The organism is Streptomyces sp. NPDC050738 (assembly GCF_040654175.1).
In the GTDB taxonomy this organism is placed as follows: domain Bacteria; phylum Actinomycetota; class Actinomycetes; order Streptomycetales; family Streptomycetaceae; genus Streptomyces.
This window is the reverse complement of the sequence record NZ_JBFAHN010000015.1, coordinates 1-56,425: the sequence shown is the minus strand read 5'-3', so window position 1 is coordinate 56,425 and position 56,425 is coordinate 1. Positions and strand designations below refer to the sequence as shown.

At 70.2% G+C, this 56,425-nt stretch carries 50 protein-coding genes and 1 pseudogene (1 of these 51 cut by a window edge); 34 read left to right on the top strand and 17 right to left on the bottom strand.

The window, feature by feature from the left end; genetic code table 11:
• The 4 genes from AB0H78_RS30340 to AB0H78_RS30325 all read left to right on the top strand — a co-directional run.
• Positions 1 to 523, top strand: the 3' portion of a protein-coding gene (locus AB0H78_RS30340) for a helix-turn-helix domain-containing protein (RefSeq protein ID WP_363237858.1). The gene continues 473 nt to the left of window position 1, outside the view; 523 of the gene's 996 nt are visible here — the last part of the coding sequence; its start codon lies off the left edge, out of view; the stop codon is at positions 521 to 523.
• Positions 524 to 593: 70 nt separating this feature from the next.
• Complete coding sequence (locus AB0H78_RS30335) at positions 594 to 1,748, top strand: HEXXH motif-containing putative peptide modification protein (protein WP_363237857.1); 1,155 nt, start codon at positions 594 to 596, stop codon at positions 1,746 to 1,748.
• Positions 1,741 to 2,025, top strand: coding sequence for a hypothetical protein (locus AB0H78_RS30330; protein ID WP_363237856.1), 285 nt, complete (start codon positions 1,741 to 1,743; stop codon positions 2,023 to 2,025). Before AB0H78_RS30335 ends, AB0H78_RS30330 begins: the two co-directional genes overlap by 8 nt.
• 285 nt (positions 2,026 to 2,310) lie before the next feature.
• A complete protein-coding gene (locus tag AB0H78_RS30325) occupies positions 2,311 to 3,894 on the top strand; it encodes an FAD-dependent monooxygenase (RefSeq protein WP_363237855.1) in 1,584 nt (527 codons plus the stop codon).
• A 15-nt stretch (positions 3,895 to 3,909) separates the two neighbouring features.
• Here the strand turns inward: AB0H78_RS30325 and AB0H78_RS30320 are convergent, their stop codons facing one another.
• Positions 3,910 to 5,535: an acyl-CoA synthetase gene (locus tag AB0H78_RS30320; protein WP_363237973.1), complete on the bottom strand. Its 1,626-nt coding sequence runs from the start codon at positions 5,533 to 5,535 to the stop codon at positions 3,910 to 3,912.
• A 165-nt stretch (positions 5,536 to 5,700) separates the two neighbouring features.
• Here AB0H78_RS30320 and AB0H78_RS30315 point away from each other — a divergent pair, with 165 nt between their 5' ends.
• The 4 genes from AB0H78_RS30315 (at position 5,701) to AB0H78_RS30300 (ending at position 9,782) form a co-directional block, all read left to right on the top strand.
• A complete protein-coding gene (locus AB0H78_RS30315; RefSeq protein WP_363237854.1) occupies positions 5,701 to 6,501 on the top strand; it encodes a crotonase/enoyl-CoA hydratase family protein in 801 nt (266 codons plus the stop codon).
• 91 nt (positions 6,502 to 6,592) lie between these two features.
• Positions 6,593 to 7,564, top strand: a complete 972-nt coding sequence (locus AB0H78_RS30310) for an OB-fold domain-containing protein (protein ID WP_363237853.1) — start codon at positions 6,593 to 6,595, stop codon at positions 7,562 to 7,564.
• On the top strand, positions 7,564 to 8,619 hold the full coding sequence (locus AB0H78_RS30305) for a thiolase domain-containing protein (RefSeq protein ID WP_363237852.1): 1,056 nt from the start codon (positions 7,564 to 7,566) through the stop codon (positions 8,617 to 8,619). The genes AB0H78_RS30310 and AB0H78_RS30305 overlap by 1 nt, the downstream gene beginning before the upstream one ends.
• Complete coding sequence (locus AB0H78_RS30300; protein WP_363237851.1) at positions 8,616 to 9,782, top strand: thiolase domain-containing protein; 1,167 nt, start codon at positions 8,616 to 8,618, stop codon at positions 9,780 to 9,782. Before AB0H78_RS30305 ends, AB0H78_RS30300 begins: the two co-directional genes overlap by 4 nt.
• A gap of 79 nt (positions 9,783 to 9,861) precedes the next feature.
• On the opposite strand, the gene AB0H78_RS30295 is transcribed toward AB0H78_RS30300, so the two are convergent.
• Positions 9,862 to 10,050 carry a CsbD family protein gene (locus AB0H78_RS30295; protein WP_363237972.1) on the bottom strand — a complete coding sequence of 63 codons (189 nt, stop codon included), beginning with the start codon at positions 10,048 to 10,050 and terminating at the stop codon, positions 9,862 to 9,864.
• A 185-nt stretch (positions 10,051 to 10,235) separates the two neighbouring features.
• On the opposite strand from AB0H78_RS30295, the gene AB0H78_RS30290 reads away from it, so the two are divergent.
• The 6 genes from AB0H78_RS30290 (at position 10,236) to AB0H78_RS30265 (ending at position 16,735) form a co-directional block, all read left to right on the top strand.
• Positions 10,236 to 10,478, top strand: coding sequence for a DUF397 domain-containing protein (locus tag AB0H78_RS30290; RefSeq protein WP_363237850.1), 243 nt, complete (start codon positions 10,236 to 10,238; stop codon positions 10,476 to 10,478).
• Between the two features lie 107 nt (positions 10,479 to 10,585).
• Positions 10,586 to 11,188 carry a CGNR zinc finger domain-containing protein gene (locus tag AB0H78_RS30285; RefSeq protein WP_363237849.1) on the top strand — a complete coding sequence of 201 codons (603 nt, stop codon included), beginning with the start codon at positions 10,586 to 10,588 and terminating at the stop codon, positions 11,186 to 11,188.
• 10 nt (positions 11,189 to 11,198) lie between these two features.
• Positions 11,199 to 11,597, top strand: a complete 399-nt coding sequence (locus AB0H78_RS30280; RefSeq protein WP_363237848.1) for an ACT domain-containing protein — start codon at positions 11,199 to 11,201, stop codon at positions 11,595 to 11,597.
• A gap of 165 nt (positions 11,598 to 11,762) precedes the next feature.
• Entirely contained in the window at positions 11,763 to 14,621 is a 2,859-nt protein-coding gene (locus tag AB0H78_RS30275; protein ID WP_363237847.1) for an AAA family ATPase, read from the top strand.
• A 57-nt stretch (positions 14,622 to 14,678) separates the two neighbouring features.
• Positions 14,679 to 15,179, top strand: coding sequence for a hypothetical protein (locus AB0H78_RS30270; protein ID WP_363237846.1), 501 nt, complete (start codon positions 14,679 to 14,681; stop codon positions 15,177 to 15,179).
• Positions 15,180 to 15,397: 218 nt separating this feature from the next.
• Positions 15,398 to 16,735, top strand: a complete 1,338-nt coding sequence (locus AB0H78_RS30265) for a peptidoglycan recognition family protein (RefSeq protein WP_363237845.1) — start codon at positions 15,398 to 15,400, stop codon at positions 16,733 to 16,735.
• A 79-nt stretch (positions 16,736 to 16,814) separates the two neighbouring features.
• Here AB0H78_RS30265 and AB0H78_RS30260 read toward each other — a convergent pair whose 3' ends face one another.
• Positions 16,815 to 17,957 (bottom strand): aminoglycoside phosphotransferase family protein, encoded by a 1,143-nt coding sequence (locus tag AB0H78_RS30260; RefSeq protein WP_363237844.1) that lies wholly within the window; start codon positions 17,955 to 17,957, stop codon positions 16,815 to 16,817.
• Positions 17,958 to 18,190: 233 nt separating this feature from the next.
• On the opposite strand from AB0H78_RS30260, the gene AB0H78_RS30255 reads away from it, so the two are divergent.
• Positions 18,191 to 19,681, top strand: a complete 1,491-nt coding sequence (locus AB0H78_RS30255) for a hypothetical protein (RefSeq protein WP_363237843.1) — start codon at positions 18,191 to 18,193, stop codon at positions 19,679 to 19,681.
• A gap of 60 nt (positions 19,682 to 19,741) precedes the next feature.
• On the opposite strand, the gene AB0H78_RS30250 is transcribed toward AB0H78_RS30255, so the two are convergent.
• Entirely contained in the window at positions 19,742 to 21,196 is a 1,455-nt protein-coding gene (locus AB0H78_RS30250) for a SpoIIE family protein phosphatase (protein WP_363237842.1), read from the bottom strand.
• Positions 21,197 to 21,379: 183 nt separating this feature from the next.
• Between AB0H78_RS30250 and AB0H78_RS30245 the strand changes: the two genes are divergently transcribed.
• The 4 genes from AB0H78_RS30245 (at position 21,380) to AB0H78_RS30230 (ending at position 23,481) form a co-directional block, all read left to right on the top strand.
• Complete coding sequence (locus AB0H78_RS30245; RefSeq protein WP_363237841.1) at positions 21,380 to 21,649, top strand: hypothetical protein; 270 nt, start codon at positions 21,380 to 21,382, stop codon at positions 21,647 to 21,649.
• Between the two features lie 37 nt (positions 21,650 to 21,686).
• A complete protein-coding gene (locus AB0H78_RS30240) occupies positions 21,687 to 21,908 on the top strand; it encodes a hypothetical protein (protein WP_363237840.1) in 222 nt (73 codons plus the stop codon).
• Positions 21,909 to 21,972: 64 nt separating this feature from the next.
• Positions 21,973 to 22,734 carry an N-acetyltransferase gene (locus AB0H78_RS30235; protein WP_363237839.1) on the top strand — a complete coding sequence of 254 codons (762 nt, stop codon included), beginning with the start codon at positions 21,973 to 21,975 and terminating at the stop codon, positions 22,732 to 22,734.
• 129 nt (positions 22,735 to 22,863) lie between these two features.
• Positions 22,864 to 23,481: an NAD(P)H-dependent oxidoreductase gene (locus AB0H78_RS30230; RefSeq protein WP_363237838.1), complete on the top strand. Its 618-nt coding sequence runs from the start codon at positions 22,864 to 22,866 to the stop codon at positions 23,479 to 23,481.
• Here the strand turns inward: AB0H78_RS30230 and AB0H78_RS30225 are convergent.
• A pseudogene (locus AB0H78_RS30225) lies at positions 23,481 to 23,846 on the bottom strand (FAD-dependent monooxygenase); the annotation flags it as partial. The gene AB0H78_RS30230 and the pseudogene AB0H78_RS30225 overlap by 1 nt on opposite strands.
• On the opposite strand from AB0H78_RS30225, the gene AB0H78_RS30220 reads away from it, so the two are divergent.
• Both AB0H78_RS30220 and AB0H78_RS30215 read left to right on the top strand, forming a co-directional pair.
• The gene (locus tag AB0H78_RS30220; protein ID WP_363237837.1) at positions 23,845 to 24,072 is read left to right on the top strand and encodes a hypothetical protein; all 228 of its coding nucleotides are present in this window, start codon (positions 23,845 to 23,847) and stop codon (positions 24,070 to 24,072) included. The pseudogene AB0H78_RS30225 and the gene AB0H78_RS30220 sit on opposite strands and share 2 nt — an antisense overlap.
• Before the next feature lie 63 nt (positions 24,073 to 24,135).
• Positions 24,136 to 24,396: a hypothetical protein gene (locus AB0H78_RS30215; protein WP_363237836.1), complete on the top strand. Its 261-nt coding sequence runs from the start codon at positions 24,136 to 24,138 to the stop codon at positions 24,394 to 24,396.
• Here the strand turns inward: AB0H78_RS30215 and AB0H78_RS30210 are convergent.
• On the bottom strand, positions 24,393 to 25,580 hold the full coding sequence (locus AB0H78_RS30210) for an alanine--tRNA ligase-related protein (protein WP_363237835.1): 1,188 nt from the start codon (positions 25,578 to 25,580) through the stop codon (positions 24,393 to 24,395). The two genes, AB0H78_RS30215 and AB0H78_RS30210, sit on opposite strands and share 4 nt — an antisense overlap.
• Before the next feature lie 238 nt (positions 25,581 to 25,818).
• Entirely contained in the window at positions 25,819 to 26,739 is a 921-nt protein-coding gene (gene cynR / locus AB0H78_RS30205) for a transcriptional regulator CynR (RefSeq protein ID WP_363237834.1), read from the bottom strand.
• A gap of 100 nt (positions 26,740 to 26,839) precedes the next feature.
• Here cynR and AB0H78_RS30200 point away from each other — a divergent pair, with 100 nt between their 5' ends.
• From AB0H78_RS30200 to AB0H78_RS30190, 3 genes are read left to right on the top strand one after another with little or no spacing between them, the layout of a single operon-like run.
• A complete protein-coding gene (locus AB0H78_RS30200; protein ID WP_363237833.1) occupies positions 26,840 to 27,424 on the top strand; it encodes a carbonic anhydrase in 585 nt (194 codons plus the stop codon).
• 33 nt (positions 27,425 to 27,457) lie between these two features.
• A complete protein-coding gene (gene cynS, locus AB0H78_RS30195; RefSeq protein ID WP_363237832.1) occupies positions 27,458 to 27,928 on the top strand; it encodes a cyanase in 471 nt (156 codons plus the stop codon).
• A 33-nt stretch (positions 27,929 to 27,961) separates the two neighbouring features.
• Positions 27,962 to 28,459, top strand: a complete 498-nt coding sequence (locus AB0H78_RS30190; RefSeq protein WP_363237831.1) for a nucleoside deaminase — start codon at positions 27,962 to 27,964, stop codon at positions 28,457 to 28,459.
• Positions 28,460 to 28,477: 18 nt separating this feature from the next.
• Here AB0H78_RS30190 and AB0H78_RS30185 read toward each other — a convergent pair whose 3' ends face one another.
• A complete protein-coding gene (locus tag AB0H78_RS30185; RefSeq protein WP_363237830.1) occupies positions 28,478 to 28,834 on the bottom strand; it encodes a hypothetical protein in 357 nt (118 codons plus the stop codon).
• Between the two features lie 163 nt (positions 28,835 to 28,997).
• Here AB0H78_RS30185 and ligA point away from each other — a divergent pair, with 163 nt between their 5' ends.
• Entirely contained in the window at positions 28,998 to 31,073 is a 2,076-nt protein-coding gene (ligA, locus tag AB0H78_RS30180; RefSeq protein ID WP_363237829.1) for an NAD-dependent DNA ligase LigA, read from the top strand.
• Between the two features lie 3 nt (positions 31,074 to 31,076).
• On the opposite strand, the gene AB0H78_RS30175 is transcribed toward ligA, so the two are convergent.
• The 6 genes from AB0H78_RS30175 to rhaI are packed head-to-tail and all read right to left on the bottom strand — an operon-like array spanning position 31,077 to position 38,657.
• On the bottom strand, positions 31,077 to 31,709 hold the full coding sequence (locus AB0H78_RS30175; protein WP_363237828.1) for an LUD domain-containing protein: 633 nt from the start codon (positions 31,707 to 31,709) through the stop codon (positions 31,077 to 31,079).
• Complete coding sequence (locus AB0H78_RS30170; RefSeq protein WP_363237827.1) at positions 31,706 to 33,124, bottom strand: lactate utilization protein B; 1,419 nt, start codon at positions 33,122 to 33,124, stop codon at positions 31,706 to 31,708. Before AB0H78_RS30170 ends, AB0H78_RS30175 begins: the two co-directional genes overlap by 4 nt.
• On the bottom strand, positions 33,121 to 33,876 hold the full coding sequence (locus AB0H78_RS30165; protein WP_363237826.1) for a (Fe-S)-binding protein: 756 nt from the start codon (positions 33,874 to 33,876) through the stop codon (positions 33,121 to 33,123). Before AB0H78_RS30165 ends, AB0H78_RS30170 begins: the two co-directional genes overlap by 4 nt.
• A gap of 46 nt (positions 33,877 to 33,922) precedes the next feature.
• A complete protein-coding gene (locus tag AB0H78_RS30160; protein WP_363237825.1) occupies positions 33,923 to 35,389 on the bottom strand; it encodes a rhamnulokinase family protein in 1,467 nt (488 codons plus the stop codon).
• Complete coding sequence (locus AB0H78_RS30155; protein WP_363237824.1) at positions 35,386 to 37,431, bottom strand: bifunctional aldolase/short-chain dehydrogenase; 2,046 nt, start codon at positions 37,429 to 37,431, stop codon at positions 35,386 to 35,388. The genes AB0H78_RS30160 and AB0H78_RS30155 overlap by 4 nt, the downstream gene beginning before the upstream one ends.
• Positions 37,432 to 37,487: 56 nt before the next feature.
• Positions 37,488 to 38,657, bottom strand: coding sequence for an L-rhamnose isomerase (gene rhaI, locus AB0H78_RS30150; RefSeq protein ID WP_363237823.1), 1,170 nt, complete (start codon positions 38,655 to 38,657; stop codon positions 37,488 to 37,490).
• Between the two features lie 251 nt (positions 38,658 to 38,908).
• On the opposite strand from rhaI, the gene AB0H78_RS30145 reads away from it, so the two are divergent.
• From AB0H78_RS30145 to AB0H78_RS30120, 6 genes are all read left to right on the top strand, one after another.
• Positions 38,909 to 40,426 carry a sugar ABC transporter ATP-binding protein gene (locus tag AB0H78_RS30145; protein WP_363237822.1) on the top strand — a complete coding sequence of 506 codons (1,518 nt, stop codon included), beginning with the start codon at positions 38,909 to 38,911 and terminating at the stop codon, positions 40,424 to 40,426.
• A complete protein-coding gene (locus tag AB0H78_RS30140) occupies positions 40,423 to 41,463 on the top strand; it encodes an ABC transporter permease (protein ID WP_363237821.1) in 1,041 nt (346 codons plus the stop codon). Before AB0H78_RS30145 ends, AB0H78_RS30140 begins: the two co-directional genes overlap by 4 nt.
• Positions 41,456 to 42,448, top strand: coding sequence for an ABC transporter permease (locus AB0H78_RS30135; protein ID WP_363237820.1), 993 nt, complete (start codon positions 41,456 to 41,458; stop codon positions 42,446 to 42,448). Before AB0H78_RS30140 ends, AB0H78_RS30135 begins: the two co-directional genes overlap by 8 nt.
• A 27-nt stretch (positions 42,449 to 42,475) precedes the next feature.
• Entirely contained in the window at positions 42,476 to 43,558 is a 1,083-nt protein-coding gene (rhaS, locus tag AB0H78_RS30130) for a rhamnose ABC transporter substrate-binding protein (protein ID WP_363237819.1), read from the top strand.
• Between the two features lie 35 nt (positions 43,559 to 43,593).
• Positions 43,594 to 44,616, top strand: a complete 1,023-nt coding sequence (locus tag AB0H78_RS30125) for a LacI family DNA-binding transcriptional regulator (RefSeq protein ID WP_363237818.1) — start codon at positions 43,594 to 43,596, stop codon at positions 44,614 to 44,616.
• 133 nt (positions 44,617 to 44,749) lie between these two features.
• Positions 44,750 to 47,959: an alpha-L-rhamnosidase gene (locus tag AB0H78_RS30120; RefSeq protein WP_363237817.1), complete on the top strand. Its 3,210-nt coding sequence runs from the start codon at positions 44,750 to 44,752 to the stop codon at positions 47,957 to 47,959.
• A gap of 58 nt (positions 47,960 to 48,017) precedes the next feature.
• Here the strand turns inward: AB0H78_RS30120 and AB0H78_RS30115 are convergent, their stop codons facing one another.
• Both AB0H78_RS30115 and AB0H78_RS30110 read right to left on the bottom strand, forming a co-directional pair.
• On the bottom strand, positions 48,018 to 48,785 hold the full coding sequence (locus AB0H78_RS30115) for an SDR family oxidoreductase (RefSeq protein WP_363237816.1): 768 nt from the start codon (positions 48,783 to 48,785) through the stop codon (positions 48,018 to 48,020).
• Between the two features lie 88 nt (positions 48,786 to 48,873).
• Positions 48,874 to 50,193, bottom strand: coding sequence for an RNA polymerase subunit sigma-70 (locus tag AB0H78_RS30110; RefSeq protein ID WP_363237815.1), 1,320 nt, complete (start codon positions 50,191 to 50,193; stop codon positions 48,874 to 48,876).
• 144 nt (positions 50,194 to 50,337) lie between these two features.
• Here AB0H78_RS30110 and AB0H78_RS30105 point away from each other — a divergent pair, with 144 nt between their 5' ends.
• Positions 50,338 to 51,417: a 5'/3'-nucleotidase SurE gene (locus tag AB0H78_RS30105; protein ID WP_363237814.1), complete on the top strand. Its 1,080-nt coding sequence runs from the start codon at positions 50,338 to 50,340 to the stop codon at positions 51,415 to 51,417.
• An 81-nt stretch (positions 51,418 to 51,498) separates the two neighbouring features.
• Here the strand turns inward: AB0H78_RS30105 and AB0H78_RS30100 are convergent, their stop codons facing one another.
• Complete coding sequence (locus tag AB0H78_RS30100; RefSeq protein WP_363237813.1) at positions 51,499 to 54,135, bottom strand: alpha-L-rhamnosidase C-terminal domain-containing protein; 2,637 nt, start codon at positions 54,133 to 54,135, stop codon at positions 51,499 to 51,501.
• A 288-nt stretch (positions 54,136 to 54,423) separates the two neighbouring features.
• Between AB0H78_RS30100 and AB0H78_RS30095 the strand changes: the two genes are divergently transcribed.
• A complete protein-coding gene (locus AB0H78_RS30095) occupies positions 54,424 to 55,506 on the top strand; it encodes a Dyp-type peroxidase (RefSeq protein ID WP_363237812.1) in 1,083 nt (360 codons plus the stop codon).
• 5 nt (positions 55,507 to 55,511) lie between these two features.
• Positions 55,512 to 56,309, top strand: a complete 798-nt coding sequence (locus tag AB0H78_RS30090) for a family 1 encapsulin nanocompartment shell protein (RefSeq protein ID WP_363237811.1) — start codon at positions 55,512 to 55,514, stop codon at positions 56,307 to 56,309.
• The last annotated feature ends 116 nt before the right edge of the window (positions 56,310 to 56,425 follow it).

Sequence of the window (56,425 nt, the reverse complement as noted above, 5' to 3'; positions counted from 1 at the left end):
GTACACCGAGGACGGCAACGTCCTCACCTCGGCGGGAGTCGCCTCCGGCATCGACCTGTGCCTGCACATGATCCGCAGCGACCACGGCGCGGCGGTCGCCGCCGAGGTGGCCCGCTCCACGGTCGTACCGCCCCATCGCGACGGCGGCCAGGCCCAGTTCATCCGCCGCCCCGTCACCGCGGACCCTGCCGCGGCCACCGGGGCGGCCCGCGTCTGGGCGCTGGAGAACCTCGGCAGCCGGATCACCCTGCGCGATCTGGCCGACCGGGCCGCGATGAGCACCCGTACCCTCTCCCGCCGCTTCTGCGAGGAGACCGGTCTCACGCCGGTGCAGTGGCTCACCCGGCAACGCATCGACCGCGCACGGCAGTTGTTGGAGGAGACGGATCTGGCCGTCGAACGGATCGCCGCCGACGCCGGATTCGGGACGTCCGCTTCCTTCCGTATGCATCTGCACGAGGCACTCGGGGTCTCACCGAGCGCCTACCGCGCCACCTTCAGAGGGCGTGGAGTGGCCGGATAGCGTTCTTGACGGCCCGTGTTCGCACCGGGTTTCATCTGACGTCGGCCGGGCCTTTCCACAAGGAGGTTCAGTGTCCACTTCTGACGACGACCTCGTCTCCGTAGAACGTGCGCTTGCCACACATCTTGAGTTCAGCGACGCGGCACCGATCACCCTCAAAGCCGCCGAGTTCTACAGGTTCGCCGTCGACCTCCTCTGCGAGCGGTCGGCCACAGTGGAGAAACTCGCGGCAGCCCTCCGTGATCCCAGCGGTGAGATCCCTGTCGCCGTGGTCGAGGACCCGCTCGTCAGGGTCACCCTGGACGAGGCGGTCTCCCGGCTGGAACAGGGGTTCCTCGACGAAAGCGCCTGGACCGAAGTCGTCACCATGCTGCGGCTGGTCGCCGATGTGCTGGAGCGGCACGGCCCCGCGGCCCCGCCGACCGGAGCCGAAGTCTCCCAGGGTCACACCGTCACCACCGCGCCCGGCCGCTCTGCCTGGCTGTACGCGGCGAACGGTGAGGGCGCCACCCCGACACCGCTGGGACAGACCTTCCTGGGAACGTTCGAGCGCGACTTCCTCCGCGGCGTACCCGGAGACCTCCTCGAGCCCACCCATGCGACGCGACGCGGGCTGGACGAGGGATTCGCGGCGCTCAGCGCGCTGCTGCCCGAACTGGGACCCAGTGTGGCCGCGCACTACATCGGCGTCGGCGTGGTCGACGTACACACCGAAGGCGAAACGTTTCTTGCGGGCAATGTCGGACGCATCCCCGGTGTGGTGTTCTTCTCCGAGAACCGCATAGCGCGTCCCTGGCGCCTCGCCGAGACCGCGCTCCACGAAGGCCTGCACCTGAAGCTCTTCGACATTCAGCGCTCCTCCAGCATCTTCGCCGAACCGGACAGGCTTCCCGACGGGCCCAAGATCAAGGTGCCCTGGCTGAAGTGGGCCTCCATGGTCGCGCCCAACGAATGGGCGCTGGACCGTGCACTCGGCGCCTATCACGTGTACGCACATCTCGTCCTGTTCCACGAGGCGCTGAAGACCCGCCTCACCCCCGAACTGCTCCGGCGATTCGGCGAACCGGAGCCTTCCGACACCCCGTCCCTCCACCGCTTCGGCGCCGAGCGTGCCCAGTTCCTCGGCGAGGAGATCCTCAGTCGCGGTGCCGCGGCCCTCACCGACCAGGGGCGGGAATTCGTGACCTGGCTGCTGCACGCAGTGAAGGAGTCCGCCCGTGCCTGACACCCTCTACAGCCAGGCACCCGACCTGCGGATCCGCCCGGTGGAAGCGGCCGGATCGCTGATCGTCTTCACCCCGCAGCGCCCCAAGGTGCACTGGCTCAACCTCGCCGGCTGGTACCTCTTCGAGCTGAGCGAGGGCGTGAGCGGCGAGGCGATCGCCGCCGACTACGCGGAAGCCGTGGCCGAACAGATCCCGCACGAAGCGGCGCTGGAGCAGGCACGCGACTGCCTGGACGATCTCGTGGAGCGCGGGATCCTGCTCGCCACACCGGCCTGAGCCGCGCCATCCCCCCTTTCTCCTCCGGTCATCCGGCCGGAGGTCCCTCCTGCCCTGCAGAAGGAGGTGAACCCCATGTCTGAGCAACTCAAGAAGAGGCTGGCCCGGGCGGTGAACATCACGCCGCCGAAGGCCACGGCCCCGTCCCGGGATCAGCGCCTGTGGCCCCCGTGGTACATGCAGAAGCACTGAACGTGAGCGCGCAGGGTGCGCCGGCCGGCAGTCGCCGGCCGGCGCACCCGGTCGTCAGGAGCCAGTTCGGGTGTCGGCGAAACCGGGGGAGTCATGCGGCAGTTGCCCGTCCTGATCGTCGGCGGGTCCCTCACGGGTCTGTCGGCTGCGGTCTTCCTCGGCGTACACGGGGTGGCGAGCCTCGTGGTGGAGCGGCGCGACGCCATCCTGGCGCACCCCAAACTCCAGGGCCTCGTGCCCAGGGCGATGGAGCTGTACCGGCAGGCAGGTCTGGAACCGGAGATCCGGGCCGTCGCCCCGACAGCCGCGAGCGCAGGAGACCTCGTCTCCGTACGCGCCCGGACGCTGGCCGACGAGCACGAGCCGCTCACCGAGGCGGGCGACGAGGACGAGGGTGCCGCAGCGGCCGCGTCCGGCGCGTCCCCGTGCGCCTTCGCGCCGATCCGCCAGGACGAGCTGGAGGTCCTGCTGGGGGAGCGGGCGCGGGGGCTGGGCGGTCTCGTCCGGTACGGCACCGAGCTCACCGGACTGGAACAGGACGCGGATGGGGTGATCGCCCGGCTGCGCGGCCCGGACGGCACGACCGAGACGGTGCGCGCCCTGTACGTGATCGCCGCCGACGGAGCCGGCGGATCCGTACGCCGCGAACTGGGTGTCGGCTCGACGGGACCCGGCACCTTCTTCCATATGGCCACCCTGCACATCCGCGCCGACCTCTCCGAGGCCCTGCGCGGGCGCGGCATCGGCATGGCCTACCTCACCGAACCGGCCGCGGGCACCACGCTCGGCCCGCTCGATGCCACGGGCAGGCACTGGTTCTTCGCCACGTCCCGCCCGCCGGGCAGCTCCACCACCGACCCCGCTTCCTGGGTGCGGGCCGCAACAGGGCTCCCCCTGCTGGACGTTGAACTCCTGGAGCAGGTGCCGGGCAGCGGCCCACAGGTCTTCACCTTCCCCGTCGGTGCGCGCGTGGCCGACCGGTACGCCGTCGGCCGGGTGTTCCTCGCAGGCGACGCCGCACACCTGATGCCGCCCACCGGCGGTCTCGGCGGCCTCACCGCGGTGGAGGACGTGCACAACCTGGCCTGGAAGCTCGCCCTCGTCCTGGGCGGGAGCGCACATCCCGCGCTGCTCGACACGTACGAGACCGAGCGGCGCCCGGTCGCCGTGCGCAATATGGGCCAGGCCCTCGCGCGGGGCCGCACCCGCTGGCAGTTCCCCGGCCATGAGCGGGACGAGCCGCTGCTCGACTTCTACGCCCTGACCTACGGATACCAGTACCGCTCCACAGCGGTTCAGGGTGCGCCGGACGACGGGGGCCCACTGCTGCCCGTGACCGCCCTGAGCGCCGCCCCCGGCAGCCGTGCACCTCACATCTATGTCTCGCAGGACGCCGATCCGCTCTCCACGCTCGACCTGTACGGGAAGGAACTCGTCCTCCTCGTGGGCCCCGACGGGGACCCCTGGGCCGAGGCCGGCGCGCGGGCGGCCGGGCTGCTCGGCGCACCGTTGGAGACGTACCACCTCGACACGGACCTGGCGCGTCCCCACGGGCTCGGTGACAGCGGCGCACTCCTCGTGCGTCCCGACGGGTTCGTGGCATGGCGGAGCGCCGGGGCCCGAGCCGACCCCGACGCCGTGTTCGAACAGGTGCTGCGCACGCTCCTGCAGCGCTGAGCGCGCCCGCCGGGACTACGGCTGAGCGTCCGCCGCGACCGTACGCGCCCACCGGTAGTCCGCCTTGCCGCTCGGCGAGCGCTGGATCTCCGGGGCGATCACCAGCTGGCGCGGGATCTTGTAGCCCGCCAGCCGGGTGCGGCAGTGCGTCTGGATCTCGTCCAGAGACAGCTGCCGTGCGCCCGTGCGGATCTGCACCACGGCCGCCACATGGTTGCCCCACTTGGCGTCCGGGACGCCGGCGACGAGTGCGTCGTACACATCGGGATGCGACTTCAGCGCCTGCTCGACCTCTTCCGGATACACCTTCTCGCCGCCCGTGTTGATGCACTGCGAGCCACGGCCGAGCACGGTGACGATGCCGTCGTCGTCGACGGTGGCCATGTCGCCGAGCAGCACCCAGCGCTCGTCGCCCTTCTGGAAGAAGGTTTCGGCGGTCTTGGCGGGGTCGTTGTAGTAGCCGAGGGGTACATGTCCGCGCTGTGCGAGCCGACCCACGACGCCGACGGGTACGGGCTCGTGGGTCACCAGGTCCACCACCTGGGTGCGCTCGTTGACCTCGAGGCGGAAGCCCTTCTCGGGGCCCGAGTCGTCCGTCGCCCGGCCGTTGGAGCCGGACTCCGACGACCCGAAGTTGTTGAGGAGCAGCACATGGGGGGCGAGCGCCTGGAGCTGGGCCCGTACGGTCTCGGACATGATCGCGCCGGACGAGGAGATGCTGAAGAGCGAGGAGAGGTCGGTGCCCTTGAGCGGGCCGTGCAGTGCGTCGATCAGCGGCCTGAGCATCGCGTCGCCCACCAGCGACACACTCGACACCTTCTCCTTCTCGATCGTACGGAGCACGTCCTCGGGCGTGTATTTGCGGTGGATGACGATCCGCTGGCCGTAGTTGAAGGCGACGAACGAGGTCAGTGTGGAGGTGCCGTGCATCAGTGGGGGAGCGGGGAAGAAGGTGATCCCCGCGCCTCCCTTGGCGACCCGCTCGGCCAGTTCCTCGGGGCGCTTCACCGGTTCGCCGGACGGCTCGCCGCCGAAGAGGCCCGCGAAGAACAGGTCCTCCTGGCGCCACATGACGCCCTTGGGCATGCCGGTGGTGCCGCCGGTGTAGATGATGAACTGGTCGTCGGCGGAGCGCGGAGCGAATCCGCGTGCGTCCGACCCCGCCGCCTCGGCATCGGCGTACGGGACCGGCGCGATGGCGGGCTCGGGGGCGCCTTCGGGCGCCGTGCCCACCCGCAGCAGATGGCGCAGCTTCGCGGTCTGCGGCAGCGCGGCCGCGACCCGCTCGGTGAATTCGCCGTCGAAGACCAGCGCCACCAGGTCCGCGTCGTTGTAGAGGTAGACCAACTCCTCTTCAACGTAGCGGTAGTTGACGTTGACGGGGACCACGCGCGCCTTGAGGCAGGCGAGGACGGTCTGCAGGTATTCGATGCCGTTGTAGAGGTGCAGGCCGAGGTGCTCGCCGGGGCGGAGCCCGCTTTCGATCAGATGGTGGGCGATGCGGTTGGCCGCGGCGTCCAGCTCCGCGTAGGTGAGCCGGCGCTCCGCGCCCGTACCGGGATGGTCGATGTACACGAGTGCCTCGCGGTCGGGGACCACGTCGACCACCGACTCGAACAGGTCGGCAAGGTTGTACTCCACCATTCCTCCTGACCCAGACAATCACTGACCCGGCGGTCATTACAGCGCCGCCCGGCACAACTGGGAAGGGTCCCCGCCAAGAAATCTGACTGACTGTCAGAAAACTATTGAACTGGACCCCCACCTACTGCAACCTGTTCTAGGTCTTGAGACGGGAGAACGGCAATGGGTGGAACAGAACACCTCACCGTGCGGCGCGAGGGCGCGACGCTGGTGCTCACCTTGAACAGGCCCGAGGCGAAGAACGCGCTCTCGCTGCCGATGCTGGTGGGCCTGTACGACGGCTGGCTGGAAGCCGACGCGGACGAGTCGGTCCGCTCGGTGGTGCTCACCGGCGCGGGCGGCGCGTTCTGCGCCGGCATGGACCTCAAGGCCCTTGCGGGCAAGGGGATGGAGGGCGATCAGTACCGCCACCGGATGAAGGCCGACCCGGATCTGCACTGGAAGGCGATGCTCCGCCACCACCGCCCCCGTAAACCGGTGATCGCCGCCGTCGAGGGCTACTGCGTCGCGGGCGGCACGGAGATCCTGCAGGGCACCGACATCCGCGTCGCCGGGTCGTCGGCCACCTTCGGCCTCTTCGAGGTCAAGCGCGGGCTCTTCCCGATCGGCGGCTCCACGGTCCGGCTCCAGCGCCAGATCCCGCGCACCCACGCACTGGAGATGCTGCTCACCGGCCGCCCCTACTCGGCGGCCGAAGCCCAGGCCATCGGCCTGATCGGTCATGTCGTCCCCGACGGGACGGCCGTCGAGAAGGCTCTGGAGATCGCCGAGCAGATCAATGCCTGCGGCCCGCTCGCCGTGGAGGCCGTCAAGGCCTCGGTGTACGAGACCGCCGACCAGACCGAGACCGAGGGCCTCAAGTCCGAACTCGCCCGAGGCTGGCCGGTGTTCGACACCGCCGACGCCAAGGAAGGCGCCCGCGCCTTCGCCGAGAAACGCCCCCCGGTCTACCGCCGCGCCTGACCGCGCACGCCGCGAACCCGCGGTCCCGGTCCGCACGCTCCGGCACCCGCCGGAGCATCCCCTGCCCGCCAGGCAGAATTGGAGCCCGTTCATGACAGCCGCGCCCTCACCGGAGGTGCTTCGCGCCCCCCTGGTCGTCGAGTTCCCCTTCACCCGCTCGCTCGGCCCCGTCCAGAGTGCCTTCCTCACCGGCCTGCGCGAGCGCACCGTGCTCGGCGTGCGCACCGGCGAGGGCAAGGTCCTCGTCCCGCCCGTCGAGTACGACCCGGTCACCGCCGAGGAGATACGCGACCTCGTCGAGGTGGCCGCCACCGGCACCGTCACCACCTGGGCCTGGAACCCGGCACCGCGCCGCGATCAGCCCCTCCAAACCCCCTTCGCCTGGGTCCTGGTGAAGCTGGACGGCGCCGACACGGCACTCCTGCACGCACTCGACGCAGCGGGTCCCGAGTCCGTGCACACCGGCCTGCGTGTCCGCATCCGCTGGGCCGGTGACCGCACCGGCGCGATCACCGACATCGCCTGCTTCGAGCCGTACGAAGGCGAAGGCGAAGGCGAGGGCGAAGCGGCCGCAGCTCCCCATGAGGGCCGCTTCGGCGACATGGTCACCGGAATCGTCGCCCCCGCCCGCCTGGACTACACCTACGGCCCCGGCCGCGCCCAGACCCGCTACATCAACGCCCTCGCCGGACAGAAGACCGTCGGCGAGCGCTGCCCCTCCTGCCGGAAGGTGTACGTTCCGCCGCGCGGCGCCTGCCCCACCTGCGGAGTCGCCACCACCGACCAGGTCGAGGTGGGCCCGGCCGGCACGGTCACCACGTTCTGCATCGTCAACGTCAAGGCGAAGAACCTCGACATCGAACTGCCGTACGTCTACGCGCACATCGCCCTCGACGGCGCCGGCCTGGCCCTGCACGGCCGGATCGGCGGCATCCCCTACGACGAGGTGCGCATGGGCCTGCGCGTCGAGCCCGTCTGGTCGGAGGACGGCCGCTACCCCGACCACTACCGGCCCACGGGCGAGCCCGACGCCGAGTACGACGACTACAAGGAGCTGATCTGATGGCGCCCGCACGGGAAGTGGCGATCGTCGCCTTCGCGCAGTCCGACCATCTGCGCCGCACGGACGAACTCTCCGAAGTCGAGATGGTGATGCCGGTCCTGCACCAGGTCCTGGCCGCGACCGGCCTCAAGACCAGTGACATCGGCTTCACCTGCTCAGGGTCATCCGACTACCTCGCAGGCCGCGCCTTCTCCTTCACCATGGCCCTGGACGGGGTGGGGGCCTGGCCCCCGATCTCGGAGTCCCATGTCGAGATGGACGGCGCCTGGGCGCTCTACGAGGCCTGGGTGAAGATCCTCACTGGCGAGGCGGACACCGCGCTCGTCTACTCGTACGGAAAATCCTCGCCCGGCTCGGTACGCGACGTCCTCACCCGCCAGCTCGACCCGTACTACCTCGCCCCGCTCTGGCCCGACTCCGTCTCCCTCGCGGCCCTCCAGGCGCAGGCCCTGATCGACGCGGGCGACACCGACGAACCCGCCCTCGCGGGGATCGCGGCCCGCAGCCGCGGCGCCGCCTCGGACAACCCGCACGCACAAGTCACCGGCGCCCGCTCCCAGGGCGACTACCTCGTCCAGCCGCTGCGCACCGGCGACTGCCCGCCGATCGGCGACGGCGCCGCCGCGGTGATCCTCGCGGCCGGCGACCGGGCGCGCGAACTGTGCGAACGCCCCGCCTGGATCCGCGGCATGGACCACCGCATCGAGGCGCACAGCCTGGGCGTACGCGACCTCACCGACTCCCCGTCGACCCGGCTCGCGGCAGAGCGCGCGGGCGCTTTCGACCGCCCGGTCGACACGGCGGAACTGCACGCGCCCTTCACCTCCCAGGAAGTCGTCCTGCGCAAGGCGCTGAAGCTCGACGACACCGTCACCGTCAATCCGTCCGGCGGCGCACTGGCCGCCAACCCGGTCATGGCGGCAGGACTCATCCGCATCGGCGAGGCGGCGGCCCGCATCCACAACGGCACGTCCAGCCGTGCCCTGGCCCACGCCACCTCAGGCCCCTGCCTCCAGCAGAACCTGGTCGCCGTACTCGAAGGAGAGGCCCAGTGAGCAAGGAACCCGTAGCAGTCGTCGGCATCGGCCAGACGCACCACGTCGCGGCCCGCCGCGACGTCTCGATCGCGGGCCTGGTACGCGAAGCGGCCCAACGCGCCCTCGCCGACGCCCAGTTGACGTGGGCGGACATCGACGCCGTCGTCATCGGCAAGGCTCCCGACTTCTTCGAGGGCCTGATGATGCCGGAGCTGTACCTCGCGGACGCGCTCGGAGCGGTCGGCAAACCGATGATGCGCGTCCACACGGCGGGCTCGGTGGGCGGCTCCACCGCCCTGGTCGCCTCCAACCTGGTCTCCTCGCGCGTCCACAGGACCGTCCTCACCCTGGCCTTCGAGAAGCAGTCGGAGTCCAATGCCATGTGGGGCCTGTCGCTGCCCGTCCCCTTCCAGCAGCCGCTGCTCGCGGGCGCGGGCGGCTTCTTCGCCCCGCACATCAGGGCGTACATGCGCCGTACGGGAGCCCCGGACCACATCGGCTCCCTCGTCGCGTACAAGGACCGCCGCAACGCGCTGAAAAACCCCATGGCGCACCTCCACGAGAAGGACATCACCCTGGAGAAGGTCCAGGCGTCCCCGATGCTCTGGGACCCGGTCCGCTACTCCGAGACCTGCCCGTCCTCGGACGGGGCGTGCGCGATGATCCTCACCGACCGGGAGGGCGCGGCCCGTTCGCCGCACCCGCCCGCCTGGGTCCATGGCGGCGCGATGCGCAGCGAACCGACCCTCTTCGCCGGAAAGGACTTCGTCTCGCCCCAGGCGGGCAAGGACTGCGCGGCCGACGTCTACCGCCAGGCGGGCATCACCGACCCGCGCCGGGAGATCGACGAGGTCGAGATGTATGTGCCCTTCTCCTGGTACGAACCGATGTGGCTGGAGAATCTGGGCTTCGCCGAGGAGGGCGAGGGCTGGAAGATGACGGAGTCCGGGGCCACGGAACTCACCGGCGACCTCCCGGTCAACGCCTCGGGCGGAGTCCTCTCCACGAACCCCATCGGCGCCTCGGGCATGATCCGCTTCGCGGAGGCGGCCCTCCAGGTCCGCGGCCAGGCGGGCGAGCATCAGGTGGACGGCGCCCGCAAGGCGCTGGGCCATGCGTACGGCGGCGGTGCCCAGTTCTTCTCGATGTGGCTCGTGGGCGCGGAGCCCCCCGCCAACTGACCGCCGCACAAGGGCGACAGGCCGCGGAACGGTGCCCGCGGCCTGTCGTCACCGTTGCCCAAACTTGTTGGCGGGCCGGTTACTTGTCGTCGTTCTTCAGGGAGTCGCGGGCACCTTCGGCCTTGGCGCGTACGTTCTCGACGACTTCACGCATGCTGCCCTTGGCCTGGTCGACCTGACCCTCGGTCTCCGTGCGCTTGTCGCCGGTGACCTTGCCGACCATCTCCTTGGCCTTGCCCTTGGCCTTGTCCATCGCGCTCTCGCCCATGGTCACTCCTTCGTGGTGGGGGGATGCTGCCACGCTACGGACGGTCCGGCGGACACGCATCCGGAGGTTGCCCGCCGCACACGCGGCAGTGGACCGGCCTGCCGGGGAGTACCTTCCGTGGCCTGTCCGTGTCCGGCGGCGATCGCTAGTCTTGCGACGGACGACGAACCGGGAGGAGCACGGACGTGGCCGAGCGCACCACCACTCAGCGGACCTTTGCGGGCTGGGGAAAGCCGGAGCTCGATCTCAGCAATGCGGACTGGCAGTCCGGGAGTCAGGGGAGGGGCGACGTCCAGATCGCCTTCGTGGAAGGCTTCATCGCGATGCGCAACGGCAGCAGGCCGGGCAGCCCGTCGCTGATCTTCAATCCGGGGGAGTGGCGGGCCTTCGTGCTCGGCGCACGCGACGGCGAGTTCGACCTCACCTGACGTACGGCAGCCGACCCGTCCCGGCAGTGCGACCGTCGGGGCGGGACCGGGTCGCAGCCGGCGGACCACCCTTGGTTAACGCTTCGCCGGGTGGATACCATTAGCTCATGGCTGCCCCCGATCTGGCTCTCGCCCTCGCCCTCACCATCCGCCACGACGGCCACGGCGGAGTGGCGGACGACCTGGCCGCCCCTGAGGGTCTGACCCGCTGGGTGCACGAGCACGCGACCGCACTCGGACGCGACGCCTCCGATACCTTCGCCGCAGACCAGGACGCACTCGACGCGGTACGGGACCTGCGCGCCGCGGTCCGCGCGCTCTTCGCCCGCGCCGTACGCCCCGGTGAGCCCAGCCCCGCCGACGCCCTGCGTCTGCTGCCCGTGGAGGAAGCGCTCGCCCGGCTGAACGCCGCCGCGGCCGCCGTTCCCACGATCCAGCGGCTCGACTGGGCGCAGGACACGGACCCCACGGCACGTGTGCTCGCATCCGCTCCGGCGTCGGAGCGCCGTCTCCTCACCGCGGCGCTCGCCCGCGCGGCTGTCGGCTTCCTGGCCGGCCCCGACCGCGCGCGGCTCCGCGCCTGCCATGCCCCGCGCTGCGTGCGTTATTTCCTCAAGGAGCACCCGCGCCAGGAGTGGTGCAAACCTTCCTGCGGCAACCGCGCCAGGGTCGCCCGTCACCACGAGCGCCACCGCGCCGAGTCCGCGTAGCCTCGGTCCCATGAGCGGCGAGAGCGACCTGCGAAAACTCCTCAGCGGCATGCGCCCGGAACTCAATCCGGGCCGCTACGTCTACACCACCGCCCCCGACGGACCCCCGCCCGGCGTCCATCCCGTCGTGGGCGTCGCCGAACAGGAGGGCCTCACCCTGGTCGTCCCCCAGGACGAGGCGGACGCCGCGGGCCTTCCGTACGAGTACGTGGCGGGCTGGATCACGCTGCGCGTCCACTCGGCCCTGGAGGCCGTGGGCCTCACCGCGGCGGTGGCCCAGGAACTGGCCGCGGCAGGCCTGAGCTGCAATGTGGTCGCCGCCCTCCACCACGACCACCTCTTCGTCCCGTACGACCGCGCCACCGAGGCGGTCGCCCTCCTCCAGGCCCTGGCGGACCGCTCCGCCTGAGCCCCGGAACACGCCCCGGAAACAGCCCAGGACCAAGGCCCTGGTCAACTCCTCACATTCGGTCACACCGGGGCCGTGCAGGCGTACGCTGAGGTGCCTCACGGACGTGACTCACCTGGCCCCTGTCCTGCGCGCCGGGGTGCACGCCCGAGCAGGGGGTGCACCATGACCAGGCGCCGACTCCTGGAGCGTGAGGCCGAACTGGCCGCAGCCGACGAGGCGTTGAGCGAGCTGACCGGTCTGCGCCACGAACTCGTGGGCGCCCGGTCCCGGCCGCGTGGAGCACTCCTGGCCTTCGCCGGCTACGCGGGCCTCGGCAAGACCACACTCCTCGCCGAAGTCCGCAGGCGCGCCGCCGAACAGGGCTGCACCGTTCTCTCCGCACGCGGCAGCGACCAGGAGCAGCAGGTCGCCTTCCACGTCGCCCGCCAGCTGATCCAGCCCCAGCTCGCCGGTTCCTCCGACGCCGAACTGCGCTCCACCCTGGGCAGTTGGTACTCCATCGTCGGCCCTGCCCTGGGCCTGTGCACCGCCGAGACCGGCGCGCCCCCCGACCCGCAGGGCCTGCGCGACGGACTCGACTGGGTCCTCACCCACCTCGCCGTCCAGCGCTCCCCGCTCGTCCTCGTACTGGACGACGCCCACTGGGCCGACCCCGAGTCCCTCAGCTGGCTCTCCGCCTTCGCACCCCGCGCCGAAGACCTCCCCATGCTGCTCGTGGTCGCCTACCGTCCCGAGGAACTCCCCGAATACGCACAGGAGTTCAGGGGCCTGCCCGGCCGCTCCGGCACCCGTCCCATCGGTCTGGAGCCGCTCACCGCCACAGCGATATCCGATCTCGTACGGGAAAAGATCGGCACGCATGCCGACGACGCCTTCTGCCGCGAGTGCTGGGCCGTCACCGCGGGCAACCCCTTCGAGGCGGTGGAGCTCGCCGCCAAGGTCAACGACCGCAACCTCATCCCCAGCGAATCCAGCGCCCACCTGCTGCGCGACCTGGCCGCGGCCGTCAAGGGCAGCGGACTCATCGCCCGGCTGGAACGCCTGGGCTCCTCCACCGTCCGCCTCGCCTGGTCCTGCGCCGTGCTCGGCACCGAAATCTCCCCGTCCCTCGCCGCGGACATCGCTGGCCTGGGCCGTGAGGAGGCCTCGGACGCCACCGACCGGCTGCGCGACGCCCGTATCCTCACCGGCTCCGACGCCCTGGAATTCGTCCACCCGCTCATCGCCACCGCCGTCTACCGCGCCATCCCCGACGCGGTGCGCGTCGCCCTCCATGGCCAGGCCGCCTGGTCCGTGGTCGACGCGGGGCTCGGTTCCCCGGCCGCCGCCCGCCACCTCCTGGAGACCCACCCCGAGGGCGACCCCTGGGTCGTGAGCCACCTGCGCGCGGCGGCCGGCGAGACATTGCGCGCAGGCGCCCCCGACGCCGCCCGCCGCTATCTGGCACGCGCGCTGCGCGAACCCCCGGCCTTCGACGACCGGGCCGCCGTCCTCTACGAACTGGGCTGCTCCTCCCTCCTCACCGAACCGGCGACCACGGTCAATCACCTCCGTGCCGCCCTGGAGGAGCCGATCGCCGACCAGGCCCTGCGCCACGGCATCGTCTACCGCCTCTCCCAGGTCCTGGCCCACAGCGACCGCCTCGCCGAGGCCTCCGAGACGCTCGGGCGCGAGGGCCAGCGTACCGGCGATGCCCGCACCAAACTCCGTATGCAGGCGGAGAAGTTCATGTGGGACGCCTTCCGTTCCGACGAACCCGACTCGCCCGCCCGCTCCCGCAGGCTCTCCCGCCTCGCCGACCGCCTCACCGGCCGCGACCTCACCGAGCGGTACATCATCGGTCTGCGCGCCTGGGACGCCACGCTGCGCGGCGAGCCCGCGGCGGTCGCCCTGCACCACGCCGAGCGCGCCCTGTCCGGCGGGCTGAGCTGGGCGGACGAGAGCCGGGGCTTCGAAGTGCCCGTACTGACCGCCCTCGTCTTCATGTACGCGGACCGGCCCGGCCGCGCCGAGGAGCTCTTCGCCGCGGGCACCGCCGAATTCGAGCGCCAGGGCTGGCGCGGGGCGCACCTGTCCTTCGCGTACACACTGCTCGCCTACATCCGCTACCGGCGCGGCCGTCTCGTCGAGGCCGAGGACTTCGCCAGGGCCGGGATCCGGCTCGCCGAGCGTGTGGGCGCCCGTACTCCCGTGTGGTGGTACGCGACGGGCATCCTCGTGGAGGTCCTGCTCGCGCGCGGCCGCGTGGCGGAGGCCACCGAGGTCGCCAGGGACCACGACTTCGTGGCGCCCTTTCCCGCCGCCGTGACCTTCCCCGACTCCCAGACCGTGTACGGACAGCTCCTGCTGGCCCGCGGCAGGACCAGGGAGGCCGCCATCGAGCTGGCCTCGGCGGGCCGCCGCCTGGATCCGCGCGGCATGCGCAATCCCGCCTGGTGCCCCTGGCGTCTGCACTACGCCGTCGCCGAACTGCACGAAGCCCCCGAACGGGCCCGTGAAGCGGCACTCGAAGCGGTGAGCCGCGCACGGCAGTACGGCACCGCATCGGCCGTCGGCCAGGCCCTGCGCGTCGCCGCCGAGGTCTGTGCCGAGGACCGCACCAAACTCCTCGAGGAGTCCGTCGCCCACCTGGAGCGCTCGCCCGCCGCCTACGAGCTGGCCCGCGCGCTGGTCGCACTCGGCACCCAGCAGCGCCGCACCGCCCGCCCCCAGGAAGCCGCGGACCACCTCTACCGAGGACTGGAAGCAGCCGTGCAGTGCGGAGCCGACAGCCTCGCCGAGGCGGCCCGCGACGAACTCGCCGCGGCGGGTCTGCGCCCCAGCAGGCTCCGCTCCACGGAGACCGACACCCTGACCAGCCGTGAGCGCACCGCGGCGGCCATGACGGTACGGGGAGACGACGCGGCCACCGTCGCGGCCGCTCTGAGCACCGACGTGGCAGCTGTCGCCCGCCTCCTCTCGGCGGTCTACCGGAAAGTAGGCACGGACCGCACGGGCCTCGCCGCTGCCCTCGGAACGTGAGCAATGCGCGGGTCGCCCCGGCTTCGGAGACCCGCCGGGGCCACGTACCATGGCTGCATGTCCTTCCTCCGCCGCCGCAGCGCCGCCACTCCCACTGGCCCGGACTTCGATGTCCTGGCCATGGACCCGGGTGACTGGCCCGGGAACCTGGGCGCCGGACTGCTGCCCGCGCCCGACGGCAGCTGCCAGGGCGTCTTTCTGCGCTACGACCTGTTCGGCGGCCGCGGACCCGCGATGATCATCGGCAACCTCCCCGAGGGCTCACCGGCCCGTGAGCTCGCCGAGGGCCAGATCCCCTTCGAGGTCGCGCAGCTGCTGGCCGCGCTGGAGAACGACGAGCCGGTCGAGGTCCTGGACACCGAGGACATGCCGGTGATGCAGGGCGACAATCTCCTGATCGTGCGCCGCCTCAAGCTCTCCGAAAGCCGCGTCTCCTGCGTGCAGTTCGACCGGAGCGATGGCGTGCTGGTCACCATCGCCAGCTGGGACCGCCCGATCACGGACGACCTGTACGCACTGCTCAAGCCGCTGCCCGCGGAGATGTTCCAGCAGGGCTGAGCGCGGCGCCGGCAAGTAAATCTCAGGTAACGCGCCTCTTCAGTATGCCCGTTGTCACTTTCTTTCCGCAGGTCAGATGGCCTGTCAGTGGTCTGGACCACTGTTTCATCGGATGGCCCGCGCGTCACTCTTGACGCGCCTTCGCCTCACGTCACAGAGTGTGCGCCCATACCGTACGGCGAGATCGCCCCGCGCAACTCCCGGCAAGAAGGGCCGACATGACGTCCGCATTCCACCAGAGGTCCAGAATCGCGCTCGCGCTCACCGCCGCGAGCGCTTTCAGTTTCGCCCTGACCGGACCGGTCGCCCAGGCGAGCGCGGACGGCACCCGCCCGGAGTGCCCGCGCGTCCTGAACTGCGACTGGGTACCCGCCGCGTATCAGCAGACCGGCGACCCCGCCAACAAGGAGGTGTACGGCAACTACGACACCTCCGACCGGCCGCAGACCAACAAGATCAAGTTCATCGTCCTGCACGACACCGAAGAGGACTTCGCCACCACGCTGCGGATCTTCCAGGACCCGACGCGGGCCGCCTCCGCCCACTATGTGGTGCGCTCCGCCGACGGCCATGTGACCCAGATGGTGAAGGACAAGGACATCGCCTGGCAGGCGGGCAACTGGTCCATCAACTCCCAGTCCATCGGCATCGAGCAGGAAGGCGTCGCGGCCGAGGGCGCCAAGTGGTACACCCCCGAGATGTACCGCTCCACGGCCACGCTCGTGCGCTACCTCGCAGCCAAGTACGACATCCCGCTGGACCGCCAGCACATCATCGGCCACGACAACGTCCCGCCCACCAGCGCGGCCGGAACCAAGGCCATGCACTGGGACCCGGGCACCTACTGGGACTGGAACTACTTCATGACCGTGCTCGGCAAGCCGACCGTGCCCACGGCCCGGCCCGCCAGCCAACTCGTCACCGTCAACCCGGTGTTCAAGAAGAACCTGCAGGCCTTCCGCGACTGCGAGAAGAAGGTCGACCTTCCCGTGCAGCCCAGCAGCGCGGTCCCGCTGCACACCGAACCGTCCGCCACCGCCCCGCTCTTCTCCGACCCGGGCCTGCACACCGACGGCTCGGCGGGCACCAACTGCGCCGCGGACTGGGGCAGCAAGGTCAGCGCCACGCAGCAGGCCGTCGTCGCCGAGCGCAAGCCCGGCTGGACCGCGATCTGGTGGTACGGACAGAAGGCCTGGTTCGAGTCCCCGAAGGGCACCCGCACCACCACACCCACCAGCGGTTACGTCGTGAAGCCGAAGGCCGGCAAGGCCGAGGTCCCGGTGTACGGGGTCGCCTACCCGGACAAGGCCGACTACCCGGCGGACTTCACCGCCGGACGTCTGGGCACCCCGCTGCCGTACACGATCAAGACGGGCCAGTCCTACCCGGGCGGAGGCGTGGCCCCCACCGGCTACTACTACGCCCCGACGATCGACTCGTCCTTCGCGTACGACCACACCTGGTTCCCCGGGGCGACGAAGTACGTGACGGTCCAGATCGGCCACCGTGTCGCCTTCGTCAAGGCCGACGACGTGGACATCGTGCGCGCCCACTGAGCGGACAGTGCGATGCGCGCCCAGTGTGTCGGCCCTGGGCGCGCATCGCACTTCCCCCTCTTTGCCTCGGCGAAGCGATTCAGCGGGTGCCCACCGCCGCGCGCACGGCCCGCCGCGCCATCGCGCAGTCGTCGTGCAGCCGCCGCAGCAGCAACCGCTGCTCCTCGCCGTGCGACAGGATCCCGGGCCGGTTGTCCTGGCCCCCTGCTCCTGTCGGAGCCGTCTCGCGCATGGTGCGCTGGACGGCCGTCTCGTAGTGACGGATCTCCCGGGTCAGCACGAGCATCAGGTTCACCAGGAACGCATCACGCGCCGTCGGCCCTGCTGCCTGCGCCAGCTGACTGATCTGCCGCCGCGCCACCGGTGCGTCTCCCAGTACCGCCCACAGGGTCGCCAGGTCGTATCCGGGCAGATACCAGCCCGCGAGCTCCCAGTCGACGAGCACAGGGCCCGTCGGCGACAGCAGGATGTTGGAGAGCAGAGCGTCACCGTGGCAGAACTGCCCCATGCCCTGCCGGCCGCCCGCGAACGCCAGACCGTGCAGCAGCTTCTGCAGGTCGCCCAGGTCACGGTCGGTGAAAAGACCGAGCTCGTGATAGCGGGCGATCCGCGACGCATAGTCCAGAGGGGCGTCGAACATCCCGGCCGGCGGTCGCCAGGCGTTGACCCGGGCGATCGCGCCGAGCGCGGCGCGCACATCGGCGCGCGGCGGGGCCTCTGCCGGGTGGCGCTGGAGGGCCGCGGCCCGTCCGGGCATCCGCTCGATCACCAGCGTGCAGTTCTCGGGATCGGCGGCGATCAGGCGGGGCACGCGTACCGGCGGACGGTGCCGTACGAAGGAGCGGTATGCCGCTATTTCGTGCCGGAACTGCTCGGTCCACACTGGGGAGTTGTCGAGCAGGCACTTGGCAACCGCGGTCGTGCGCCCGGTCGTCCCGACCAGAAGTACGGACCGGCCGCTCCGGCGCAGTATCTGCACCGGGTTGAACTCCGGGCAGATGCGGTGCACCGACGCGATCGCCATGCGCAGCTGCGAGCCCTGGGGGCCTGACAAGTCGAGTCTCCCGCTGAGCGGTTGAGTGCCCTGTCCTGCCGCACGCCGGGCCCGGCCGGCGCCGAGCGCCCCTGCGGAGTGGGTGGGGTCCAGATACGGTCCGCCGCTCGTGGGGAGCCGGCGCATCGGACGGGGCGGGGCAGACACGGAGGACGATGCTGTGTACATGGGGGAAACAGATCCCTTCGTGTGCCGACAAGTTACGTGCGCTGCCCGCCCCGGTGTCCGGGACACACCCTGGGGAGTGCGGTCCGGCCACCGGGTCGGGGTGGCGCATTCCTACCTGACACCGGGCCGCGGGTGGCACACCATCTGGCGCACCCTGGCGAACCCTGGCGAATATCCCCACCGCATCTGACAGGGGGTTACTGTCAACTCAGCCGAGAACCTGGGGGCTTGACGTGACCGGAGAACCCAACACCCGCCTTGCAGACCTGTTCGGCCTGGCCGGATGGTCCAAGGGCGAACTCGCGAGACTTGTGAACCGGCAGGCGGCGGCCATGGGCCACCCGCAGCTGGCGACCGACACCTCGCGCGTACGGCGCTGGATCGACATGGGCGAGAGCCCACGCGAACCCGTACCAAAGGTGCTGGCAGCACTGTTCACCGAGCGGCTCGGTCGTGTCGTGACCATCGAGGACCTCGGGTTCGGACGACCGGGGCGCGCTGGGAAGCGGCGGGACGTCGGCAATGCAGAGCAGACCAGTCCCGACGGCCTCCCATGGGCGCCCGATCGTACGGCAGCGGTCCTCACCGAATTCACGGGAATGGACCTCATGCTCAACCGACGCGGCATGGTGGGCGCGGGCGCCGCGCTCGCCGCAGGCTCCGCAATCAGCGGTGCCATGCACGACTGGCTCCACACCGATCCGGCCCTGGCATCGGACGCACCACGTTTCGAAGATCCCCTGCACGCCGACCCCGCTGGGTTCGACCGCTATGAGGCCGCCCCCATCGGGTCGCAGGAGATCGAGGCACTGGAGCGCTCCGTCGAGGTCTTCCGCGCCTGGGACGCCGCCCGTGGCGGCGGTCTCCAGCGCAAGGCAGTGGTGGGCCAGCTCAACGAGGTGGGCGGCATGCTCGCCTACCGGCACCCCGACCACCTCCAGCGGCGCCTGTGGGGCGTCGCTGCCAACCTCGCCGTACTCGCCGGCTGGATGTCCCACGACATCGGCCTCGAACCCACGGCCCAGAAGTACTTCGTCATCGCGGCCCACGCGGCCCGTGAAGGCGGCGACCGGCCCCGGGCCGGCGAAGCGCTCTCGCGCGCCGCTCGTCAGATGGTGCACCTCGGCCGTCCCGACGACGCGCTGGACCTGATGAAGCTCGCCAAGTCGGGCTCGGGCGAGCAGACCCTGCCCCGCACCCGGGCCATGCTGCACACCATCGAGGCCTGGGCACAGGCGTCCATGGGGCACGGCCAGGCGATGCGCCGCACCCTCGGCGAAGCCGAGGACCTGTTCGTATCGGACAAGGGGGATGTGCCGCCGCCGAGTTGGATGCAGATGTTCGACGAGGCGGACCTGCACGGAATGCAGGCCCTGGCCTTCCGTACGCTCGCCGATCACGACCCGTCGGCGGCGGGGACCGCACAGCGGCACGCCAGGCAGGCACTCGATCTGCGGGTGAACGGGCGTCAGCGTTCGAAGATCTTCGACTACATCTCGCTGGCCTCGGCGTGCTTCATCGCCAACGACCCGGAACAGGCCGACCGGTACGCCCGTCTCGCCCTGGTGTCGATGGGGGAGACCTCCTCGCACCGCACCTGGGACAGGCTGCGTGAGATGTACCGGCTCACCGGTCAGTACGCGGGACACGGAAAGATCCAGGACCTGCGCGAGGAGATTCAGCTCGCCCTGCCCCGGAGCCGGTCGAGGAGCGCGGACATCTAGCCGGCATCCAGGCGGACACCGAGAAGGAACGGACGATCCGACCGGAACGAGAAACGGAACCTAGCAGCCGATCCTGGCGACCAGCAGACAGGCGTCGTCCTCACGCTCTGCCACGCCGCACTCCTCGACGATCATCCGCACACTGTCCTGTGCCGTGCGGGCCTCGGCGAACCGCGGTGCGAGTGCGAGCAGCTGGTCCGCATCAGGACCGTCACTCACCGAACGCCGTGTCAGCCCGTCGGTGTGCAGCACCAGCAGGTCGCCCGGCAGGAGCCTGACTTCGGCCTGTTCGTACGTGGCTCCTGACGTCGCGCCGAGCAGCACGCCGTCGGGCCGCTGGAGCGCGCGCCCCGCCCCCTCGCGGAACAGCAAGGGGGCGGGGTGTCCCGCCTGCGCCCACGCCAGCGTCCGCGTCCCGGGGTCGTACCGGCAGCACACCGCACTCCCCAACGCGGGCTGGGCGGATGTCTCGAGCAGCTGGTTGAGATGGGTCATCAGGAGCCCGGGGGCGATTCCGGCCAGAGCCATGCCACGCAGCGCCCCGAGAACCATCGCCATGCCGGATGCGGCGCCCACCCCGTGGCCCGTCAGATCGCCCACGGTCAGCAGGGTCTGTCCGTCCGGGAGTTCCAGCGCGTCGTACCAGTCGCCGCCGATCAGCGCGCTGCTCGAGGACGGCAGATAGTGCGCCGCGAGGTCCAGTGCCCCGGGCCCCGACTGAGGGAGCCGCAGGGAGCCGCGCCAGGGTGGCAGCACCGTCTCCTGCAGTTCGACCGCCAGCCGGTGTTCGGTCCGTGCGATCTGCCGACTGCGCTGCAGCGTGTCCTGGGACTCGCGCACCGTGCGCTGACTGCGTCGTAAAGCGCTGACGTCCCGCAGCACCGCCCACATGGAGGCGGTGCAGCCGTCCTCGTCGAGTACGGGCTCGCCCATCATGTGGAGGGTGCGCACGCAGCCGTCGGGCCGCACGATGCGGAATTCCCCGTCGATGGTCTTCCCGTCGACCAGACAGTCCGTGACCATCGCGGTGAGCAGCGCCTGGTCCTCGGTGAAGAGCACGGACGGCAGTTCGTCCAGCGACAGCGCCCCGCTCTCGGGGGCGCGTCCGAAGATCTGGTACAGCTCCTCGGACCAACTGGCCTCGTCCGTCAGCAGGTTCCACTCCGCGCTGCCGACCCGGCTCAGCAGGGATCCCGCCTGGGTGCTGTCGGGCGCCTCGTCCTGGGCTCCGTACCCGGCGAGCTCGGCGGCCAGTTCCTCGGCCGCCTCCGCGGGGAACCCCTCCTTGAGCTGTCCCAGATGTGTGCCCAGGTCGTCGAGGTGATGGACCGCCAGGTCGCACAGGGCGCGGTGCCATCGTTCCTGCACGTCGTCCATGTCATCGGCCGTCACGGAGCTCCGGCGCACGGCGTCCACGTCTCCGCGCAGCCTGCGCGTGCGGGTGATCAGTGCGTCAACTGTTCCCCGCTGGGGCGGCTGCGGGGCGGGGCGGTCCGCAAAGAGATGGGACGGCATGACGTACTCCGATACAGGCGCGGCACGGCCAAGGCACTGACGGGTGAACCGGTAACGACTGTCGCACAGGGAGCGAGGGCCCGTAAGGGATTTGGCAACACTCGATGCGGTGGTGCTCCTGGCATATGCCATGGGCTTCGCGGAGAAGGCGGGCCTGTCAGTGCTGCCTGCAATGCTGAACCCATGGACGAGCAGATCATGAGGGGACGCGTCTACGGAGCCGATCACGAGGATCCGGACCCGGGACCACGGCCGGGACGCACCTATGTCGAGTTGGTGGGCGGCCCGCTGGACGGCCTGCTGCTGGACGTGACGGGCCGCAGCGCGCGCCAACTCGACGAGGGCGCCGCGCTCACCACGGAGATCGGGCGGTACGGACCGGGCGGGCACGCGGCGTACGGGCCGAGGTCCGGTGACCCGAAGCGGTGGGACTGGCAGGGGGATACGCCGTGACGGGCTTCTGCCGAGGCGCGCGGTCTATGCTGAATTCATGTTCAAATCACGCAAAGCGGGACGGGGCGAGTCCTGGGACGGCGTCGTGGTCGAGAAGTCGCGCAACATGCCCGACGGTTCGAACATGTACCACTACGTGAAATTGCGACTGACGGACGGTGAGACCAGGAAGGTCCGCATCGACGGCACCCTCTGGGAGTCCTTGAAGGAAGGGGACGCGGTCACCAAGCGGCCGGGTGCGGATCCGGCCAAGGGCTAGCAGCGTTTCCGGCCCGGACCGCGACGTTGGTCGGACAAGTGCTCCTGTGGCAATCTCCACTCTCGTGACAGACACCGACAGCCTTCAGATCACCACGCTCTCCGAGCGCCCCGCGCTGGTCCCGCGCGTGTACGAGATCTCGGACACCTGGCCGGCCTTCGTCCCGCACGACATGGTCGGAAGCGCCCTGCTGACCCAGGTGGCCGAGACCTTCCCTCAGTACTGCGTGGTGGCGACGGACGGCGACCGCGTGGTGGCCCGCGGATTCAGCGTGCCCTTCGACGCCGAATCCGCCGGCCGCGAAGAGATGCCCGACCAGGGCTGGGACCGGGTGCTGGCCTGGGCGTTCCGCGACCACCACCGTGCACACAAGCCCACGATCGCCAGCGCCCTGGAGATCACGGTGGACACCGACTATCTGGGGCGAGGGCTGTCCTACCGGATGCTGGCGGCCATGCGGGACGCCGTCGGGCGCCAGGGGCACACCGTCCTGCTGGCCCCCGTGCGCCCCAACGCCAAGCACCTGGAACCGCGTGTCCCCATGACCGAATACATCGGCCGCCGGCGCGACGACGGACTGCCGACCGACCCGTGGCTCCGGGTCCACGTCAAGGCGGGCGGCACCATCGCGAAGATCGCACCCGCGTCGATGACGGTCAGCGGGTCCCTCGCCCAGTGGCAGGAGTGGACCGGCCTGCCCTTCGACGCCGACGGTGACATCGACGTGCCCGGCGCCCTAACCCCGGTCCAGTGCTCGACCGCACACGGCCGCGCCGTGTACGTCGAGCCGAACGTCTGGATCCGGCACTCCGTGCCCGGGAACTGAGGCCAGGCCGCTCACGGAATATCCCCTGTGGGCCCGGAGGTTGGAGGCGGGGTACGTACCGACGACCACGGGGCGGCGGACGGGGGCCCGCCTCCGGCCTCCGCGCCCGGGACCGAGAGCGGAGTGGACATGACCACCGACACGACCCCTGGCCCCGATCGCTCCTTCCTCTTCGTGCTCGGCAGCGCCCGCTCCGAGGGAAGCAACACCGAGATCCTCGCGAGAGCCGCTGCCGAACAGCTGCCCGCCGGTGTCCCGCAACGCTGGGTGGACCTGAACGAGGTGTCGTTGCCCGACTTCCAGGACGGACGGCACGAGACCACACTCTGGCAGCCCGGCGACAGCGAACTCGCGCTGCGGCAGGCCACCCTGGAGGCCACCGACATCGTCATCGCCTCTCCCCTGTACTGGTACACCCTCTCCGCGCAGACCAAGCGCTACCTCGACTACTGGTCGGGCTGGCTGGCCGTACCGGAACTGGACTTCAAGGCGCGGATGGCAGGCCGGACGCTGTGGGGCGTGACGGTCATGTCACACGCCGAGGAGGAGGTCGCGGACGGAATGGTCACCACCCTCACCCACACCGCGGCGTACCTGCGGATGCGTTTCGGCGGTGTGCTGTTCGGGAACGGCACCCGCCCGGGCAAGGTGCGGAACGACGAGCGGGCCGCCCAGCGCGCCAAGACGTTCTTCCACGGTGAGGCACCGCTCGCCCGGTTCCCCTACGAGGACGCCGCGGCCTTGTGAAGCGCGTCGCGCGTCACCCCGCGCGCCCCGTCGCAGCCGGCGACGAACTCACAGTGCAGCACCTGTCGTTGGTCTGTCTCGGGGCAGGTGTACGACACCGAGGGCCGTTCCGTGTGCGCGTCGTGCACACGCACGTCCCGGACCTCGAACCGAAGATCCCCGCCCCGGATGTCGGCGTCCTGGAGGGCGCGCACCACCCCCTCCTCGATGACGCCCGCCCACCGGGGCCGTAGGGAGTACCCGGACAGCGTGGTGCTGCGGAACTCCTGCGCGGGTGCGGAAGTCTGGCGCCGGGCGCCCCGCGGACCGTGGAGCGGGCGCCCTCCACCCGACCGGATGCTGTGTCCCAGGAGGCCTTCCACCATGCTGCCCGCCCGTTTCGCCCTGCCCGCCGTCGCCGCGATCGCCGGCATCTTCCTGCTTGCGCCCGTCGCGGCGGCCGGCACCGCCCACGTTGCGTGCCCGCCGTGCGCAGCCCTCCAGAGCGCCGTCGACGCGTACCGCAGCGGTGAGATCCAGTACTTCGCGGATCCCGTTCCGGCCTGGAGGGCGGAGGCCGAGGAGAACGGGTGCGTCATCTTCGGACTGTGACCGCTCCGCACGGGGGTGCGGGAGACTGGTGAGGTGACTGCATCCTCACGAGAAGTATCCGGTGTGGGCCGCGGCGTTCACGCGCTGATTCCGTCGGGCCCCACCGTGCCGAGACCGTCCGCAGGACAGCGGGCCGAGGCCGCGCTCTCCGCCCTGCGGACGGTTCCCGTACAGGCCGCCGTACTGCAGGCGGCGGTGGCGCTGCTGTCCGACCTCGCCGAGTCCGCCGCGGCCCCGGGCGACCGGGAGGCGGCTGCCGCGACCGTGACGCTCCTCCTGGAGGCACTCGACACGGTTCCGGTCCGCCTGCCGCGTCCTTCCTAGCGCTCCTGGTTTTCGGTCGGGTCGGTCCGCAGGAGCGTGACGAGCTCCCGGGGCAGACCGTGGGTGTCGTGCAGGTAGCTGTAGTCGACGTCCGTCAGCCTGCTGGTGAACCGCGGCTTCGACAGGACCTGACGGCCTCGTACGAGCAACTGCCTGAACCGGCGCTCCTCGTCGAGCAGAACCTCGCGCACCGTGGTCACGTCCACGACCTGCCGGAAGTGGTCCAGGGTGTGCTCCAGCAGTTCGAGGGGGAGGTCCTGGATCGACCGTGACGGATTGTCGCGCCAGAGGGTGGTCAGGATCCGGCGGATCAGCCGGCGCAGCACGTAGCCGCGTCCGGTGTTGGAGGGCAGGATGCCGTCACCGATGACGACGACCGACGAGCGCAGGTGGTCGCAGACGATGCGCAGTGACTGTTCGTCCAGGTGCCACAGGGGTGGAACGATCCGCATCCACGGCTCGAACAGGTCGCACTCGTAGACCGACTTCTTGCCCTGGAGCAGTGTGGTGAGCCGTTCGAGACCGAGGCCGGTGTCGACATTGGAGCGGGGCAGCGGGTGCAGGCTGCCGTCCTCGTGGCGGTGGTGGCGCATCAGGACGTGGTTCCAGATCTCCACCCACCGCTCGTCCTGCGTGGGGGTGGACCGTGGTGGAGTGTCTCCGGTCCACAGGAAGATCTCCGAGTCGGGTCCGCAGGGGCCGGTGGGGCCGTTCGACCACCAGTTCTCGTCGCGGGTGAGTTCCACCGGGACACCGTGTTTCTCCCAGATGCGCAGGGACTCGGTGTCGGGGCCCAGCTGGTCGTCGCCGCCGAAGACGGTGGTGTGCAGCCGGCCCGGGTCGATTCCGTAGCCGTTGACGAGCAGGTCGTAACCCCACTCCAGGCTGTGCGAGCCGCCGTAGTCCCCGAGCGACCAGGTGCCGAGCATCTCGAAGACGGTGAGATGCGTGTCGTCGCCCACCTCGTCCAGGTCGGTGGTGCGCAGACAGCGCTGCACATTCACCAGGCGGCGGCCCAGGGGGTGCGGCTTGCCTTCGAGGTACGGGGTGAGGGGGTGCATGCCGGAGGTCGTGTAGAGCACGGAGTCACCGGGTGGCGGCAGCAGAGTGGAACCGGTGATGTGCCGGTGTCCGCGTTCCTGGAAGTACTCGATGAAGGTACGGACGACCTGGTCGGTGTTCATGGCGGCGGGTCCTTCGCCTTGGGGCGCCCGGAAAAGGCCGCGGCGCGGAAGGCGGGACAGGAATCCGTCAGAGCACCGGCGGGCCGTTTCCGGTCGCCGGTGGAAAGAGGGGGAATGAGGTCAGTCGGCGGCAACCGGGGAGCTGGTCGCTCGCGCGGTCGCGGTGGTGCCGGTGGTGAGGACGTTGACCTTCATGGGATCAACGGTACGCGGTGGGGCGGGGGTGGTGCACGCCGTTTTAGGCGGGTGCGTATCCGCGTGTGCGGACGACGTCCTGGATCAGGCGGGTGAAGGCGAGGGCGGCCGCGCTCCGGTAGGTGTTCTCCCGGTGGAGAAGCGCGACCGTGCGGGTCGGCAGCGGCGGTTCGACGGGTACGGGTTCGAGGTGGGGATGGTCATGGGTGAGCGCGTCGGGCAGCACTGTCGACAGCGCGGTGCACCGGACGATCTCGGTGAGGGCCTGGATGGAGTTGGCCTCCACGGTGATGTGCGGGCGCACCGCGTGGGCGGCGAAGTAGGCGTCGATGTGGCCGCGGGTGGCGAAGTCGCCGCTGAGCAGCGCGAGTTGAAGGTCGGCGACATCCTGTACGGACAGCGGCTCCGGTGACGGTCCGTCCGGTGCGTCCGTACGCGGCAGGCCTGCCCCCCGTACGAGCCCGAGGACCTCGGTGAACAGGGCGGTCGCCCCGATGCCCGGCAGATGCGGTCCGTGGAAAGCGATGCCGAGGTCGATGTCATCGGCGAGCAGACCGGCCTCGATGCGGTCCTGGGGCATCTCCTGGACGTTCAGGCTGATGCCCGGGTGGCGGGCGTGGAGTTCGGCGGTGAGGGGGCCGACGAGGTAGGCGGTGAAGGTGGGGGTGAGGGCCAGGCGGAGATGGCCGCGGGAGAGGTCTGCGACATCCATGACGGCGCGTTCGGCCGCGGCCAGATCGCGCAGCGCCCGGCGCGCGTAGTGGACGTACGCCTCGCCGGCGTCCGTGAGGCGCACGGTGCGTCCGGTGCGGTCGAGCAGTTGCGCGCCGACGGTTCGTTCCAGCTGCTTGACCTGCTGCGACAGGGTGGGCTGCGAGATACGCAGGTCTTCGGCGGCGCGAGTGAAACTGGCGTGCTCGGCGACGGCGAGCAGATAGCGCAGGTGACGGAGTTCCGGAGCCATGCACACAAGTATAGATGTGACCAATGAGGGATATCGAATCTGCGTCTTGGACGCTATAGGTGCAGGTCGTGCATGGTGGAACTCGACCGAAGGAGTGACCATGCAGGACCTCATCGAGGGCGTCGCGCGGTTCCAGCGGGACGTCTATCCGGCAAGGGCGGAGCTCTTCGCGCATCTGGCGGAGACCCATTGTCCGACGACGCTGTTCATCAGCTGCTCCGACGCCCGTGTGGTGCCGGAGCTGATCACCCAGAGCGAACCGGGCGAGCTGTTCGTCATCCGTACGGCCGGCAACCTCGTCCCGGTGCACGCTCCGGGACCGGACGGCGTGGCTGCCGGCGTCGAGTACGCCCTGGCCGTGCTGGGCGTCACCGATGTGGTGGTGTGCGGCCACTCCGCCTGCGGAGCGATGACCGCCCTCGCCGAGCGCCATGACCTGAGCGCCGCCCCGGCGATCGCGGACTGGCTGCGTCACGCGGAAGCCGCTCGCATCCGTACCGCCGGAGAGAACGGCGCGCAGAACGTGGACACCCTCATACGAGAGAACGTGCGCGCCCAGCTGGCGAACCTGGCCACCCATCCCTCGGTGGCGCGCGCCCTCGCCGCGGGCACGGTCACGCTGCACGGCTGGGTCTACGACATTCCCACCGGCACCGTCGAGGAACTCGACGCCTCCCGCGCCTGACCACCACCCTCACCGAAAGAAGGAAGCCCTCTCATGATGCACGCCCAGTTCGACCCCGCAGCCCGTCAGATTCTGGCCGCCAAGGCCGTCGAGGCAAAGGTGCGCAAGGACCTGTCCTGGCAGGAGATCGCCGACGCCGCAGGCCTGTCGGTCGCCTTCGTCACCGCCGCCGTGCTCGGCCAGCACCCGCTGCCGGAAACCTCGGCCCGTGCCGTTGCCGAGATCCTGGGCCTGGAGCAGGAGGACGCGACGCTGCTGCAGACCATCCCGTCCCGCGGATCGATCCCCGGTGGCATCCCCACCGACCCGACGATCTACCGCTTCTACGAGATGCTCCAGGTCTACGGCACGACGCTCAAGGCCCTGGTCCACGAGCAGTTCGGCGACGGCATCATCAGCGCGATCAACTTCAAGCTCGACGTACGGAAGGTCGCCGACCCCGAGGGCGGCGAGCGCGCCATCATCACGCTGGACGGCAAGTACCTGCCGACCAAGCCCTTCTGATCCGTCTCCACCACGCACCGCGAAGGAACCCTCATGGATTTCGCACAGCGCACCATCGACCTTGCCCGTCGCAATGTCGAGGAGGGCGGACGGCCGTTCGCCACCGTGATCGTCAAGGACGGCGAGATCCTCGCCGAGTCCGCGAACAAGGTCGCCCAGACCAATGACCCCACCGCCCACGCCGAGATCCTCGCGATCCGCGACGCGTGCGTGAAGCTGGGCACCGAGCATCTGACCGATACCACCATCTACGTACTGGCCCACCCGTGCCCGATGTGCCTGGGATCGCTGTACTACTGCTCCCCCGACGAGGTCGTCTTCCTCACCACGCGTGACGCCTACGAGCCGCACTACGTGGACGACCGCAAGTATTTCGAACTCGACACCTTCTACGGTGAGTTCGCCAAGGACTGGACCGAACGGCGCCTGCCGATGCGCCACGACGCGCGCGACGGCGCGGTGGAGGTCTACAAGCTCTGGCAGGAGCGCAACGGCGGTGAGCGCCGGCTGACCGGGACGCCCACCGCCTGAGCTGCGCTCCGGTGGATGTCAGCAGTGCACGGCGTTCTTGTTGGAGAGGTAGTACTCGGAGATCCATCCGTCGGTGGTCGTCGGAGTACAGTCCATGCACTGCTTCGGGGTGACGACGTGCACCTTGTCCCAGTACGGGTTGCCGAAGACCGTGGTGCCGACGTTGTAACAGGCACTGGTGACGGTGCTGTAGGTGTAGCAGTAGCCCTTGATGGTGGCCGAAGTGCTGGCCGAGGCACGGATCTTGACGGTCTCCGTGCACTTGTTGCTCACCGATGCCGGGGACACGGTGGCGGCCTCGGCCGCGCCGTTGAAGACCAGCGTGGTGGCGGCGGTCAGCGAGGCGAGGGCGAGTACTTGGACGAGCTTGCGCATGATGCTCCTGAGGTGTGGGGTCGAGGAAGGTGCGGACGGGCCGCGAAGAACGAGTGTCATCGTACTGATGTTCGAGCAACAAGGCAGTCGATTAACGATGTTGGGCCTTCGGTGCGTACAGCCTCGAACACCGTTGTCAGTGGTGGACGGCAGGATGATGTTCATGACGACAACTCCTGCCGGCCCTGCCGACGCCGCCGCCTACGCCGAGGCGGTCGAGACCGCCGTCCAGGCGGCAGCCGCGTACTACACGTCGGGCGAGAGCGCATTGGACGACGATGCCTACGACCGTCTGGTGCGGTCGATCGACGCCTACGAGACCGAGCACCCCGAACACGCCCTCGCGTCCTCGCCGACCGGGAAGGTCGGCGGCGGGGCGACCGTCGGGGACGTACCGCACACTGCGCCCATGCTGTCGCTGGACAACGTGTTCTCCCCGGAGGGCTTCACCGACTGGACGGCCTCGGTGGAGCGAAGAATCGGGCGCCCGGTCACGTCGTGGAGCGTGGAGCCCAAGCTCGACGGCCTGGCGATCGCGGCCCGTTATCGCGACGGGCGGCTCGTCCAGCTGGTCACGCGCGGCGACGGCATCTCCGGCGAGGACGTGTCGCACGCGATCGACACCGTCACCGGCCTGCCCGCCACCCTTCAGGAGCCGCTCACGCTCGAAGTGCGGGGCGAAGTCCTCATGACCACGGCCCAGTTCGAAGAGGCCAACACGGTGAGGACCGCGCACGGCGGTGCTCCCTTCGCCAACCCCCGCAACGGGGCGGCCGGCACGCTGCGGGCGAAGGACCGGCCCTACCGGGTCGAGACGACCTTCTTCTGCTACGGAGTGCTGGCACTGGACAGCACCGGTGAACAAGCTGATGCCCTCAAGGACATGCCGCACAGCCGGATCCTTGAGTTCGCCGCAGGGCTTGGCGTGCACACCGCCGCCACCAGCGCGGTCTCACCACACACCGCGTCCACCACCGAGGACGTGCTGGCCCGGGTCGAGGAGATCGCAGCCGCACGAGCCGAACTGCCCTTCGGGATCGACGGCATCGTCATCAAGGCCGACCTCGCCGTCGACCAGCGGGATGCCGGATCCGGGTCGCGGGCGCCGCACTGGGCGATCGCCTACAAACTGCCCGCGGTGGAGAAGGTCACCCGGCTCCTGGAGGTGGAATGGAATGTGGGGCGCACCGGCATTGTCGCGCCCCGTGCGGTCCTGGAGCCGGTCGAGATCGACGGGAGCACCGTCACCTATGCCACCCTGCACAACCCGGCCGACATCACCCGCCGCGATCTGCGCCTCGGCGACCAGGTGATGGTCTACAAGGCCGGTGACATCATTCCGCGCATCGAAGCGCCACTCGTGCATCTGCGGACCGGTGACGAACTGCCCATCGTCTTCCCGGAAGTGTGCCCGCAGTGCGGGTCGGAGATCGACAGCAGCGAACAGCGCTGGCGCTGTGTCAGGGGCCGCAACTGCAGAGTCGTGGCCTCGATCGCGTACGCGGTGGGACGCGACCAGCTCGACATCGAGGGCCTCGGTGCCACGCGTGTGGTCCAGTTGGTCGATGCCGGCCTGGTCGGCGACTTTGCGGACCTGTTCGCCCTGACCCGCGAGCAACTGCTCGGACTGGAGCGGATGGGGGAGACCAGCACGGACAACCTGCTCGCCTCCATCGCATCGGCCAAGGGGCAACCGTTGGCCCGCGTCCTTGCCGCGCTCGGCGTCCGGGGGACCGGACGTTCCATGTCTCGGCGTATCGCCCGGCACTTCGCCACCATGGATCATCTGCGCGCCGCGAATGCGGCGGCCATCCAGGAGGTCGAGGGCATCGGCGTGGAGAAAGCCCCGGTGATCGTGGCGGAGCTGGCCGAACTCGCCCCGCTCATCGACAAACTCGCCGCTGCCGGAGTGAACCTCAGCGAACCCGGCGCGGTCCCGCCCGCTCCGAAGGAAGAGGGGGTGGAGCCCGCGGAGGAGGCTGCCGCCGGGCCACTGTCGGGGATGACGGTGGTGGTCACCGGCGCCATGACCGGCCCGCTGGAGGAGCTCTCCCGCAATGAGATGAACGAACTCATCGAGAGGGCAGGCGGGAAGTCCTCGTCGAGCGTCTCCAAACGCACCTCGCTTCTGGTCGCCGGGGACAATGCCGGTTCCAAGCAGGCCAAGGCCGAAGCCCTCGGTACGCGTATCGCCACCCCGGCCGAATTTGCCGAGCTCGTCGGCGGATACCTGACCTGAGCGTCAGCCGCTGGTGACGAGGATGACGTCGAGGGTGCGGGGTCCGTGGACGCCTTCGACGCGGTCGAGTTCGATGTCGCTGGTGGCGGAGGGGCCTGAGATCCAGGTTTGGGGGCGGGTGGGGTCGAGGCGGGGCAGGGCGTGGGGCAGGGACGCGACGATCTGGTCGGGGGTGTGGACGATGCAGATGTGGTGGTCGGGGATGAGGGTGATGCGTCGTCGGCCCTGGTCGGGGCCGCCGTCCAGGACGATCGTGCCGGTCTCCGCGATGGCCAGCGCACACCCGGTCACCGCACTGTCGACCGTGTCGAGGTCGGCCGGGCTGCTGGTCGAACTGTCCGGGATCTGTTGCGTGTTCGCCTCCTCCAGCCAGGCGGCCGGCAGGCCGGGTGGGATGAGCACCGTGTGGGAGCCGTGTGCGGTGAGGAGGCGGGCGATCAGGTCGGGGAGCCCGGCGTGGTGGGTGTGGTGGACGTGGGCGCGGTAGTCGGTGAGGTGGTGGGCGAGGAGGTCGGTGAGGGTTTGGGGGGTGTTGGGGGTGTGGGTGGTTTGGTAGGTGCGGGTGGGTTCGGGGGCCTGGGGGGCGTCGGCGACCGCCGTGCGGATGCGGGCCAGGATCGTGTCGCGGGTGTTCATGTGCGGTTCTTCTTCCACCAGTCACGGAACGGCTCTGCGGGCAGGGTGGGCAGGTCACGCCGGTCGGTCCACGCCGATGCCCCGGGGACCTTCTTCGGGTGCACGGCCCGGGTCTTCGCGGCGAGGCGCTCGATGGTGGTCAGGGCGGCGGGGTGGTTGAGGATCCAGCCGGCCGCCTTCATCGTTGATTTCTCCAGGCGGTGGCCGGATCCGGGCTGGTCGGTGACCTGTTCGCGCAGGTGGACCAGGACCTCGGGGATGTCGATGGCGACGGGGCACACCTCGTAGCACGCCCCGCACAGGGTGGAGGCGTAGGGCAGGGAGGCGTCGATGGCGGACTGGGTGCCGCGCAGTTGCGGGGAGAGGATCGCGCCGATGGGGCCCGGATAGACCGAGCCGTACGCGTGGCCGCCGGCCCGCTCGTAGACCGGGCACACATTCAGACAGGCCGAGCAGCGGATACAACGCAGCGCCTGGCGCCCCACCTCGTCGGCCAGGGTGGTGGTGCGTCCGTTGTCGAGGAGGATCAGGTGGAAGGTGTGGGGGCCGTCCTGGTCGGTGGTGCCGGTCCAGGTGCTGGTGTAGGGGTTCATCCGCTCCGCCGTCGAGGAGCGGGGCAGGGTCTGCAGGAACACTTCCAGGTCCTGCCAGGCGGGGATGACCTTCTCGATACCGACCACCGAGATCAGGGTCTCGGGCAGGGTCAGGCACATACGTCCGTTGCCCTCCGATTCCAGGACGACCATCGTCCCCGTCTCGGCGATCATGAAGTTGGCCCCCGAGACGGCGACCTTCGCGCGCAGGAACTTCTCCCGCAGATGCAGCCGGGCCGCCTCCGCCAACTCCGCGGGGCTGTCGGTGAGATGGTCGGGGGCCGGGCGGCCCCAGTCGCCCATGGTGCGGGCGAAGATCTCCCGGATCTCGCCGCGGTTGCGGTGGATGGCGGGCACCAGGATGTGCGAGGGGCGGTCCTCGCCCAACTGCACGATCAGCTCCGCCAGGTCGGTTTCGTAAGCGGCGATGCCTTCCGCCTCCAAAGCCTCGTTGAGGCCGATCTCCTGGGTCGCCATCGACTTGACCTTCACCACCTCCGACTCGCCCGTGGCCTTCACCAGGTCGATCACGATCCGGTTCGCCTCATCCGCGTCGGCCGCCCAGTGCACGATCCCGCCGGCCGCGGTGACCCGCTCCTCCAACTCGATGAGGTAGGTGTCCAGATATCGCAGCGTCCGGTCCTTGATCTCCTTCCCGGCCTGCCGCAACTGCGCCCAGTCCGACAGCTCACCCACCGCCACCGCACGCTTCGCCCGGATCGTGTGCGTGGCATGACGCAGATTCCCCCGCAGCACCGGATCGTTCACCGCCACACGCGCCGCCACCGGAAACGACGGCATCCCCACAAACGTCCCACTCATCCCAACGGCTCCTTCTCCGTACTCGCCAAAATCTCCGCCAGGTGCACCGGACGTATCCCGACCTTCAGCCGGCTCATCGTGCCGCCCAGGTGCATCAGGCACGAGTTGTCCGCCGCGCACAACACATCGGCTCCGGTCGAGGCGGCGTTGCGGACCTTGTCCTCGCCCATCGCCACGGAAACATCGGAGTTCTTCATCGCGAAGGTTCCCCCGAAACCACAGCACTCCTCCGCCCCCGGCAGCTCGCGCAGTTCAAGTCCCTTGACGGCTTGCAGGAGTTGACGCGGTCGTTCGCCCAGCCCCAGGCTGCGCAGCCCGTGGCAGGTCGGGTGGTAGGTGACGGTGCGCGGGTAGTACGCGCCCACGTCCGTCACGCCCAGCACATCCACCAGGAACTCCGTCAGCTCGTACGTCTTGGGCACCACGCCCGCCACCGTCCGCGCCAGCACGTCGCCGCGGCCCTCCGCCTGCGCCCGTTCGCCCATGCGCGGGTAGAGCTCGCGGACCATCGCGCCGCACGATCCGGAGGGGGTCACGATGGCGTCGTACGCTCCGAAGACCTCCGCGAAGCGGGTGGCCAATGGTTCGGCCTGGCGTCGGTAGCCGGTGTTGTAGTGGGCCTGGCCGCAGCATGTCTGTCCCATCGGGAACTCGACGTCGACGCCCAGCCTGTTGAGCAGGGTCACCACGGCGCGGCCCGTGTCCGGATAGAGCGCGTCGTTGACGCAGGTGAGGAACAGGGCGACTCGCATCGCGGCTCCTTGATCAATCGGTTGGTGGAAGGCGTAGGGGCGACGGTCAGGGCGCGGCGATGCGCGCCGCCGCCGCGTCCCATGAAGCCCGGCCGGGCTGCGGCTCGTACCGTACGAGTCGCTGGGTACGGGACAGCAGGGCGCGCATGTCGGACCGGTCGCCCACCAAGACTTGGGCGCGTGCCTGCACCAGGACGTTGCCGAGTGCCGAAGCCTCCGCGGGGCCTGCGACCACGGGGAGTCCGCAGGCGTCGGCGGTCAGTTGGCACAGCAGCTCGTTACGGGCGCCACCGCCCACGATGTGCACGGTGTCCACGGTCTGCCCGGACAACCGCTGGGCGTCCTCGATCGCCGTGCGGTGGGCGAGCGCGAGGGAGTCGAGGATGCAGCGGGTGGTCTCGGCGGGAGTCGTCGGCACCGGCTGTCCCGTGGCCCGGCACGCGTCGGCGATGCGCTGCGGCATGCCCCCGGGGGCGAGGAATGCGGGGTCCGATGCGTCCACCACCGAACGGAGCGCCGGGACCGCTGCCGCGTCCCGGAGCAGCGCGGACATGTTCGGATCGCCCCATTCGCGTACGCACTCCTGCAGCAACCACAGGCCCATGATGTTGCGCAGATAGCGGACCGTGCCGTCGATGCCCAGCTCGTTGGTGAAGTTCGCGGTTCTGCTGTCCTCGCCGAGCACCGGTGCGTCGAGTTCGAGTCCTGCGAGCGACCAGGTGCCCGTGCAGACGTAGGCGAACCGCTCGCCGTGTGCCGCGGGTACGGCGGCCACCGCCGATGCCGTGTCATGCGAGGCGACCGCGGTGACCGGGACGGGTCCGGTCAGTCCTGTCGCCTCCAGGGCGGCGGGCAGCAGGTGGCCGGCCGGGTCGCCGGGGTGGCGCAGCGGTGCGAAGAGGCCGAGGTCGATGCCCAGGGCGGCGGCCAGGGGGTGTGCCCAGTCGCGGGTGCGCGGATCGATGAGCTGGGTGGTGGAGGCGTTGGTGAGCTCGGTGCCCGCCTCTCCGGTCAGCCAGTACGTGAGGAGGTCCGGGATCAGCAACAACCTCTCCGCCGAAGCCAGTTGGGGCGTGTCCCGGGCCGCGGTGAGCTGGTAGAGCGTGTTGAACGGGGCGTACTGGATGCCCGTCGTCGCGTACAGCCGTTCGGCGGGGACGGACGCCCACACCTTCTCCGCCGCGCCTTCGGTGCGGCTGTCCCGGTAGTGGACGGGGTTGCCGAGAAGGGCCCCGGCGGCATCGAGCAGGCCGTAGTCCACGGCCCAGCTGTCCACGCCGACGGACGCCAGGCGGCCGCCGGCCGCGGCGCCTGCGGCCCGCAGGCCGTCGAGGACGCCCGTGTACAGCGCCAGGATGTCCCAGCGCAGGCCCTCGGGCAGGTGAACCGGGCGGTTGCGGAAGCGGTGGGCCTGGTGGAGTTCGAGGGTGTCGCGTCCGACGCGGCCGACCATGACGCGTCCGCTGGACGCGCCGAGGTCGACCGCGGCGAAGGTGGTGAGGTGCTCGCTCATCGCAGGAATGCCGCCGCGACGCCCGCGTCGACCGGGATGTGCAGGCCCGTGGTGTGGGTCAGGTCGCCGCCGGTGAGGGCGAAGACGGCGTTCGCGACATGCTCGGGGAGCACCTCGCGCTTGAGGAGGGTGCGCTGGGCGTAGTACTCGCCGAGCTTCTCCTCCTCGACGCCGTACACGGCTGCGCGCTTGGCTCCCCAGCCGCCCGCGAAGATCCCGGATCCGCGCACCACGCCGTCGGGGTTGATGCCGTTGACGCGGATTCCGTGCTCTCCCAACTCGGCTGCGAGCAGGCGCACTTGGTGGGCCTGGTCGGCTTTGGTCGCCGAGTAGGCGATGTTGTTGGGGCCGGCGAACACGGCGTTCTTGGAAGCGATGTAGACGATGTCGCCGCCCAGACCCTGCGCGGTCATGACACGGGCCGCCTCGCGCGAGACCAGGAAGGAGCCGCGGGCCATGATGTCGTGCTGGAGGTCCCAGTCCCTGGCGGTCGTCTCCAGCAGCGGCTTGGAGATGGAGATGCCCGCGTTGTTGACGACGAGGTCCACACCGCCGAAGGCGAGCACCGCGGCCTTGAAGGCGGCTTCGATCTGATCCTCGGAGGTCACGTCGACCGTGACGGCCACAGCGATGTCGCTGCCGCCCAGCTCCGCCGCGACCGCCTCGGCCTTCGCCGTGTCGAGGTCGGCGACCACCACGCAAGCCCCCTCGGCGGCGAGCCGGCGGGCGATCGCCTTGCCGATGCCGCTGCCCGCGCCCGTGACCAGAGCCACCCGGGTGGCGAGGGGCTTCGGCTTGGGCATCCGCTGCAGCTTGGCCTCCTCCAGGGCCCAGTACTCGATGCGGAACTTCTCGCTCTCCTCGATGGGTGCGTACGTGGAGACCGCCTCGGCGCCGCGCATCACGTTGATCGCGTTGACGTAGAACTCGCCCGCCACGCGCGCGGTCTGCTTGTCCTTGCCGAAGCTGAACATGCCGACTCCGGGCACCAGGACGATGGCCGGGTCCGCACCGCGCATCGCGGGGGAGGCGGCATCGGCGTGCCGCCCGTAGTAGGCGGCGTACTCCTCGCGGTATGCGGCGTGCAGCTCCTTGAGCCGCGCGATCGCCACCTCCAGGTCCGCGGTCGGCGGCAGGTCGAGGACGAGCGGGCGCACCTTCGTACGGAGGAAGTGGTCGGGGCAGGACGTGCCGAGGGCCGCGAGCCGCGGGTGCTCGGCACGCGACGTGAAGTCGAGAACCGCATCGGAGTCGTCGAAGTGCCCGGTCTGCGGCCTGTCCTGCGAGGCGATCGCCCGGATGTGCGGTGCCAGGGCGGCTGCCCGCTCGCGGCGCTCGGCCTCCGCGAGGGGCTCGTATCCCGGCAGTACGGGACCGAACGGCTCGGCCTTGCCCTGCGTGGCCAGGAAGGTCTCGGCGGTGTCGATGATGTGCAGCGAGTTGGCCTCGCACTCCTGCGAGGTCGCACCCCACGCGGTGATGCCGTGACCGCCGAGCACACACCCGATGGCCTGCGGGTTTGCGGCCTTCACAGCGGCGATGTCCAGGCCGAGCTGGAAGCCGGGCCGGCGCCAGGGCACCCAGACCACGGTGTCGCCGAAGCATTCGGCGGTCAGCTTCTCGCCGTCGGCGGCGCAGGCGAGCGCGATGCCCGAGTCGGGGTGGAGGTGGTCCACGTGTGCGGCGTCGACCAGTCCGTGCATCGCGGTGTCGATGGAGGGGGCCGCACCGCCCCTGCCGTGCAGGCAGTAGTCGAACGCGGCGACCATCTCGTCCTCGCGCTCCACCCCCGGGTACACGTCCTTGAGTGCGCGCAGCCGGTCCAGGCGCAGCGCGGCGAGCCCCTCGGGCTTGAGCGTCCCGAGGTCGCCCCCCGATCCCTTGACCCACATCAGCTCGACGTCGCCGCCCGTCGCGGGGTCGGTCGCGGTGCCCTGCGCGGAGGTGTTGCCGCCCGCGTAGTTGGTGTTGCGCGGGTCGGCGCCCAGGCGGTGCGAGCGCTCGATCAGTGCGGCCGCTTCGGGGTGAAGAGGGGAAGGCATGGGTGTCCTTGCTGGTGAGTGGGGTGAGCGGTGCGGGGTCGGCATGTGCTGAAGGGTCAGGCGCCCCAGCCCGCCTGTGTGCCGCCGACGCGCTCCTGGGCGTTCTTCGCCGCGAGGCCGGAGCGGTGGTAGGCGGCGACCGGGTCGGGGTCCAGGCCGAGCTCTTCACGTACCTCGGCGAGGAGCGGGCGGACGTCGGTGTTGTACGCGTCCATGAGGACCGCGTTGGCGGCGAGCACATCGCCGGAGCGCTGGGCGCCGGCGAGCGCCTCACGGTCGACGAGCAGCGCCTTCGCCGTGGCTTCCTGGACGTTCATCACCGAGCGGATGATCGCCGGGATCTTGGCCTCGATGTTGTGGCACTGGTCGAGCATGAACGCCACGTCCGGGGTGAAGCCGCCGCCGCGGATCACCTCGTACATGATCCGGAACAGCTGGAAGGGGTCGGCCGCGCCCGCCATGAGGTCGTCGTCGGCGTAGAAGCGCGAGTTGAAGTCGAAGGCGCCGAGCTTTCCCTCGCGCAGCAGGCTCGCGACGATGAACTCGATGTTGGTGCCGGGCGCGTGGTGGCCGGTGTCGACCACGACCTGCGCCTTGGGGCCCAGCTTGAGGCAGTGCGCGTAGGCGGTGCCCCAGTCCGGCACGTCGGTCGCGTAGAAGGCGGGCTCGAAGAACTTGTATTCGAGCAGCATCCGCTGGTCGTCGCCGAGGCGTGCGTATACGGCCCGCAGCGCTTCGGACAGGCGGTCCTGGCGCTCGCGGATGTCGTCCTGGCCGGGGTAGTTCGTGCCGTCGGCGAACCACAGCTTGAGGATCTTGGAGCCCGTCGCGTCCAGGATGTCGACGCATGCGAGGAGATGGTCCACGGCCTTGCGGCGCACCGCGGGGTCGGGGTGGCAGACGCTGCCCAGGGCGTAGGCGTCGTCCTGGAAGGTGTTGGAGTTGATCGCGCCCAGCCGCAGGCCCCGCTCCTCGGCGTACACCGCGAGGGACTTGTAGCCGCCCGGCCCCTCGACCCGGTCCCATGGAATGTGCAGCGAGACGGCCGGTGTCACGCCGGTGAACGCGTGCACGGTGGCCGCGTCGTCCACCTTTTCGAAGGGGGTACGGGGCACCCCTGCCTGCGCGAACACCTTGAAGCGCGTCCCCGAGTTCCCGTACGCCCAGGACGGCGTCTCGACGGCCTGGGTCTTGAGGGCGGCCTTCACTGCGGCGAGGTCGGACACGGTGGAGCTCCTACGCATCGGGCTGAACGATTTAGTGAAACGATTCAAGCCGGAACGTAGGGGCTCGCGCCGAGGCTGTCAACCCTTCTCGCCACGGCAGTTGACCGTAACTCTGTTGTGACCTCCCGTGGTCGGAATTTCGACCGGGACCCGTTGACGCGACACCGTTGTCATGAATAACGTCCCGGCAACCCAGTTGAAACCTTTCACGACGCAGTGAGGGCTACCCGCCGCGTCGCTGAGGAGTCCTCATGAACCACCGGTCCGACACGGATCCGGCCCCCGTCCTGGCGCTCAGGGACCTCTCGAAGTCCTTCGGCGCCGTACGCGCCCTTCGCGATGTCTCCCTGGAACTGTTTCCCGGCGAGGTGCACGCCCTGGCCGGCGAGAACGGTGCGGGCAAGTCGACCCTCATCAAGGCGCTCGCCGGCGTCCACCGCCCAGACGCCGGGCACCTGCTGCTCGACGGCGAGCCGACCGTCTTCCACGGTCCGGCCGACGCCCGGGACGCCGGCATCGCCGTGATCTACCAGGAGCCGACGCTCTTTCCCGATCTTTCGATCACCGAGAACATCTTCATGGGGCGCCAGCCACGGCGGTCCCTCGGCCGTATCGACCACAAGGCCGCACACACCGCGACCCTGGCCCTGATGCAGCGCCTCGGTGTCGAACTCGACCCCGACCGCCCGGCCCGCGGCCTGTCCATCGCCGACCAGCAGATCGTCGAGATCGCCAAGGCGCTCTCCTTCGACGCCCGCGTCCTGATCATGGACGAACCCACCGCGGCCCTGACGGGCAGTGAGGTGGCCCGCCTGTTCGGCGTCGTACGCGCCCTGCGCGACCAGGGCGCCGCGGTGCTGTTCATCTCGCACCGCCTCGAAGAGATCTTCAAGATCTGCACGCGGGTCACGACCCTGCGCGACGGCGCCCTGATCTCCAGCGAGCCCCTTCAGGGCATGACCGAGGACGACCTCGTACGCCGCATGGTCGGCCGCGACCTCGAAGAGCTGTATCCCAAGCAGGACGTACGGGCCGGCGAGATCGCGCTGAGCGTCCGGCGCCTCACCCGCGAAGGCGTCTTCACCGACGTCTCCTTCGACGTCCGTCAGGGCGAGATCGTCGGCCTCGCGGGCCTCGTCGGCGCCGGACGTACCGAAGTCGCCCGCGCGGTTTTCGGCATCGACCGGTGGGACGCCGGCGAAGTGGCCGTCGACGGGCGGACGCTCGCCAACGGCGCCCCGTCCACCGCGATGGCCGCCGGACTCGCCCTCGTACCCGAGGACCGGCGCGCCCAGGGCCTGGTGATGGGCATGTCCATCGAGCGCAACATCGGGCTCACCGGACTGCGTACGAGCGTGAAGGCCGGTCTCGTGGACCGGGGCGCCGAGCGCAGCCGCTCGCTGGACTGGGCGCTCAAGCTCCAGGTGAAGTACGCCCGGATCGCCGACGCCGTCTCCACGCTCTCCGGCGGCAACCAGCAGAAGGTCGTCCTCGCCAAGTGGCTGGCCACCGGGCCCAAGGTGCTGATCGTCGACGAGCCGACCCGCGGCATCGACGTCGGAACCAAGGCCGAAGTGCACCGGCTGCTGAGCGAGTTGGCCGCCGATGGGGTCGCCGTCCTGATGATCTCCTCCGACCTGCCCGAAATCCTCGGCATGGCCGACCGCGTGCTGGTGATGCACGAGGGCCGGCTCACCGCCGAGATACCACGCTCCGAAGCCACCGAGGAAGCCGTGATGGCCGCAGCCACCGGGAGGGCCGCCGCATGACGGTGACCGCACCCAACCCCGTACCCGCCGCCGAGGTGCCCAAGTCGAGCGGCACCCGGCTGGTCGACCGCGTGTTCAAGATGCGCGAACTCGCCATCCTGGCCGTCTTCCTGGTGATGATCGTCATCACCCAGATGGGCAACAGCGAGTTCCTCTCCGAGCAGGGGATCAAGGACCTGCTGCTGAACGCGACCATCCTGGTGCTGGTCGCCACAGGCCAGTCGCTGGTCGTGATCACCCGCAACGTCGACCTGTCCGTCGGCTCGACGATGGGCATCAGCGCCTTCGCGGCAGGCACCTACCTCCAGGGCGGCGGCAACCCCGTCGTGGCGATCGTCCTCGCCGTCCTGCTGGGCATCGGGTGCGGCCTGCTGAACGGCCTGCTCGTCAGCCTCGGCCAGGTGCCCGCGCTCGTCGTCACCCTCGGGATGCTCTACATCATCCGGGGCGTCGACTCGATCTGGGTCGGCCCACGGCAGATCACGGCGGCCGACCTCCCCGGCGGCTTCGTGGACTTCGGCTCCGGCGGCATCTCCGCGGTGCCCTACCTCGCACTGATCGCCCTGGCGGTGCTGGTGGCCACCGCGTACTACCTCAAGCAGTTCGGCAGCGGACGCGAGCTGTACGCGCTCGGCTCCAACCCCGAGGCCGCGGGGCTCGCGGGCATTCCCGTACGCAAGCGGATCCTCGCCGCGTACATCTTCTGCGGAGGTCTGGCCGGTCTCGCGGGTGCGCTCTACCTCGCCCGGTTCGGAAACGTCGACTCCGGCACCGGCACCGGATACGAACTCACCGTCGTGAGCGCCGTCGTGGTCGGCGGCGTCGTCTTCACCGGGGGCTCCGGGAGCGTCTACGGCGCCGCCCTGGGCGCCCTGCTGCTCACCTCCATCAACAGCGTGCTGCCCGCGCTCGGTGTCAGCTCCGTCTGGGTGCTCGCCATCAACGGCATCCTGCTCATCCTCGCCATCGCGGTCGACCGCATCGTCGCCCTGCGCGTGGCCGCCGCACTGAAGAAGAGGAACGCTCGCCATGGCTGACTCACCGCTCTCCCGCGCCGTCCGCTGGGACACTGTGGTCGGCGCCCTCCTGATCGTCCTGCTGCTGTTCTCGTTCGGCTTCGTGGACGGCTTCGGCAACGCCCTCAACCTGTCGTTCCTCATCGGCAACACCCTGCCGATCGCCCTGGTCGCCCTGCCGATGACCCTGCTCGTGGTGGCCGGCGAGATCGACCTGTCGGTGGCCTCCACGGCCGGGCTGTCGGGCTCCGTGATGGGCGCCCTGTGGAACCAGGGCATGTCGATCGAGACGATCATCCCGCTCTGCCTGCTGCTCGGCGTGGCCTGCGGACTGGTGAACGGGCTGCTTGTGACGCGTCTCGGGCTGCCGTCCCTCGCCGTCACCATCGGCACCCTCGCCGCCTACCGGGGCATCGCACAGATCGTGCTCGGCTCGAACGCGGTGACCGACTTCCCGGCCCCGTACCAGGACTTCGCGGCCGGCAGGATCGGGGACACCTTCCTCCCGCAGGCGTTCCTGCCGTTCCTGGTGCTGCTCGCGATCGCGGCGGTCGTGCTGCACGCCACCCCGTTCGGGCGCTCGCTCTTCGCCGTCGGCGCCAATGAGGAAGCCGCCCGGTTCGCCGGGATCCGGGTCAAGCGCCAGAAGCTGGTGCTGTTCGTCGTCACCGGTTTCATGGCCTCTCTCACCGGTATTTTCTGGGCGCTGCACTACTCCAGTGCCCGTTACGACAACGCCACCGGGCTCGAACTCTCCGTCGTGGCAGCCGTTCTCCTCGGCGGCATCGACTTCGACGGCGGCAAGGGGACCCTCGGCGGCGCGATCGCGGGAGTCTTCCTCCTCGGCGCGGCACAGGACGTGATGAGCCTGCTGGAAGTCTCCGCGCAGTCGCAGATCGTCGTCACCGGCGTCCTGCTCGTCGTCTCCGTGCTCGGCCCGCGGGTCGCTCGGCAGATCGCCGTCGCACGGGCGGGCCGGACGGCCCTGCCCACATTGACCTCGTAACCCCTCTTCTCCGCAAAGGACCCCGCCATGCGCAAGTCATCGATCCGCCGTGCCTGCACGGCCCTCGTCGCCGTCACCTCGCTCGCCCTGGCAGCCACCGCCTGCGGCGGCACCACCAAGAACGACGTCAAGGACGGGGGCGGATCGGCCGCCGCCGCCGGCAAGGCCGACCCGAACGCGGCCACCAAGAAGGGCCTCACCGTCGGCTTCCTGCCCAAGCAGGTCAACAACCCGTACTTCACCTCCGCGGACAAGGGCGGCGAGAAGGCACTCACGGAACTGGGCTCCAGCTACAAGGAGACGGGACCGAGCACCGCCACCGACACCAGCGGGCAGGTCAGTTACGTCAACACGCTCACCCAGCAGCAGGTCGACGCGATGGCCGTGTCCGCGCAGGACCCGGGTGCGCTGTGCACCGCGCTGAAGCAGGCGATGAAGAACAAGATCAAGGTCGTCACGTACGACTCGGACACCAAGGTCGAATGCCGCAACGCCTTCGTCTCGCAGGCCAGCTCCGAGGACCTGGGCCGTACGGAGGTGCAGCTGCTCGCCGAACAGATCGGCTACAAGGGCGAGATCGCGATCCTGTCCGCCGCTCAGACCGCGACGAACCAGAACGCCTGGATCGACTTCATGAAGGAAGAGCTGAAGGACCCCAAGTACAAGGACATCAAGCTGGTCAAGGTCGCGTATGGAAACGACGACGCCCAGCAGTCCTTCCAGCAGACTCAAGGCCTTCTCCAGGAGCACCCGAAGCTGGCCGGGATCATCTCCCCGACGACGGTCGGCATCAAGGCCGCCGCCCAGTACCTGTCGGGTTCGAAGTACAAGGGCAAGGTCAAGCTGACGGGTCTCGGCACCCCCAACGACATGCGCAAGTACGTCAAGAACGGCACGGTCGAGGCCTTCGAGCTGTGGGACCCGGCGAAGCTCGGCGAGCTGGCCGCACGCACGGCCGTCGCGCTGTCCTCGGGGCAGATCACCGGCAAGGAGGGCGAGACCTTCAAGGCCGGGTCCATGGGCAGCTTCACCATCGGCAAGGACGGCGTCATCAACCTCGGCAAGCCGACCGTGTTCAACACGAAGAACATCGACCAGTTCAACTTCTAGCAGCCCACCACCGCTCCACTGGAGGTTCTTGTCCGATGGCACAGCCGGTGGGTATCAAGGACGTCGCCCGCGCGGCCGGTGTGTCCGTCGGCACGGTCTCCAATGTCATCAACCGGCCGGAGGCGGTGGCCTCCAAGACCCGTGCCCGGGTGCTGGAGGCCATTGACCGGCTCGGTTACGTACGCAGTGAATCCGCGCGCCAGCTGCGGGCCGGGCACAGCCGGATCATGGGCCTGCTCGTCCTCGACATGGGCAACCCGTTCTTCGTGGACGTGGCGCGCGGCGCCGAGCGTGCCGCGCGGGAGGCCGGGCTCGGCGTCATGGTCTGCAACAGCGCGCAGAGCCCGGACGAGGAGGCGGAGTACCTGGCGCACTTCGCGGAACTGCGGGTGCGCGGCGTGCTGCTGACGCCCGCCGACGCGACGGGGCGCAACATCGCGGCGTTCCGCCGCCACGGCATCCCGTTCGTGCTGGTCGACCGGGTCGCCGAGGACACCACCGAGTGCTCGGTCTCGGTGGACGACGTGCTGGGCGGTGCGATGGCGCTGCGGCATCTCGTCGACGCGGGCCACCGCTCCATCGCGTACGTGAGCGGGCCGCCCGGCCTCAACCAGGTGAGGGACCGCCGCACGGGTGCCCTCACCGCGCTCACCGATGCGGGCCTGGGCCCCGATGCGCTGCTCGAACTGCCGACCGAGCGGCTCGACGTGGCGTCGGGACGCGATGCCGGGGCCCGGCTGCTCGGGCTCTCCAAGCGTCCGACCGCGGTGTTCTGCGCCAACGACCTGCTCGCGCTGGGTGTACTGCAGGCCATGTTCGCGGCGGGCGTCGACGTGCCGGGCGACCTCGCGATCGTCGGGTACGACGACATCGAGTTCGCGGCCGCCGCCGCTGTCCCGCTCACCTCGGTGCGGCAGCCGGCCGTGACGCTGGGGGCGCTGGCCGCCGAACTGCTCCTGGGGGAGACGGAGCCGGGGGAGGGGCAGCCCCATGTGCACCGCAGGGTCATTCTGAAACCGGAGCTGGTGGTCCGCAGGTCCAGTCTCGCGCCGCGCTGATGATGTTCAACTCGGCCTGCATTAAAGGTAGTTGGAACTTCAGGAAAGCCGTGCACACGCATTGACGCACGCCTCGTGCGACACCTACGTTCACCGCGATGAATCGATTCACCCTCTCTCATCAGGAGCCGTAGTGATCAGTAGAAGGAACATCCTGGCGGGCGCCGCGGTCACGGTGGGCGCCGTGACCGCAGGCACCGGACAGGCCCTCGCCGCATCCGGGTCCGCAGAAGCCGAGGCGCACGGCGGGGCGAGCGCCCTGCGCGTCACCACGCCGACGGTCGAGTACGTGCAGCAGCCGCTGGGGCTGGACGCGGCCCGCCCGCGCCTGAGCTGGCCGATGACCTCGGACGCCGCCGGACAGCTCCAGAGCGCCTATCAGCTGCGCGTCGCCACGACCGCCGCCGGCCTCTCGCGCCCCGATGTGTGGGACAGCGGCAAGGTCGCCTCCGCGGAATCCGTGCTCGTCGCGTACGCAGGCCCTCAACTCAAGTCCCGTACCCGCTACTTCTGGTCCGTCCGCGTGTGGGACACCGACGGCGGCGTCTCCGCGTGGAGCGCGCCGACCTGGTGGGAGACGGGCCTGATGGGCGAGGACCAGTGGACCGCCGAGTGGATCTCCGCCCCCGCGGTCCTCACGGACGCCCCGTCCCTGGAGGGCAGTTCGTGGATCTGGTTCCCCGAGGGCGACCCGGCGAGCAGCGTGCCGGCCGCCACCCGCTTCTTCCGCCGCGCCGTGGACCTCCCCGAAGGCATCACATCGGCCGTGCTGGCCATCAGCGCCGACAATGTCTACACCGTGTCCCTCAACGGTGCCGAGGTGGCGCGCACCGACCTGGCCACGGACAACGACAGCTGGCGGCGGCCCGCCGTCATCGACGTGACCGCGCAGCTGCACTCCGGCGCGAACATCATCGCCGTCTCGGCGACCAACGCCACCGTCGGAGCCGCGGGCCTGATCGGCGTCCTGACCGTCACCACGGCGTCCGGCGAGCAGAAGACCGTCACCGACGGCTCATGGAAGTCGACGGACACCGAACCGGCCGACGGCTGGCGCGAGCAGGCCTTCGACGACTCCGCCTGGCCCGCCGCGAAGGTGGCCGCAGCCTGGGGCGGCGGCCCGTGGGGCCGCCTCGTCGCAGCCTCGTTCGCCGCCAACCAGCTGCGCCGCGAGTTCCGGCTCCCCGGCAAGAAGGTGGCCAGGGCGCGCCTCTACGCGACAGCCCTCGGCCTCTACGAGACCCACATCAACGGCCGCCGTGTGGGCCGCGACCAACTTGCCCCCGGCTGGACCGACTACCGCAAGCGGGTGCAGTACCAGACCTACGACGTTACCGGCCTCCTCCGCTCGGGCACCAACGCGCTGGGCGCCTATGTGGCGCCCGGCTGGTACGCGGGCAACGTGGGGATGTTCGGCCCGCACCAGTACGGCGAACGCCCCTCGTTCCTTGCCCAGTTGGAGATCGAGTACACGGACGGGACGAGCGAGCGCATCACCTCGGCCAAGGACTGGCGTGCCGCCTCAGGGCCGATCGTCTCCGCGGACCTGATGTCGGGCGAGACCTATGACGCGCGCAAGGAGACGGCCGGGTGGACCTCGCCGGGCTTCGACGACCGTGCCTGGCTTCCGGTCCGCGCTTCTGACAACGATGTCCCCGCCGAGATCGTCGCGCAGATCGACGGCCCCGTGCGGATCGCGAAGGAACTGCCCGTACAGAAGATCACCCAGCCGAAGCCGGGCGTCTTCGTCCTCGACCTGGGCCAGAACATGGTCGGCTCGGTGCGACTGCGCGTCTCGGGCAAGGCGGGGGACGCCGTGCGCCTGCGGCACGCGGAGGTCCTCAACCCCGACGGCACGATCTACACCACCAACCTGCGCACGGCCGCGGCGACCGACACGTACACGCTCAAGGGCGGGGGCGAGGAGACCTACGAGCCGCGCTTCACCTCGCACGGATTCCGCTACGTCGAACTCACCGGATTCCCCGGCACACCCACCGCCCGCGCGGTCACGGGCCGGGTCATGCACACCTCCGCACCGTTCACCTTCGAGTTCGAGACCAACGTCCCGATGCTCAACAAGCTCCACAGCAACATCACGTGGGGCCAGCGCGGCAACTTCGTCTCCGTCCCCACGGACACACCCGCCCGCGACGAACGGCTCGGCTGGACCGGCGACATCAACGTCTTCGCACCCACCGCCTCCTACACCATGGAGTCGGCGCGCTTCCTCACCAAGTGGCTGTTCGACCTGCGCGACGGCCAGACCGCGGACGGCGCGTTCACCGACGTGGCCCCCTTCGTCGGGACGGTCGGCAACGGCGTCGCGGGCTGGGGCGATGCGGGCGTCACGGTCCCGTGGGCACTCTACGAGGCGTACGGCGACAAGAAGGTCGTCGCCGACGCCTGGCCCTCCGTCCAGGCCTGGCTGCGCTATCTGGAGAAGAACAGCGACGGGCTGCTGCGCCCGGCCGGCGGGTACGGCGACTGGCTGAACGTCTCGGACGAGACGCCCAAGGACGTCATCGCGACGGCGTACTTCGCCCACAGCGCCGACCTCGCGGCACAGATGGCCGGGGCCCTGGGCGAGGACCCCGCCCCGTACACCGGCCTCTTCGACCGGGTGCGCCAGGCCTTTCAAACCGCATACGTCACAGCCGACGGAAAGGTGAAGGGCGACACACAGAGCGCGTACGTCCTCGCCCTGTCCATGAACCTGGTCCCCGACGCCCTGCGCAAGGCGTCGGCCGACCGTCTCGTCGCCCTCATCGAGGCCAAGGACTGGCACCTGTCGACCGGCTTCCTCGGCACCCCGCGCCTGCTGCCCGTCCTCACCGACACAGGCCACACCGATGTCGCCTACCGGCTGCTGCACCAGCGCACCTTCCCGAGCTGGGGCTACCAGATCGACCGGGGCGCGACCACGATGTGGGAGCGCTGGGACTCCATCAAGCCCGACGGCACGTTCCAGGACGCGGGCATGAACTCCTTCAACCACTACGCCTACGGCTCGGTGGGCGAGTGGATGTACACCAACATCGCGGGGATCGCCGCAGGCCGCGCGGGCTACCGGCGGATCGTCGTCCGCCCCCGCCCCGGCGGCCAGGTCACGTCCGCGAGCGCCAGGTTCGCCTCGCTGTACGGCCCCGTGACCACCCAGTGGGAGCAGCGGTCCGGCGGTTTCGTACTGGAGTGCACCGTGCCGCCCAACACCACCGCCGAGGTGTGGGTGCCCACGGCCCGCCCGGACCGGGTGAAGGGCGGCCAGGCGACGTTCGTACGCGCCGAGGACGGCTGTGCCGTGTACGAAGTCGGCTCGGGAAGCCACCGCTTCACCGCGTGAGAGAGACCGGTGGGCCGCCGTTTCCCCTTCCGGGAAGTGGCGGCCCACCGGCGGCCGCTCAACTGGGGAACATTCCCGCGGTCGCGTTGACCCAGGTCCCCGTGATCGCGACGCCCGCGTCCGACGCCAGGAAGGCGGCCAGCGCGGCGATATCGGCGATCTGCGGAGAGCGCTTGGTCATGCGCAGGCTGTCGAGGTGCTGGCGAATGCCCTGCACGGCGGCTTCGTCCATGGCGGGAGCGCCCGCGCCGGACAGCTTCTCCGGCGTCAGGCTGTCGGTGACCCCGGCCGTCCAGATCCCGCAGACCCGCACACCGGCCGGGCCGAGCTCCTGGGCGAACTGGCGGATCAGCGAATCGGTCGCACCGTCCGCGGAGGCCGTGCCGCCCATCATCGGACTGCCGTTGCCCGACCCGCTGTCCAGGGCGATGATCGCGCCCGAGCCCTGCGCGGTCATCCGGCGGGCAGCGGCCCGTGCGGTGATGAACTGGCAGGTGATGCCCTGCACGACCGGCCGGGTGAAGTCCTCGACCGACAGGTCGGTGAGCGGGATGCCGTGCAGGTCCCCGCGCGGCACGAGGTTGAAGGAGATGTCGATCCGCCCTGCCCGCTCGACGACCGAGGCGGCATGCGCCTCGACGGCCGCCTCGTCGAGGGCGTCCAGCACGTCGTACTCGGCGCCGACAGCGGAAGCGACCTTCTTCAGCGTGGCCTCCGTACGGCCGGTGAGAAAGACCCGGGCTCCCGCGTCTGCGTACGCCTTCGCCACCCCCGCGCCCAGTGCGCCCGCTCCGCCGTAGATGACCGCGACCTTGTCCTGAAGCATGTCCGTTGTCCTCCTGCTGGGGGGTGCCGTGTGCACCCGACACCCATAAGACGAAGCATCGGCGGAAACTCATCGGCGGCGGCCGCCGTCACATGGTCATGGGCAGTCCGAACGCGGCGAACAGGTGCGGCTCGAAGGTGGTGATCTGTGCGATCTGCCCGCCTTCGACGCGCAGCACATCGATCAGCTGCGCCCGGAAGACACTGGTGCCCGGCCTGCGCAGATAACCCGCCACGGCCGGCTGCCCGTTGGCGCGCACCGGCAGATGCCGCCAGTGCCCGGCGAACATCGGCGACGCGGGATCCAGGTTGGGCCGTACGAACGCGAAGAGCGCGTCACGGCTGGTGAACCAGAACGGATTCGGCGGCATGGTGAGCACCGCGTCCTCGCGCACCAGCTTCACCATGGCGTCGATGTCGGCGTCGGCGGCCGCCTCCATGTAGCGGCGCAGCAGCGTCATATCGTCGGCGCTCGCCCGGCTCGCCGCCCAGTCCTCACGCCGCCCCGGGAGCGCCTCGCGAAGGGCCGATCTGCCGCGCTGTACGGCGCTGTTGGCCGAGGCGAGCGAGGATTCCAGCAGGTCGGCGGTCTCCTGGGCCGACCATCCTGCGACGTCCCGCAGGATGACCGCGGCCCGCTGTCGCGGCGGAAGCTGCTGGATCGCGGTCAGGAAGACGAGTTCCAGGGTCTCGCTCGCCACGGCCTGCTCGTCCGGCGCGTGCCGGGTCGCCGGGCGCTCGGGCAGTTGGTCGTCGGGAAAGGGCTGGAGCCACGGCAGCCGGGGCGGCGGCGGCCCGTCGCCGGAATCCATGCCGGGGACGGGTTCGTAGACGGTCGGCCTGCGGTTGTGCTTGCGCAGGAAGTCCAGGCACACATGCGTGGCGGTCTTGTAGAGCCAGGCCCGGGGATTTCCCACGTCATCGAGCGTGCCGCGAGCCCGCCAGGCGCGCAAAAAAGTCTCCTGGGTGAGGTCTTCGGCCTCGTCGTACGACCCGAGCAGCCGGTAGCAGTGGACCCGCAGCTCATCCGTGTGCGCCTCGACGAGCGCGGCGAGAACACCGTCGTCGGGATTCGTCACGGGCGGGGGCGTGACGTTTTCCATCGGGTCGGCTGCGCCCTCCGCCTCCCCGGCCTCGTCCTGACGCGCCTGCCGGGCGAGGCGCCGCAACTGGGCGAACCGGGGTGCCAAGGCCTCCACTCCGGCATGGAACGCGAGCGCGGAGGTGGGTCGCAACTGCCGTACGCGGTCCCCGATATCGGTGATCAGGTCGCTCGCGGGAACCTCGGAAGGGTGTCGCCGCTCGCGGTAGGCGCGCTGCCGGCATGCCTGCGAACAGTACGACGCGGCCCGCCCGGGTCCCGCGCTCCTGTCGAGGGGACGGCCGCAGGCCCGACACTTCGCTGTCATGCCGGACACGCTAGGCGGCCGCGGGACCCCTTTTTGCGCGAACTGCTGGATCCCTTCCCTTGTTGACACGTGTCATCTAGGCTCCGTCGTCGCCAGCTGGAGACATGTCATGGACACCGAACCGAGTAGAGGAGACCGAGTCCGTTGAGAACATCTGTCGCCCGAAGAACCACGGCCCTTGCCGGCGCCGCGACCGCTCTTCTGCTGGCCGCCACCGCTCTCGCGCAGGCGCAGTCCGCCGACTCCGAAGCAACGCACCACCCCCGTACCGCTTCAGCGGCCACCACGCCGCTCGCCGGCTTCCGCGTCCTGCTCAGCAACGACGACTCGATGCAGATGGCGCGACCCAACGGCTCCGACGGCAAGGGCCTGTACGAGGTGCGGCACGCGCTCTGCGCGGCAGGGGCGGACGTGGTCGTCTTCGCACCCTGGGCCAACCAGAGCGGCGCGGGCACCGGCTCCACCACCAGCGGCCAGCTGACCGTGGAGCGGCGGACGGCGCTGCCCCTGGACTACGCGCAGGACTGCTCCACAGCGCCCGCCCAAGGCGCTGTGTACGGGGTGTGCAAGGGCGGATCGCCCTGCGGTCCTGCCTCCCTGAGCGCCACGCCCGCCGACGCCGTACGTCTCGCCCTCGGCGGTGGCCTGGCCGCGAAGGCGGGGTGGCAGGACGGCCCGGGCCTGGTCGTGTCCGGCACCAACTACGGCCAGAACGTCGCCTCGGTGGTCAACGAATCGGGCACGGTCGGAGCCGCGCTCGCCGCGATCGGCGAGGGCGTGCCGGCGGTCGCGCTGAGCAGTTCCTACGATCCGACCGTGACGACCTCCCTGGAGGTCGCGGACCGCACCTACCGGGAGACCGCGGCGTACGCCGCCGACTTCATCGGGCAGCTCAAACGGCGCGACCTGCTGAAGCCGGACTTCGTCGTGAACGTCAACTACCCCTATCTGCCCGTGGGACAGCGCCCCCGTGGCACCGCGTGGACGTCCGTAGGGACGCAGCAGCTCGTCAAGGGCGCCTACACGGGCAGCGGCAACACCTTCACCATCGGCGCCGGGTTCTGCGCACCGGGGGTGGAAGGCTGCCGCCCCGAGACCAAGCGCGACGCCGACTTCGCCATGCTCCAGCGCGGCTACGTGACGGTGACCCCGCTGGGGTCCGACCGCACGTACACGGGAGTGAAGGACCTGAGGCTCGCCGCGTACGTGAAGAGCCACGGCTGACGCGCGCAAGGGCGGGGGCGGGGGCGGTGGCGGTGGAGCGGAGAGCGGCCACCCGCCTCCGCCCCCACCCACCACCTGCGACTACCCGGCGCGCACGGCCGTGAGCGTGTGGGTTCCCGGCCCGAGGTCCGTCACCAGGACGTGATCGCCGTCGAGGCGGACACCGGCCCTGCCCCGGCCGCCGTCCCACAGCGTGTGCCGGCCGTCGCGTACGACCACCCGCCGACCGCCGGTCGGCAGCGCGGCCGACCCCTTCGTGCCGCGGGGCACCCGGACGGTCACGGTGAACGTCCCCTTCTCGTTCGTCCACTCAACTCCCAACGGGCCGTGCGGCGTGGGCAGTTGGCCCTGCGCCCAGGTGACGGACGCGGGGTTGGGGCGGACCTCCCACGTGGCGTAGCCGGGTGAGGTCGGCCGGGCGCCCAGGAGCTGGTGGGTCAGCGCGGGCAGGACGCCGGTCGACCAGCCGTGCGCCATGCTCGTGTAGGCGTCCTCGTACAGCGAACCGTTCGGGCCGATGCCCTCCCAGTTCGTGATGCCGGGGTCATGGCTGTCCATCCACCCGTACGTGCGCCGGATCTGGTCCAGCGCCGACTCCGCCCGGCCGCTGTCGAAGCGGGCCACGATCTCCGGGTACGAGGTGAAGGCGTAGACCCGCTGGGAGGCGCCGCCGAAGATCGTGTCGTTGTCCATGAAGGCGTTGCCGTAACGGAGTTGCGTCGTGCGGTCGCGGTGATCCAGTGCGGAGGCGGCCCGCTCGCTGCCCGCGATGCCCGCGGTGATGGCGATGGAGTTGCCGTCCTGCGCGTGGCGCACAGGACCCGTCGCCGAGTCCAGGTAGGCGCCGGCCGCCTCGTCCCAGAGATAGGTGTTCACCGCCTTGGCAACGTTGTCAGCCCGCGTCGACCAGCGCGCGGCATCCGCCGTCCTCCCCAGCCAGGTGGCCAGCGAGGCGGCGTCGTGGAGCGCCTGGACGTAGTTGGCGTTGTAGTACGTGATGCGGCCCGTGCGGTTGAGGAACGCGTAGTCGCCGTACCCGCCCGTGCCGTTGAGTCCCTTGCTGAGCAGGCCCGCCTCGTCGGTCACGCTGGGGTACCAGGTGTCGAGGACCTTGAGGAGCTGTGGGTAGTAGCCGCTCGCGTAGGCGCGGTCGCCGGTGTACAGGACGTAGTCCCAGCTGCAGGTCACCCACCAGAGCGGATAGTCGAAGAGGGGCAGCGTGTAGTTGTTGATGGACGCCGGGGGGATCCAGCCGTCCGCGCGCTGGTGATCCGCGAGATCGGCCAGGACGTTGCGGGCGGCCGCCGCGGTGTCGTCGTGGGTGAGGTAGAGGGTGCGGGCCGAGACCGCCAGGTCGCCGACGTACGGGTCGCGGTCGCGCTTGGCCCCGTCCTGGAGCACGAGCTTGCCCTCCAGGGAGGCGCTCCAGGCGTTGCGCGGGTCTACGTCGTCACGGCGGAAGGTGTCGGTCACCAGCTCGTTGGTGTACGCGGCCCCGTACCAGTAGCGGTTCAAGTCGTCGTCGGAGCAGAGGAACCAGCCCCGGAAGGTGTCCGGCGTACCGAGATAGGCGGTGAACTCGAGCGACACCGAGTCGATGGAGACCGTGCCCCAGGGGAGGGCCGCGGGCGCGTCGGCGCCGAGCGCGTCGAGCGTGATCTTCAGATATCGGAACCCGTGCAGGCCGTCCGCGAACACCTTGTCCCCGGCCTGGAAGCCCTTGACGTCCTTCCAGTCAGCGCCCGCCGCCGGCACCGCGAACTGGTCGGTGCCTCCGCCGGTGCCGCCCGCCTGGTCGGCGCGCGTGAAGTCGGAGCGCTCGGTGAGGAATTGGCGTGTCTCGGAGAAGGCGAGGCGCACCCCTGGGCTGTTGTCCGACGCCGAGGCGAATTTCACGCGCGGATAGCCGACGACGACCTTGCCGAAGTCGATGGTCACACTCGGCGCCTCCACGGGCTCCACCGCCTCGGGCCACACCTCGTTGACGCGGGTGAACGCGCCCTTAGGGGTGTCCTGGTCCGCGGTGACGGTGATCCGCACCTTGTCGGTGGTGCGCGGGGCGTCGAAGGCGATGGCGCGCTGGACGGCGCTGTTCGCGGAGACCGAGGCGGTCTGCTTCCAGCTCCCGTCCTGCCAGGTCTCCACGGTGAAGTCCTGCGGTACGCCGTCGCTGTTGGAGATCAGCGTCAGCCCTGAGAGCGCGCGGGCCGCGGGCAGAGTGATGGTGAGGGTGTCGGGAAAGGCGGCCGATGTGTCGTCGTTCCAGAAGGTGTCCGGGTCGCCGTCGATGGCGTTGGCGGCCACGTACGTACGCGGCTTGCCGTCGTTGCCCTGGTTGCCTGCGTGCTCGGACGAGGCCTCGGCGGTGGTGCCCTCGGGCCACTTGGGCGCCTGAGGCGGCTGCGGCCGGCTGAGGACGGTGACGTCGCCGCCCGGCTTCAACAGGGCGTCGGGGCGGGTCACTTGACCGGTCGTGCCCAGGGTCCTCACGGGCCGGACCAGCTTGTCGGCAGGCGCCTGTACGTAGCGGTGCCAGGCGTCCTTCCCCTGGGCCGCGGACGGGTGCGGTGTGGTGCCGGGCGCGGCAGCGGCGGGGCCCGCAGCGAACAGCGAGAGCCCGGACGCCGACAGTGCGGCCGTACCCAGCCCCGCGGCCATCACGGCACGCCGGTTCGGCCCGGATTCCGGACCCTTCCCCTTGTTTCCGCTCGACGGCATAGCGTGCTCTCCCCTTCGTCGAAAGCTGCTGAAACAGTGTAGTGAAACGTTTCAGCCGTGTGAACGGACGCGACGCTACACGAGCGGTGGGATGCCGTACAGAGATCGCGCAACGCGCATCGGACGCGTACAGCCGGACGTCGGTGCCGTCGGTGACGGCCTCCTTGGCCCGATCGGAGTACCCGCATCCCGCTCAGGGAGCGGTGTGCGGGAGGGCACGGGCACGCTGGAACCAGCTCACGGCCCGATACGACCCGCCGTGGCACCCGTTCCAGGAGGGAGGACTCCGTGGGCAGCACGCAGCCGCCGCACACCCCGCAGCCGGTGCTGGCCGGGACGAGCCGGGCCGCGGTGTTTCTGGTGTTCACCGTCGACCACGGCGGCGAGGACGGGGCGCGCGACCTCCTCGCGGATCTGTCGGGGCTGGTGCGCGCGGTCGGATTCCGGGTTCCTGACGACCGGCTGTCGTGCGTGGCGGGGATCGGCTCGCTCGCCTGGGATCGCCTGTTCGAGGGTCCCCGGCCCGCCGGGCTCCACCCCTTCGAACCGCTGCGGGGCGCCCGCCACAGCGCCCCCTCCACCCCCGGCGACCTGCTCTTCCATATCCGCGCCCGGCACACCGACCTCTGCTTCGAACTGGCGGCGCAGATCACCCGCCGGCTGACGGGCCACGCCCGCGTCGTCGACGAGACGCAAGGGTTCAGCTACTTCGACCAGCGCGACATCCTCGGCTTCGTCGACGGCACGGAGAATCCCGAGGGCGCCCGGGCGGGGCGTGCCGCGTTCGTCGGGGAGGAGGACGCCGCGTTCGCCGGGGGCAGCTACGCGATCGTCCAGAAGTACCTGCACGACCTGCCCCAGTGGGACACGCTCCCCACGGGCGAGCAGGAGCGTGTGGTCGGCCGTACGAAAGCCGACGACATCGAGCTGGCGGAAGACGCCCAGCCCTCCGACTCGCATGTCGCGCTGAACCAGGTCGAGGACGCCGACGGCGAAGAGCAGCCGATCGTGCGCGCCAACATGCCCTTCGGGTCACTGGCACGCGCCGAGTACGGCACGTACTTCATCGGCTACTGCCGCACCCCCGCGGTGACCGAGGAGATGCTCCGCAACATGTTCCTGGGCACCGCGGACGCCACCCACGACCGGATCCTGGACTTCTCCACGGCCGTCACCGGATCGCTGTTCTACGTCCCCACGACGGAATTCCTCGACGATCCGCCCGCACCCTCCCGAGCGGCTCCGGCCCAGGCCCCTGCCGCCGTGCTCCAGTCCGACGCCGTCGCCCCCCGCTTCGAGGGCACCTCCCTGAACATCGGACGCCTCGAGCTCCCCGCCACCGCGCACGCCACTTCACCGAAGGCCCTCTGATACCCATGGACAATCTGCACCGCGACCTGGCCCCGATCAGCACGAGCGCGTGGAAGGAGATCGAGGAGGAGGTCCGCCGCACCTTCGTCCTGCACCTCGCGGGCCGTCGCGTCGTCGACGTCGACGACCCGGGCGGCCCGGCCCTCGCGGCCATCGGCTCGGGCCACCTCAAGCCGATCGCCGCGCCGACGCCGAGCGTCGAGGCCCGCGCACATCAGTCGCACCCCACCATCGAACTGCGCGTGCCCTTCACGCTGGACCGCGAAGCGGTCGACAACGTGGAGTACGGAGCGCAGGACAGCGACTGGCATCCCGCCCAGGAGGCCGCCAGGACCATGGCCCTCACCGAGGACCGGATCATCTTCGAGGGCTGGCCCGAAGCCGGTATCGACGGGATCAGGAGCGCATCGACCAACACCGCCCTGCCGCTGGCCGCCGACGTGGCCGAGTACCCGGACAGTGTGAGCCGCGCCATGACGGCGCTGCGGCTGGCGGGTGTGGACGGTCCGTACGCGCTGCTCCTGGGTGCCGATGCGTACACAGCGGTCAACGAGACCTCGGACCACGGCTATCCCGTACGCGAACACCTGGCCCGTGTGCTGTCGGGGCCCATCGTGTGGGCCCCGGCCATCAACGGCGGAGCGGTCGTCTCCACCCGGGGCGGCGACTTCGAACTCCACCTGGGGCAGGACCTCTCGATCGGCTATCTCACCCACGACGCCACGACCATCCAGCTCTATCTGGTGCAGAGCCTCACCTTCAGCCTCCACACCCCGGAGGCCGGGATCGCCCTCACCGTCTGACGACGCCGGGCGCGTCGGCTGCGGGAACGACCGAGCGGGGTCGCCGTCCTTCCGCCGGCCCTCGGTGTGCGCGGGCTGCGCTCGCTCCTCGAACACCCCGATGTGTTGCGCACCCA

Coding starts and splice junctions, on each gene's coding strand:
- AB0H78_RS30220 (WP_363237837.1), top strand. CDS start 23,845: ATGCTGCCCGCCCGTTTCGCCCTGCCCGCCGTCGCCGCGATCGCCGGC.
- AB0H78_RS30175 (WP_363237828.1), bottom strand. CDS start 31,709: ATGAACACCCGCGACACGATCCTGGCCCGCATCCGCACGGCGGTCGCC.
- AB0H78_RS30280 (WP_363237848.1), top strand. CDS start 11,199: ATGAGCGGCGAGAGCGACCTGCGAAAACTCCTCAGCGGCATGCGCCCG.
- AB0H78_RS30155 (WP_363237824.1), bottom strand. CDS start 37,431: ATGCCTTCCCCTCTTCACCCCGAAGCGGCCGCACTGATCGAGCGCTCG.
- AB0H78_RS30310 (WP_363237853.1), top strand. CDS start 6,593: ATGACAGCCGCGCCCTCACCGGAGGTGCTTCGCGCCCCCCTGGTCGTC.
- AB0H78_RS30270 (WP_363237846.1), top strand. CDS start 14,679: ATGTCCTTCCTCCGCCGCCGCAGCGCCGCCACTCCCACTGGCCCGGAC.
- AB0H78_RS30230 (WP_363237838.1), top strand. CDS start 22,864: ATGACCACCGACACGACCCCTGGCCCCGATCGCTCCTTCCTCTTCGTG.
- AB0H78_RS30115 (WP_363237816.1), bottom strand. CDS start 48,785: ATGCTTCAGGACAAGGTCGCGGTCATCTACGGCGGAGCGGGCGCACTG.
- AB0H78_RS30125 (WP_363237818.1), top strand. CDS start 43,594: ATGGCACAGCCGGTGGGTATCAAGGACGTCGCCCGCGCGGCCGGTGTG.
- AB0H78_RS30210 (WP_363237835.1), bottom strand. CDS start 25,580: ATGAACACCGACCAGGTCGTCCGTACCTTCATCGAGTACTTCCAGGAA.
- AB0H78_RS30295 (WP_363237972.1), bottom strand. CDS start 10,050: ATGGGCGAGAGCGCGATGGACAAGGCCAAGGGCAAGGCCAAGGAGATG.
- AB0H78_RS30245 (WP_363237841.1), top strand. CDS start 21,380: ATGGACGAGCAGATCATGAGGGGACGCGTCTACGGAGCCGATCACGAG.
- AB0H78_RS30140 (WP_363237821.1), top strand. CDS start 40,423: ATGACGGTGACCGCACCCAACCCCGTACCCGCCGCCGAGGTGCCCAAG.
- AB0H78_RS30090 (WP_363237811.1), top strand. CDS start 55,512: ATGGACAATCTGCACCGCGACCTGGCCCCGATCAGCACGAGCGCGTGG.
- cynR (WP_363237834.1), bottom strand. CDS start 26,739: ATGGCTCCGGAACTCCGTCACCTGCGCTATCTGCTCGCCGTCGCCGAG.
- AB0H78_RS30315 (WP_363237854.1), top strand. CDS start 5,701: ATGGGTGGAACAGAACACCTCACCGTGCGGCGCGAGGGCGCGACGCTG.
- AB0H78_RS30325 (WP_363237855.1), top strand. CDS start 2,311: ATGCGGCAGTTGCCCGTCCTGATCGTCGGCGGGTCCCTCACGGGTCTG.
- AB0H78_RS30145 (WP_363237822.1), top strand. CDS start 38,909: ATGAACCACCGGTCCGACACGGATCCGGCCCCCGTCCTGGCGCTCAGG.
- cynS (WP_363237832.1), top strand. CDS start 27,458: ATGATGCACGCCCAGTTCGACCCCGCAGCCCGTCAGATTCTGGCCGCC.
- AB0H78_RS30250 (WP_363237842.1), bottom strand. CDS start 21,196: ATGCCGTCCCATCTCTTTGCGGACCGCCCCGCCCCGCAGCCGCCCCAG.
- AB0H78_RS30265 (WP_363237845.1), top strand. CDS start 15,398: ATGACGTCCGCATTCCACCAGAGGTCCAGAATCGCGCTCGCGCTCACC.
- ligA (WP_363237829.1), top strand. CDS start 28,998: ATGACGACAACTCCTGCCGGCCCTGCCGACGCCGCCGCCTACGCCGAG.
- rhaS (WP_363237819.1), top strand. CDS start 42,476: ATGCGCAAGTCATCGATCCGCCGTGCCTGCACGGCCCTCGTCGCCGTC.
- AB0H78_RS30110 (WP_363237815.1), bottom strand. CDS start 50,193: ATGACAGCGAAGTGTCGGGCCTGCGGCCGTCCCCTCGACAGGAGCGCG.
- AB0H78_RS30260 (WP_363237844.1), bottom strand. CDS start 17,957: ATGTACACAGCATCGTCCTCCGTGTCTGCCCCGCCCCGTCCGATGCGC.
- AB0H78_RS30160 (WP_363237825.1), bottom strand. CDS start 35,389: ATGAGCGAGCACCTCACCACCTTCGCCGCGGTCGACCTCGGCGCGTCC.
- AB0H78_RS30135 (WP_363237820.1), top strand. CDS start 41,456: ATGGCTGACTCACCGCTCTCCCGCGCCGTCCGCTGGGACACTGTGGTC.
- AB0H78_RS30240 (WP_363237840.1), top strand. CDS start 21,687: ATGTTCAAATCACGCAAAGCGGGACGGGGCGAGTCCTGGGACGGCGTC.
- AB0H78_RS30185 (WP_363237830.1), bottom strand. CDS start 28,834: ATGCGCAAGCTCGTCCAAGTACTCGCCCTCGCCTCGCTGACCGCCGCC.
- AB0H78_RS30305 (WP_363237852.1), top strand. CDS start 7,564: ATGGCGCCCGCACGGGAAGTGGCGATCGTCGCCTTCGCGCAGTCCGAC.
- AB0H78_RS30165 (WP_363237826.1), bottom strand. CDS start 33,876: ATGCGAGTCGCCCTGTTCCTCACCTGCGTCAACGACGCGCTCTATCCG.
- AB0H78_RS30170 (WP_363237827.1), bottom strand. CDS start 33,124: ATGAGTGGGACGTTTGTGGGGATGCCGTCGTTTCCGGTGGCGGCGCGT.
- AB0H78_RS30200 (WP_363237833.1), top strand. CDS start 26,840: ATGCAGGACCTCATCGAGGGCGTCGCGCGGTTCCAGCGGGACGTCTAT.
- AB0H78_RS30100 (WP_363237813.1), bottom strand. CDS start 54,135: ATGCCGTCGAGCGGAAACAAGGGGAAGGGTCCGGAATCCGGGCCGAAC.
- AB0H78_RS30285 (WP_363237849.1), top strand. CDS start 10,586: ATGGCTGCCCCCGATCTGGCTCTCGCCCTCGCCCTCACCATCCGCCAC.
- AB0H78_RS30275 (WP_363237847.1), top strand. CDS start 11,763: ATGACCAGGCGCCGACTCCTGGAGCGTGAGGCCGAACTGGCCGCAGCC.
- AB0H78_RS30190 (WP_363237831.1), top strand. CDS start 27,962: ATGGATTTCGCACAGCGCACCATCGACCTTGCCCGTCGCAATGTCGAG.